Raw genomic sequence first — 43170 nt, 5'->3', positions numbered from 1 at the left:
TTTTAGAATTTTCAGGGTTTTACATACTGTTTAATCTTCAATTATCAAGGTTCGTTGTTGCTAACTTCTTCAGCAGCAACTCTGATATATTATCATAAGTATTTGCTTTTGTCAACAACTTTTTTATTTATTTTTCTTTTTGTTTTTCTGTCTTGCGACAGCGAAATATATATTATCAGATCCACAGCAGAATGTCAACAACTTTTTAATTATTTTTCAAAAAAATTTTGCCGCACATTTTCGCACTATAAAAGGGTGCCTCCAAGCACCCCTTTATACTATATTTATCAGATGCTGCAATCCAGTGTAAACCAGAATTCCACACCATCTTTTACATTCTGTACGCCACAGGCCTTATTGTGGGAATCCATGATCGCCTTCACAATGGAAAGGCCAATGCCACTTCCGCCGTAAGCTCTGGTGCGTGCCTTATCTACTTTATAGAATTTAGTCCAGAGTTTTCCAAGATCTTCCTCCGGTATATTCTGCCCTGTGTTAAATACCGTTACTTTTACCTCTTTATCATTTTTCTCAATGCGGATCTCAATGCGTTTTTCCCCGTCCAAATGGTTCATGGCATTATTCAGATAGTTGGTCACTACTTCTTCTATCTTAAACTCATCCGCCCATACCATGACCGGTTCGCTTGCATCAAATATAACCTGAGCCTCTTTTTGCTGAAGAAGGATCTTTGCAGATGAAAGAACACCGCTTATTAATGTAACCAGATCAAACTGTTCCATAACTGGTTTGTCATTGCCAAATTCAAGGGCTGTAAGGGTAAGAAGCTGTTTTACCATTTTATTCATTTTTCCGGCTTCATCCTGAATGACCTCACAGTAATAGTCCCTGCTTTCCGGGTCCTCTGCCATTCCTTCTGTAAGTCCCTCTGCATATCCCTGGATCAGGGCAATAGGTGTTTTCAGTTCATGAGATACATTGGCGATAAATTCCTTTCGGGCTTCATCAATGCGTATCTTCTCTTCAATGTCCTTTTGCAGTTCATTATTGGCTGTTTTCAGTTCTCCTATGGTTTCCTTCAGCTTTTCCGAAAGAGTATTCATACTATTTCCCAGTACACCGATCTCATCCTCGGAGTCTCCTGTATAACGAGCGTCAAAATCCAGCTCTGACATCCGCTCCGACAAAGCTGCAAGAGAGAGAATAGGAGAAGTAATCTTTTTCCCTGCAAAATACATGATAATGCTTCCTGCTGCCAAGGCAATAAGACCGATATATACCATGAAACGGTTAGACAGATCTACGCTTTCATGGATACTTGCAATAGGCATGGACATGATAAAGATAGTCTTATTATCTTCAAAGAAGCCCCAGTTCTGCAGATAGAAGCTTTTGGCATGTTTGTCAAAACTTTTTTCAATGGTGTAATTTTCTTCATGCACCAGTGTTTCTGTCTTTGGTCCACGCTTTCCAAGGATATACTGCTGCACACGGTCTGCTAAAAGTCTTCCATCCCAGAAAGAAGGATACGTTTCATCATTGGTACTGTCTACGATCACTACCGTAATATTGTATTTTTCATTTACATTGCGGATCAGCCTGGTGATCTCATTTTGTTCTCCGTCTTTAGAATAAAGACTTTGCAGGTCATCCATGATGTCTTCCCCGGCTGCCGCTTTTTCCATTGCATATGCATTGATCTGGATATAGGTATCCTGAAGGATCTTTACTTTATCATTCAGATAATAATTTTCCAAAAAGAAGCTGTTCATAGCCCATACGGCTAACAGGACCATTGCCAGCAGGCCGATAAACAGTCCTATAAATGTAGTTCGGATGGAGCGTTTCATTCTTCACTCACCTCAAATTTATAGCCCATTCCCCAGATGGTCTTAATATAATCACCTTTTTCCCCCATTTTGCTGCGCAGTTTTTTTACATGGGTGTCAATGGTTCTGGCATCTCCAAAATAATCGTAATTCCATACATTATTTAAAATCTTCTCTCTGGAAAGGGCAATTCCCTGATTTTCTGCAAAATAGGTGAGAAGTTCAAATTCCTTGAAACTTAATTCGATCTCTTTTCCGTCGATGGTCACTCTGTGGGCTGCCTTATCAATACAGATGCCACCGATATTCATTACATCCGCAGATACTGCATTGGTCCTGCGAAGAAGGGCCTCTACTCTTGCAACCAGGATCTTTGGACTGAATGGTTTGGAAATGTATTCATCCACTCCTAAAGAAAATCCCTGAAGTTCGTCCCTTTCCTCACTTCTGGCTGTCAGCATGATCACCGGCACTTTAGAGTATTTCCGGATGGTCTTAAGGACTTCCCAGCCGTCCATTTTCGGCATCATTACATCCAATAAGATCAGCGCAATGTCTTTCTGGGCAAAAAAGATCTCCAGAGCCTCTTCTCCGTCACCTGCTTCTACTACAGAAAATCCCTTATTGGTAAGGAAATCCTTTACCAGTTTCCGCATTCTCTCTTCATCATCTACCATTAATATTTTCAAAGCATCCATTTCCTGCTCCTCCTGCTTATTTTATGTACTTATAAAAAACTTACTTCGCCCTTATTATAACAAAAAAATCCGGGTTTTCTACGCTTTCACACAAGTTTCACAACTAGGCTGTTTAAGTGCAAAAAACCGGGACATGCACATTTACATATCCCGGCTTTCTTTCCGCTTTATAATGCTTTATAATGCCCTACAAGCATTCAGATACATGATCTAATAGAATTAGTCGTCTAAATCTTCTTCGCTTACCAGCTCATCGTATTCCTGGTCATCTAACATTTCGTCAAATGCGTCAGCAACGATCTCGTACTCATCATCATCCATGATGTTATCCAGAACAGGAGTTCCGTCTTCTGTCTCGCTGTAACGGTACAGATAAACTTCTCCTTCTTCGGACTCTGCTCCTTCCATAGGAAGAAGGGCAATATATTCACGGTCTCCTGCAGAGAAGATGTTAAGGACCACGCACTCGATTTCAGAATCATCATCTAATGTCAGGGTAACGGTCATTTCCTCTTCTTCATTTAAATTCTTCTCGTCTGCCATATTTTATTCCTTTCATATCCAATCCGGTTAAATGTTACAGCTTTTCGCTGTTCATTTACACTTTATCAGACTGCCTGTAAAATTGCAAGCTAATATTCAATTCCTTTTCTGGCGGGTATTCCCCTGGTATAAGGGTGGGCACGCATGACCATTTCCGTGACATAATCTGCAGCTGCAAGCAGTTCTTTAGAAGGATTTCTGCCTGTCAGGATCACTTCTAATTTTTCTGGCTTACAACCAATCAGTTCCAGCAGGCGTTCTTCCTTTATAAAGCCAAGGCTGCAGGCGCCTACCGCCTCATCTAAGATCAGCATATCTGCATCCTGACCCCATGCTGTTTTCCAGGCTTTTTCCAGTTCTTCCCCGTAATATTCCTTTGCCTCTTCTTTCTCCTGGGAACTCATTTTCCAGGAAAATCCAAACTGCCTGGTACATGGCAGGACTGTTATCCCCGGGATCTGTTTTAAAACTTCCACTTCCCCGGAATGATCATTTTTCAGGAAACGTTTTATCACCACTTTTTTTCCGCTTCCTGCTGCCCGGACGGCTGCACCTACAGAAGCAGTGGTCTTTCCTTTTCCATCCCCACAGTAGATATGGACCAGGCCATCTGTTCTTTTACCAGATTCCCTCTCCTTATTTTCTTCCCTGTTTTCCATTTTTTTCTAAATCCCCTTTTTTACCAAGAAGTCCTGTCTCCACTACAAACCGGGATACGGTCTGCCGCTTGTGATACCGCTCTTTTACATAAAAAATATGCAGCCGGTCCTTTGCTCTGGTCATTGCCACATAGAACATGCGCCGTTCTTCTTCCAGATCCGGCTCTAAAACCGCCTTATGATGAGGTGTTATGCCTTCATTTGTATCCAGGATATATACTACTTTAAATTCCAGACCTTTACAGCTGTGCATGGTCATCAGACTGACACCTTCTTTTTCTGCCTCTCTTAAGGCAGACTGCTCCTTTAGCTGCTCTTTGTACTCATCCATATGGTTGAACCATGCCTCATAGGTCTTAAAGGGCACAGCACTCTCCTGAAGGGCATCTAAGACCTCAAACAGGTCCTCCGGCTTTAGTCTTCGCTCATTGGCATACTCTCTTAAGTAATCGTCATATCCAATAGCTTTCCGGATATAGTTTACTGCACCTGCCGGAGCCATTTCCCGCAGCATTTCCAGGTCGTATACCAGCTGGTCAATACGGTCCAGCATCCAGTTTTTATCCTGATAGAAAGATCTCAGCTGTTCCCATCGGATCACCTTGGTATCTAAGGCATCCCGGCTGATATACCTTGCAGGCCGGTTGATGATCTGGAGTATATTGGAACGGCTCAGATCCCCTAAGGCCGCGTAAATGTAGCAGAACACATTTCTGGAGATCCAGTGTTCATAAAGATTTGGCACTGTATCCCGCATATGAAAGGGGATATTGTATTCCATCATCCGCTCGATCAGAAGTCTTGGTCCCTGATTGGTGCGGTATAAAACCGCCATATCTTCGTAAGCGATCCCCATCAGGTGGTAATCCCGCAGTTCTTCTGTAATAGCCTTTGTCTCTGCTAAAGGGTCCGGCCACTCTTTTACAAATACAGGACAGCCTTTTCCCCTGTTTCCATGGATCTCTTTCTGGAAACGTGTTTTATTATTAGCGATCAGTTTTCCTGCGCTCTCGATCACCGGATCCACGCAGCGGTAATTTACATCCAGCAGGATTCTCTCTGCATCTGGATAATCTTTTTCAAATCCAAGCATTAGCTCCGGCCTTGCGCCCCGGAAACGGTAAATGGACTGATCATCATCTCCTACGATGAACAGATTGTTCTCCGGCAGAGCCAGCATTTTTACGATCTCATACTGGATCTGGTTGATATCCTGAAATTCATCGATAAGTATGTACTTATATTTTCTCTGCCATGCCTGTAAAATATCCTTACGTTCTTTAAAAAGCTCATAGCACATGGCAAGCATGTCATCAAAATCCAGAAGTCCCTGTTTGCGAAGACGATGCTCATAGCCATCATACAGTTCTTTAAAGACGGTCTGGGAGCAGCTTTTTGCATAATAGTTATCTAAGGACATTAATTCCCCTTTAATAAGGCTGATCTCTGACAATACAGAAGAAATAAACTCTCCTTCGTCCTCGATCTCCAGATCTGTCTGGTCTAACTGCTCCCTGATAAACTGGATGCGCTGCTCTTCTTTTACGATATTGGAGGCCTGATACCGGTATGCCAGTTTTAATATCATAAAAAAGACAGAATGGAAGGTCCCAAAAGAGACTCTGCTGCATCCTGTCCCGGTTATCCGTTCATATCGTTCTTTCATTTCACGGGCCGCCGCCCTGGTAAAGGTGATCACCAGGATATTTCCAGGCTCCACGCCCACTTTTTCCGTTAAATAACGGACCCGGTTGGTAATGACCGTAGTCTTACCTGAGCCGGGTCCTGCAAGTACAAGGGCAGGTCCGTCTGTGTGACGGATCGCCCTTTTCTGTGCTTCATTAAAAGCCATGTATTAAGCCTCCAGCATTTCAATGCCTTTACGGATACGTTTTAATGATTCTTCTTTTCCAAGAACTTCCATGATCTCAGTTGCGCCTGCAGGAGTCATCTGCTTGCCGGAAACAGCGGTACGTACAGGCCACATAACAAAGCCTGTCTTTACGCCAGTTTCACTTACATAAGCGGAAAGTGCTGCAAACAGAGCGTCATTGCTGAAATCTTCCTGTGCTTCCAGAATAGGAAGTACATCTTTTAATACCTTAAGGGAAGTCTCTGCGTTTGTCTTCATCTTCTTGTGAGTATACATAGCAATGTCATACTCAGGAAGTTCCTCAAAGAAATCAATGTGATCCCTGATCTCCGGGAATACTTCAATTCTGGTCTTTACCATATTTGCAATCTTCTTAAGATCTAAGTCTTTCTTGATCACTTCTTTTAAGTATGGCTCAGCCAGCTTATAGAAACGATCAAAGTCCATTGCCTTGATATACTCGCCGTTCATCCAGCGAAGCTTGGTCATATCAAAAACAGACGGAGACTTATTCATACGGTGGTAATCAAATTCCTTTACCATCTCTTCCAGAGAGAAGATCTCGTTATTGCCTTCTGGAGACCAGCCAAGAAGTGCCACATAGTTTACGATTGCTTCCGGAACAAAGCCCTGTTCTACCAGGTCCTCAAAAGAGGAATGTCCGCAGCGCTTGCTTAACTTGTGATGGCTTTCATCTGTGATCAGCGGGCAGTGTACATAAACCGGCACTTCCCAGCCGAAAGCGTCATACAGACGGTTGTACTTTGGTGAAGAAGAAAGATACTCATTTCCTCTTACTACATGGGTAATGCCCATAAGATGATCGTCTACTACGTTTGCAAAGTTGTAGGTAGGATAACCATCAGATTTGATCAGTACCATATCATCCAGTTCAGAGTTATCTACAGTGATATCTCCGTAGATCTCGTCATGGAAGGTGGTAGTTCCCTCAGTCGGGTTATTCTGACGGATAACAAATGGCTTTCCAGCAGCCAAATTTGCCTCGATTTCCTCTTTGGAAAGGTGCAGACAGTGCTTATCATAGGTCATGATCTCCTCACCGTTTACAGTCTTTCTTAAGGACTCCAGACGCTCTGGTGTACAGAAGCAGTAATATGCTTCTCCTTTTTCTACCAGCTGCTTTGCATACTCCATATAAATTCCGGAAGCCTGGCGCTCACTCTGAACATAAGGACCGCAGCCGCCATCCTTGTCTGGTCCCTCATCGTGGACCAGACCGGTTTCTTCCAGGGTTCTGTAAATGATATCTACAGCGCCTTCTACATAACGTTCCTGGTCTGTATCTTCAATTCTTAAAAGGAAATCGCCTCCCTCATGTTTTGCGATCAGGTACGCATACAGAGCTGTTCTCAAATTTCCAACATGCATTCTTCCTGTAGGGCTTGGTGCATATCTTGTTCTTACTTTCATTTTCTCACCCTCTGATTTTAGTTTTCTTCTTTTTCTTCCTTCTTCTCTGCCAGGTCACTTGGTCTCATGGTCAGGTTAATTCTTCCCATCTTGTCAACTTCTGCAACCTTAACAGTTACTTCGTCGCCGATGTTTACAACATCTTCTACCTTTGCAACACGCTTATCAGACAGCTTGGAGATGTGTACCATACCGTCTTTGTTTGGTGCCAGCTGTACAAATGCGCCGAAGTTCATGATACGTACTACCTTGCCGATAAATACCATTCCAGCTTCGATATCAGTAACAATTCCTGTAATAATAGCGATAGCGCGGTCGATCATAGCCTCGTCAGTACCGCAAACATTTACAATACCATCATCGCTGATGTCGATCTTAACGCCGGTCTCTTCGATGATCTTGTTGATCACCTTGCCCTGCTTACCAACTACATCGCCGATCTTCTGAGGATCAATGGTGATCTGCTTGATCTTTGGAGCATACTGGCTTAAGTGCTTTCTAGGCTCGGAGATAACTGGCTTCATAACATTGTCTAAGATGTACATTCTTGCTTCACGGGTTCTTGCAATTGCCTCTTCAATGATCGGACGGGTCAGACCATGGATCTTAATATCCATCTGGATAGCAGTGATACCCTTTTCAGTACCGCCTACCTTAAAGTCCATATCGCCGAAGAAGTCTTCCAGCCCCTGGATATCGGTCAGAACGATGTAATCGTCATCAGTCTCACCTGTTACCAGACCACAGGAGATACCAGCTACCATACGCTTGATCGGTACACCTGCTGCCATTAAGGACAGAGTGGATGCACAGATACTTGCCTGGGAAGTAGAACCATTAGACTCCATAGTCTCAGATACAGTACGGATCGCATATGGGAACTCTTCTTCACTTGGAAGTACAGGAACTAATGCACGCTCAGCCAGTGCGCCATGTCCGATCTCACGACGGCCCGGTCCTCTGCTTGGCTTTGTCTCGCCTACGGAGAAGGACGGGAAGTTGTAATGATGCATGTAACGCTTGGTTGTCTCATTTGCATCTAAGCCATCGATCTTCTGAGCCTCAGATAATGGTGCCAGTGTGCAGGCATTTAAGATCTGGGTCTGTCCACGGGTGAACATACCTGAACCATGTACTCTTGGAAGGATGTCGATCTCAGCTGCTAAAGGACGGATCTGTGTAATCGCACGGCCGTCTGGACGCTTGTGGTCTTTTAAGATCATCTTGCGGACAGTCTTCTTCTCATACTGATAAATAGCATCGCCTAATAATGGCAGCCACTCTTCGTTCTCAGCAAATGCCTCTTCCAGACGCTCAGTAATAGCTGCAATATTTGCCTCTCGGGTCTGCTTGTCATCGGTAAATACAGCTGTTTCCATCTCTTCAGAAGGAACGATCTCCTTGATCGCTGCAAATAATTCTTCCGGAACTGCGCAGCTTTCGTAGGTGTGCTTTTCTTTTCCGCACTCAGCTACGATGGTATCGATAAAGCGGATGATCTCCTGGTTTACTTCGTGAGCTTTGAAAATAGCCTCGATCATCTTCTGCTCAGGAACTTCCTTGGCACCAGCTTCGATCATGATAACTTTCTCTCTGGTAGAAGCTACAGTCAGAGCCATCTCAGATACCTGTCTCTGAGCGGAAGTTGGGTTGATAACAAATTCACCATCAATAAGACCAACCTGGGTAGTAGCGCAAGGTCCGTCAAATGGGATATCAGAAATGCTGGTAGCGATAGCAGAACCAAGCATAGCAGTCAGCTCTGGGCTGCAGTCTGGATCTACAGACATAACTACGTTGTCTAAGGTTACGTCATTGCGGTAATCCTTTGGGAATAAAGGACGCATAGGGCGGTCGATAACACGGGAGGTAAGGATGGCATTTTCAGATGCTTTTCCTTCTCTCTTATTGAAGCCGCCTGGGATCTTTCCTACAGAGTAGAACTTCTCCTCATATTCTACACTTAAAGGGAAGAAATCAATGCCTTCTCTTGGCTTTGCAGATGCGGTTGCTGTAGAAAGTACTACAGTATCGCCGTAATGCATAAATGCTGCACCGTTTGCCTGAGCTGCTACGCGGCCAACTTCTACAGTCAGCTTACGGCCAGCCAGGTCCATACTGAAACTCTTAAACATGGGGTGTCTCCTTTTCTCTTTTAATGTAACGTTCTGTAAATATACAAGTTTTTTACAGGGCAAAAGACGCCGAAACTACTGATCTATCCCAAACGATCTGTTTGGGACACATCAGCGGTCCCGGAGTGTTCCTTTTGCACCTGTCTTCATGCAAATATAGGGTGGAGTAAACTCCACCCTAACATGAATGAAAGCCCGCTGCCAAATGTCTATGCGGCCTTGCGTACAAGCACGCAATCCACATAGCCGCCCGGCAACACTTTCATGATAATTACTTTCTGATTCCCAGCTTTTCGATCAGAGCACGGTAGCCTTCCAGATCGGTCTTCTTCAGGTAATCAAGAAGTCCTCTTCTGTGTCCAACCATCATCAGAAGTCCTCTTCTGGAGTGATGATCCTTTGGATTCTGCTGAAGATGAGCGGTCAGTTCAGCAATTCTCTCTGTCAGAATAGCGATCTGAACTTCTGGTGAACCGGTATCTCCTGCCTTACGTCCGTACTGTGCGATAATCTCTGCTTTCTTTTCCTTAGAAATCATGGTAATTCCTCCTAAAATAATTTAATTTTCTCACCTTAAACCAGGCTGCCGGCTGGAGTCACCAGGCAACGGGGCTTCGGCGTTCTTTTATACTTGGTTACTGTATCATATTTTAACCGGGTTGTAAAGGGGATTTTCCGCAAAATACTTAAGAGCAAATTCTTTGTCTTTTTCGATCCGTTCTTTTAACTCTTCTAAAGAAGCAAATTTCTGTTCTCCCCTGTCAAACTCCAAAAGCTGGACCTCGATCATTTTTCCGTAAATGTCTCCGTCAAAATCAAAGATAAATGTCTCTACGCCTACCGGATTATCCCCATGGATCGTAGGTTTCCTGCCGATATTAGTAACTCCCTTATAATATTTTCCCTGTGCAAGGACTCTGGATACATAGACCCCGAATTTGGGCAGACGTTTGTTTGCCGGCGGGATGATATTGGCTGTTGGAAAGCCCAGTCTCGGTCCTCCGATATGGTTGCCGTGGACTACAATGCCGTGGATGGCATATGGTTCTCCTAACAATTCATTTGCTTTTGCCACATTTCCCAGGGAAAGTTCTTCCCGGATATAGGTGCTGCTGATGTCTCTTCTGTGATCTTTTTCTTTTTGGATCACATAAAGTTCAAATCCCAGCTCTTTGCTTAAAGATCTGAGAAGTTCTACATTTCCGGCGCCTTTGTAGCCAAAACTGCAGTCCGGCCCCACTACCATGGCTTTTGCCCGCATCCGTTTTACCAAGATATCCTTTACAAATACAGAAGGGTCCATTTTACGCACATCATCTGTAAAAGGATACTCCACCAGGTAATCGATCCCCATTTTTTCCATATTATGACGTCGTTCTTCACTGGTTGTGATCACAGTGGCAGCTTCACCTGTAACAAGGCTTAATGGGGCTGTGCTGAAGGTAAAAATAGCAGTTGCATAGCCCAGTGTTTCTTTCAGTTCTTCCATTGTATGCAGAAGCTTCTGATGTCCTCTGTGTCTTCCGTCAAATTTTCCAAGAGTTACCACAGTGGGCTCTTCCAGCTGAAAATCCACTGTATCTGCTATATATTTCATCAGTTTCCTTCTCCATCCGGCATGAACATTTTCCATGGTTTCCACCAGTGTTTTTCTTCCTGGTATTCATATACACCCATAAAGATCCCCTGGCTGTTGTACATACGGTATCTGTCTCCGCTTTTTCTTTCTTCTAAAGATGTACTTTTTTCCAGGTCTAACTGCTGTTTAAAGCAGGGATTTCCATTTTTCAAAGCCTTGTCCCCTTCTGCTGTTGTGTATACAGGCAGATAACCTTCTAAGGCTTCTTCCAGAGAACAGATATATTCTCCTACTTTTCCTTCATCTCTTAAAACTTCGATCTCATCCAGTTTCAAACTGTCTTTTACCTGAAAACGGTCTACACGGGTACGCAGGAGAGACTCCATGCAGCCCCCGACTCCTAATTTAGCTCCAATATCTTCACAGAGAGTTCTTATGTAGGTTCCTTTGGAACAGCTGACTGTCATCCAGACTCTTGGCAGTTCTATTTTTTCAACAGAAATATCTAAGATCTGTACTCTTCTTGCCTTGCGCTCTACTTCTTTTCCTGCTCTTGCAAGGTCGCAAAGCTTCTTTCCATCTACTTTTAAAGCAGAGTACATAGGAGGGATCTGGTCATAATCTCCCTTAAAATCCAGGATCACCTGGCGCACCTGTTCTTCATCCAGTTCTAACGCCTTTTCATGATCTTCCGTAAGCACCGTTCCTGTGGTATCCTGGGTGTCCGTAGTCTGTCCTAAAAGAAGCACTGCCTCATAGGTTTTGGACCGGTCTGTAAGCATGTCACAAAGCCTTGTCCCATTTCCCAGACACACCGGAAGGACGCCCTTGGCCGCCGGATCAAGGGTTCCCGTATGGCCGATCTTTTTCTGTCTTAAAATCCCTCGAAGCCGGGCTACAACATCATGGGATGTATAGCCCGGCTCTTTATACACATTAATGATTCCGTGATACATTTAAACCTCCCCGGCTGCCGCAGCATCTAACTGCTTGGCAATGTGAAGGGACAGATTATTGATCACATCATGAATACTTCCGGACATGGTACAGCCTGCTGCACGCACATGACCGCCGCCGCCAAAATAGAACGCTACCTGGCTTACATCTACGATTTTCTGGGAACGCAGACTTACCTTATACTGCTGAGGTCCTGTCTCATACAGGAAAATAGCAACCTCCACTCCCTCTGTAAGACGCAGCTGGTCGATGATACCGTCAAGGTCTTTTCCGGTCACACCGTAAAAGTCCAGATCAGACTGGCGCAGGGCACTGAAAATGGCCTTTCCATCAAGGAAGGTAATGCTTTCAAGAAGCGCTCTTCCCATGATCTGGTTCTGCACATAAGTCTTTTTGTAGAAGCTGTTGTCAATGATGCTTCCAAAGTCAACGCCTTTTCCCATCAGGAAACCGGCAATCTCCATCGTCTTTGCAGAAGTGCAGGAATACTTGAACACACCGGTATCATGTACGATCCCTGTATACAGGCATTCTGCCACATTTTTATCCACGTTATCCGGATTTAACTGTTCAAAAAGGACTTCGCTGGCAGAACTTGCATCAGCTGCCACTAAATTGACCTGGCAGTAACGTGTGTTGGTTACGTGATGATCGATGCAAAGGCTTTTTTTCGCCCGCTTCAGATACACGTTAAAATCCCCCAGACGTTCTTCATCACTGCTGTCAAGGCAGATGCAAAGCTCATATTCTTTGTCATCTGTTTCATGGTGGATCTCATCATAGCCCTTTAAATAGGCAAATTTTGAGGAAGCTTCCTCCAGATATACAGCTGCCTGTATATCCGGATAGGAAGCAAGAAGATAATTATACAGACCCAGAGTAGAGCCGAGGCAATCGCCATCCGGTCTTACATGGCCCAAAATCGCTACAGACTTTGTTCCTTCTAACGCCTGTTCAAGAACCGTCATTCCAGTCCCTCCTCCTCATCATCATGAAGATCTTTTGTCACTTCATCGATCAGTTTTGACATGTTTACGCCATATTCAATAGACTGATCCAGTATAAATTTAATTTCAGGAGTGTTACGTAAATTGACTCTGTGAGCCAGTTCCCGGCGCACGAAGGAAGCTGCGCTGCGCAGTCCTTCGATGGTTGCCTTGCCGGCTTCTTCATCACCTAACACACTGATATATGCCTTGCAGTATTTTAAGTCCGGAGTTACCTCTACGGCTACAACACTGGTCAGCGGATGGATCCTCGGGTCTTTGATCTCAGAACGGATGATCTGACTTAATTCCCTCTGGACCTCCATATTGATCCTTGTATTTTTAATGCTGTTTTTACGCATTATGATCCCTTTCTTTCAAAAACGAAACTATATTCTATACAGCAGACTATCTAGGAACCTCTACCATCATATAAGCTTCGATCTGGTCATCTTCCTGAAGATCATTGAACTTCTCGAATACAAGACCACACTCATATCCTGCAGCAACTTCCTTTACATCGTCCTTGAAACGCTTTAAGGAAGCTAAAGGTCCATCGTAGATCTGCTCGCCTTCTCTTGTAATACGGCAGCTGCAGCCTCTCTGGAACTTGCCATCCAGTACATAGGAACCCGCGATGGTGCCAACACCGGAAGCCTTGAACAGCTGACGGATCACTGCATGACCGATCACCTTCTCCTCGAATACAGGATCCAGCATACCCTTCATAGCAGCTTCTACATCTTCGATGGCCTGGTAGATGACCTTGTACAGACGTACATCTACTTTCTCACGCTCTGCAATGGATTTTGCAGTTGCATCAGGACGTACATTGAAACCAATGATGATGGCATTGGAAGCAGAAGCCAGGGAAACGTCAGACTCATTGATAGCACCAACGCCGCCGTGGATTACCTTTACTACTACCTCTTCATTAGACAGCTTGGTCAGGCTCTGCTTTACTGCTTCTACAGAACCCTGAACGTCTGCCTTGATGATCAGAGGAAGTTCCTTTACATTTCCTGCCTTGATCTGGCTGAACAGATCATCCAGAGACAGTTTTGCCTTAGTATCTTCCAGAAGCTTGTTCTTGCTCTCAGAAATGAAGGTTTCTGCAAAGCTTCTTGCTTCTTTCTCGTTCTCAGTTGCTACGAATACCTCACCAGCCTGTGGAACATCATTTAAACCTAAGATCTCTACAGGAGTGGATGGACCAGCCTCTTTTACTCTGCGGCCCTTATCATCCATCATAGCACGGATCTTACCATAGCATGCACCTGCAGCAATGGTGTCACCTACTCTTAAGGTACCTTTCTGTACCAGTACAGTTGCAACAGGTCCTTTGCCCTTATCCAGCTCAGCCTCGATCACAAGTCCACGGCCCTTACGGTTTGGATTTGCCTTTAATTCAAGAACATCTGCTGTTAAAAGTACCATTTCCAGAAGGTCTGTGATACCCTCTTTTGTATGTGCGGATACAGGAACGAAAATAGTGCTGCCGCCCCAGTCTTCCGGGATCAGCTCATATTCAGCCAATTCCTGTTTTACTTTGTCAATGTTTGCACTTGGCTTATCGATCTTGTTGATAGCAACGATGATCTCTACGCCAGCTGCCTTTGCATGGTTGATCGCCTCAACAGTCTGTGGCATAACGCCGTCGTCTGCTGCTACTACCAGGATAGCGATATCAGTAGACTGGGCACCTCTCATACGCATAGCTGTAAATGCCTCATGTCCAGGTGTATCAAGGAAAGTGATCTTTCTGCCGTTAATCTCAATAACAGAAGCACCGATGTGCTGGGTGATACCGCCTGCCTCTCTTGCAGTTACGTTAGTCTGACGGATGGCATCCAGAAGGGATGTTTTACCATGGTCAACGTGACCCATTACGCAGACTACAGGAGGTCTGGAAACCATATCTGCCTCGTTTTCGTCCTCTTCTTTCAGAAGTTCAGCAATTACGTCTACCTTTTCTTCCTGCTCGCAGAGAACGTCAAATTCCATTGCGATCTCTTCTGCCTGATCGTAGTCGATCTCCTGGTTTAAGGTAACCATCTGTCCCTTTAAGAACAGCTTCTTAACGATAACGGATGGCTGCAGCTTCATCTTATCAGCCAGTTCCTTAATAGTTAAGCGCTCTGGAAGGGTAATGGTCTTAACCTCCTCAACCTTAGCCTCTTCTTTCTTAGGCTGTGGCATGATGAAAGCTCCCTTTCCTGTCTTTGGTGCTTTCTTCTTTCCGTCTTCTTCTCTGTCTCTCTTGTCAAAACGGTCATTCTTATGAGCGTTCTTGTTTGCCTGACGGGTGCTGCTTGGCTTGGTCTGGATCGGGGTATCAAAAGCAGATGAACGGTTGTCTCTGTTTCCAGATGAACGGCGGTTGTCTCTGCTGCCATTTCTGCTTGTATTGTCCTTATCCTTATCTTCTCCGAAACGGGAGCCAAAGCCGCCCTGATTTCTGTCACGGTTCTGGAAACCGCCCTGTGGTCTGCCATCGCGGTTCTGATAGCCGCCCTGTGGTCTGTCTCCACGGTTCTGATAGCCAACCCCCTGTGGTCTGTCCCCACGGTTCTGGAAGCCACCCTGTGGTCTGTCTCCACGGTTCTGATAGCCGCCGCCCTGTGGTCTGCCGTCACGGTTCTGATAACCGCCCTGTGGTCTCTCACCACGGTTATCTCTTCCCTGATAGCCGCCGTTTCTTCCATCACGATTCTGGTAGCCGCCCTGTGGTCTGTCTCCACGGTTATTATCTCTTCCCTGGTAGCCGCCGTTTCTTCCATCACGGTTCTGATAGCCGCCCTGTGGTCTCTCACCACGGTTATTGTCTCTTCCCTGGTAGCTGCCGTTTCTTCCATCACGGTTCTGATAACCGCCCTGTGGTCTCTCACCGCGGTTATCTCTTCCCTGGTAGCCGTTCTGGCTTCTGCCCTGGAAATCTCCTCTTTCAGCCTGTGCAGGTCTGCTCTCTGCTGCCGGAGCAGATGCTTCCTGTACCTGTGGCTTTACTTCTGCCGCCTGTACCGGTTTGGTCTCTTCTGCCTTAGCAGGTGCCTGCTGTGGCTTTGGATGCTGCTTTGGTACCGGACGCTTGATCTGCTGCTGTGCGTTCTGCGGACGGAATACAGCTGTCAGTTTCTTCTTTGCAGGCTCTGTCTTTCCCTCTTTCTTCTGGCTAACAGCATTTCTTACCATATTTTCCTGGTCCTTAGATACGCTGGAAGCTGCAAAAAGAGCTGCAGAGCTGTCTTTCTGTTTAATAATATCTAATACTTCTTTACTGGTCTTACCCAGTTCATTTGCCAGTTCACTTACTCTCATTCAAACTACCTCCATTTACATTCATCCGTGATGCCAGGGTCTTGGCAAATCCTGCGTCCTCTACTGAAAGGGAAGCACGAAATTCCTGTCCCATAGCATGCCCAAGTTCCTCTTTTGTGCCGAACAGATAGATGGGAACTTTATAGTGAGTACACATATTGGTAAACATTTTCTTTGTATTATCAGAAGCTTCTTCTGATACGATCACCATATGGGAACGTCCGCTTTTAACGGATTTCTCTGTAGAAAATTCTCCGCTGACCACTTTTCTCGCTCTGGTCGCCAGTCCGATCATACTAAATACTTTATTCTTGTCTGTCAATTTCTTCCATCTCCTTTTCCAGAGTCTCATAAACTTCTCTGGGGATCGCCATTTTAAAGGATCGTTCCAGGCCTCTGCCTTTCACAGCCTTCTTAAAGCACTCCATAGACGGGCACAGATAAGCACCCCGGCCGTTTTTACGTCCGGTAGCATCTAATAAGATCTCACCTTCGGCTGTTTTGATCACTCTAATCATTTCTTTTTTACTTTTCATCTCACCGCAGCCAATGCACTGCCTCAGCGGGATCTTCTTTACACTCACCTTTGATCACTCCTCATCTTCCGGAAAACCTTTTTACTGTTCGTTGTTTTCTTCCTGGTAGTCATCCTGAGCTGGCTCTTCTGTTGCTTCCTGCTCTGCATCTTCTGCATTCTCTTCCTCATAAGAAGGAGCCGGAGCATCACCGTACTGTAAGCCCATCTGCTCAAACAGGCCCATTTCCTTTGCCTGTGTCTCGCTCTTGATATCGATCTTAAATCCAGTCAGTCTTGCTGCAAGACGTGCATTCTGTCCCTCTTTACCGATTGCCAGTGATAACTGATAATCAGGAACGATGACCTGTGCTTCTCTTGCTTCTTCGTCTGCAACAACGCAGATAACCTTTGCCGGGCTTAATGCGTTTTCGATCAGGTATGCAGGATTTTCATCCCAGTTGATGATATCGATCTTCTCACCGCGCAGTTCGTTTACGATGGCATTTACTCTGGCACCGTTTACGCCTACACATGCGCCTACTGGATCTACACTTGGATCATTGGACTTAACTGCGATCTTGGTTCTGGAACCTGCTTCTCTTGCGATGGCCTTGATCTCTACAGTACCATCATGTACTTCAGATACTTCCTCTTCAAACAGACGCTTTACAAGGTCTGGATGGGTTCTGGATACGGAAATACGAGGTCCCTTTGTAGTATCCTTTACTTCTACGATGTAAACTTTGATACGCTCATTTGGACGGAAAGTCTCACCCTTTACCTGCTCACTCTCATTTAAGATCGCATCTAACTTGCCAAGGTTAACACTGATATTTTTTCCAAGGTAACGCTGTACAATACCGGTAGCAACGTCTTTTTCCATGGTGTAGTAATCATTGTATAATGCCTTGCGCTCTTCTTCGCGGATCTTCTGAAGGATAACGTTCTTTGCGTTCTGGGTAGCGATACGGCCGAATTTCTTGGAATCTAAAGGAACCTGTACGGTATCACCAAGCTGGTATTTTGCGCTGATCATTCTTGCATCTGCCAGGCTGATCTCCATAACCGGATCTTCTACCTCTTCTACTACGGTCTTCTCTGCGTATACAGCAAAGTCACCGGTTGTACGGTTCATAACAACTTTTACATTGTCAGCCTTGCCGAAATTGTTTTTACAGGCAGTGATAAGGGAATTTTCAATTGCCTCTATCATGGTATCCTTAGAGATATTTTTCTCTTTTTCCAATACCTCCATTGCCTCTAACAGTTCCTTATTCATGTTTATCCTCCTATCATGTTCTCTGTATGATACAGTTAAAAATCAAGTGCCAGACGGATCAGTGCGATGTCTGCCTTTTCAAATACAGCCTCACTTCCATCTTCCATGGTCAGTGTCACTGTCTTATCATCATATGCGCTTAATGTGCCTGTAAATTCCTTCTGTCTGTCGATCGCCTTGTACAGTCTTACTTCTACTTCACGGCCCATGCTGCGTACATAATCTTTTTCTTTCTTTAAAGGACGTCCCAGTCCCGGTGAACTTACTTCCAGGATATAGCTGTCATCGATAAAGTCTTCTTTATCCAACCAGTCGCTGAGCTTGCGGCTGATCACTTCACAGTCATCTACGGCAATTCCGCCTTCCTTATCAATATAAGCCCTTAAATACCAGGTACCAGCCTCTTTTACGTACTCTACATCTACCAGTTCAAAGTTGTTTTCTTCCATAAGTGGAAGAAGATAGGCTTCTACTCTGCTTTCATAACTTTCCTTTTTTGTCATGTCTACACCACCTTTCTTTCCCTAACAATACGAAAGAGTGGACCAGCGCCCACTCTTACATTAAGTAAAATCCATTAGTTATCGTATACACTATACCATCATGTGTGTGGAATTGCAAGCACTTTTTTCCATGGGCTGCCCAGGCTGTATTTCGACTGTGTTCCAGCTGTGTTTGGCTGTAAATCAGCTGTGGAGCAATGCTGCTGCCTGCGGGAAAGGTTTCAGGCTGCGCTCTAAAACACCATGGATATAGGCAATGGTCATTCCATAATTGGCAACAGGAACATTCTGGTCACAAGCACATTTAATGCGGTACTTCATCTCTTTTGCATTTAACATGCAGCCACCGCAGTGGATGATCAGTTTGTACTGTGTCAGATCATCTGGAAATTCCGTTCCTGAAGTAAAGGTAAATTCCGGCTCTGCTTTTGTAAACTGGCGGATCCAGTTTGGCAGTTTTACAGTTCCGATATCACCGCACTGTCTGTGATGGGTGCAGCCTTCGCAGATCAGGATCTTATCGCCGGTCCGGATCTTATTTAAAGCTGCCACTCCTGCGATCATGGTCTCCAGTTCGCCTTTGTATCTGGCAAAGAGAATGGAGAAGGAGGTAAGCAGAATGTCCTCCGGTGTATCTTTTGAAACTTTTCCAAATGCCTGGCTGTCTGTGATCACCAGCTTTGGCTTTTTTCCAATATTTTCCAGTGTGTTTTTCAATTCATTATCTTTTACTACAATAGAAACAGCGCCTGCCTCCAAAATATCCCGGATGGTCTGCTGCTGCGGAAGGATCAGGCGGCCTTTAGGGGCTGCTTTATCAATAGGAACTACCAAAATAACAAAATCTGAAGGGTCTAACAGGTCAGATACCAGTGGTTTTGAAACTGCTTCTGTTTTTGCAGCTTTTGCAATAGTTTCTTTTAATTCTGTGATACCTGCCTTTGTGCGGGCGCTGACTCCGAGAACCGGAATATCTTTTATCTTCTCCGGACAGACTGCATTTTTCTGATCCATCTTATTAAATACCAACACACAGGGGATCTGCTTTTCCTGCATTCTATTAAGAAGTTTCTCCTCCTGTTCGCCAAAACCTGCCTGGCTGTCCACAACGATCACAGCTACATCTGTTTTATTTAACACCTGATAGCTTTTTCTTACACGCAATGTTCCCAGTTCACCTTCATCATCAATTCCAGGAGTGTCGATCACAGTTACAGGTCCTAACGGAAGTAATTCCATGGATTTATACACCGGATCTGTAGTCGTTCCTTTTACATCGGATACAACTGCCAGTTCCTGTCCGATCACTGCATTTAACACGCTGGATTTTCCAGCGTTTCTTCTGCCAAAAAAGCCTATATGGACCCGTTCTCCTGTAGGTGTTTCGTTCATTCCCATATCTGTACCTGCCTTTCATGCTCTGCATAGCCGTTTTGTGGTTATTATACTTGTATGAGAACTGTTTTTCAAACAGTTTTTAAGCCGTTTTTGTACGAAAACCAATATTTGCTTTTCCTATATAAATAGAGTATAATACATCGGAGAATAACAACTATAAATACACCAGGAGGAACCTGTTATGACATTTGTATATCCCGCTGTTTTTACCCCTCATGAAAAGGACAATGGTTTTCATGTAGAATTCCCGGATCTGGAATGTTGTGAGGCAGACGGACCGGACTTAGAGGATGCTGTTGAAAATGCCAGAGACGCAGCCAGAAACTGGATCACTGCAGAACTGGAAGATACCTGTGAGATCCCGCCTTCTACCCATGTAGATGATATTGAGTTAAAGGAAGGTATGTTTATTAAGAATATCATGGTCATTATCAAGCTGCTGCCTGATAACGACTGATGTGTTAAAAAATCCCTGAACACACTATAACATGTGCTCAGGGATTTTTCATTCTAAAACAGATCTATTCTGCTTACCGCAGGCAGCGGGAACGTCATTTTTTATTCTCCGATCATGATCTTGATGATCTCTTCGTTTGTTTCTTTCATTCCTTCTTTTCCAAGACGGCCTACATTCTGTAAGGTCTCTTCTACACCCTTGGTAACGATTCCGTCACCGCCGTAGAACTGCTGGCCTCTGATGTACATATTGTATCCTAAGATACCTGCTTCTACTGCAGATGCGATCTTCGCTGCACAGGATGCCTTTGCACCGTCACAGACAATACCGGATACGATAGCCAGTGAATTTACTACTGTATGTGCGATCTCTTTGAAACCGCCGCCGCACAGATATGCGATACCTGCACCTGCGCCCGCACCTGCGCTGACTGCACCACAGTATGCGGAAAGACGGCCGATCGGTGTTTTCTGATGGATCGCTGCAAGGTTGGATAATGCAAGAGCACGATACATCTTCTCTTCTCCTACCTTTAATTCTTTTGCATATACGATAACAGGTACAGAAGCTGTAATTCCCTGGTTACCGCTTCCGGAGTTGATAACTACCGGCAGTTCACATCCGTTCATACGGGCGTCAGAACCAGCTGCTGCCATTGCTTTTGCACGGACACGCACATTGTTTCCTTCCATATCTAACAGAACCTTACCAATGTTTGCTCCGTAGTTTCCTTTAATTCCCTCTTCTGCGATCGCCCAGTTATAATCGATCTGACGTTTTAAGATCGGTTTGATATCTTCTACATCTACTGTATTAATAAAATCGCAGATATCTTTCATATTTAAAAGGCTTCTGTCTGTCAGGCCTTCTTCTGTTTCACCAGCTACTTCTGTCTGCTCTAAAATTTCACCGTTCTTTTCGATCAGGACAATATTGGTGTGATAGTTGGCAATACGTACCTTTGCGTATTCATCCCCTTTGTACAGGGTTACGATAATGTCAAAAGTCAGTCCGTTATCTACATGTTCTACAGAAATAGGAGTCTTTTTCAGAAATTCCTTCATCTCCTCTACCTGCTCTTTGGTTACACTTGCGATAACTTCCAGTTCCTTATCAGGATCACCTGCAATGATACCTGCAGTTGCAGCTGCCGGAATTCCCTTTAAGTGATCGGTATTTGGTACGATTACTGACTTTACATTCTTGATAATGCTTCCGCTTGCGCCGATGTCTACTCTCTCAGGCAGCTGACCCAGTACTTTTCTTGCAACTGCTGCTGCATAAGCCAGAGCGATCGGCTCTGTACATCCCATAGCAGGGATCAGTTCCTCTTTTAAAATTTGAATATACGCATTGTATTTTTCATTTGTCTTGTCCATTTTCACAGCCTCCAGATTTGCCCTTGATTTATTACTGCACTTACTGTACCATAGAACTATCCTAATGTAAAATTTAACGTTTTAAACATATTGTTTAAAAACTTTTATAGATAAGCGAGGTCATTCTATGGAATTTCGTGAACTGTCAACCTTTCTTCAGGTGGCAAAGCTGCAAAGTTTTTCCAAAGCCGCCAAAGTCCTTGGATATTCCCAGGCCGCTGTTACCATACAGATCAAACAGTTAGAGCAGGAACTGGGGGCTCATCTCTTTGACCGGATCGGCAAACAGACCACCCTGACACACCAGGGCAGTGTTTTTTATGAATACGCAGCCTCGATCATACGGGACATGGCGCAGGCAAAAGATGCTGTTTCCCATCCCCAAAAACTGACGGGCCGCCTGTGTATCGGGACCATTGAGTCTATCTGCGCATCTATTTTCCCCAACCTCCTGACGGAGTACCACAAACGTCACCCGGAAGTGAACATCAGCATCCGCACCGACTCCCCGGACCAGCTGTTAGAGCAGATCAACAGCAACCAGTTGGATCTGGTTTATTTTATGGACAAGCGGGTCTATGATGTGAAATGGGAAAAAGTATTAGAAGAACCTGAGGATATCGTATTTGCAGCTACACCGGACCATCCTTTGGCCCAGCGTGACGAACCACTGGAACTGGATGAGATCCTTTCCTATCCTTTTGTTCTTACTGAAAAAGATGCCAGCTACCGCCTGCTCTTAGAGCAGTATCTGGCTGCTATGGGCAAGCATCTGGATCCTTATCTGGAGATTGGAAACACTGACTTTATCCTGCAGTTTTTAAGACAGAATACAGGTGTTACCTTCCTTCCCCATTTTACAGTAGAACGATCCGTAAAAGAAGGTTATCTGCGCATCCTTCCGGTAAAGCGTTTTGCCATCCGTACCTGGAGACAGCTCCTCTATCACAAAGATAAATGGGTAACACGGGAAATGGCGGAGTTTATCAAGCTGGCCCAGGAACTTTCTTAATCCCTTATTTTCTGTTCCATAAACTTTAGATAAGAAGGTCCTTTATTCTGTACTTTACATTTTCTATGATGTGCTGATATAATAAAAATATATGGTATGTATGAATTAATGTTATACATGTATTTTAAACATACTTACAGAATTTTGGAGGTCTTCATGGAACAAAATCTTTCTCAATATAAAATCTTTTATGAAGTAGCAAAAGCAGGCAACATTTCCAAAGCTGCCAAAGAACTTTATATCAGCCAGCCTGCCATCAGCAAGGCCATCAGCAAATTAGAGGACAGTCTGGGGCTTTCTCTGTTTACCCGCAGCTCCCGGGGAGTTCAGCTGACTTCTGAAGGGGAGATTTTGTTTGAACATGCAAAAGAGGCTTTTGATACTTTAAGCAGAGGTGAACAGGAGTTAAAACGGATCCAGGAATTTGACATCGGACATCTGCGCATTGGTGTCAGCAATACTCTCTGTAAATATGTACTGCTCCCTTATCTTAAAACCTTTATTGACCAGTATCCCCATATGAAAGTGACTATCGAAAGCCAGTCCACAGCCCAGACGCTTTCCAGGCTGGAACAGCAGAAACTGGACCTTGGCTTAGTGGCAGAGCCATCCCTTCGCAAGGATCTGGCGTTTATCCCGGTCATGGATATCCAAGATACCTTTGTCACTACACCGGCTTATCTGAACAATCTGTATGTACGGGAAGGTAAAGATACCAATATTTTTGAGACAGGAAATATCATGCTTTTAGATCAGAGCAATATGACCCGGCATCATGTAGATGATTACATGTCTGAAAATCATATTGTACCAAGACAGGTATTGGAAGTAACCACAATGGACCTGCTGATTGAATTCGTAAAGATCGGACTTGGGGTTGCCTGTGTTATCAAGGAACTGGTACAGAAAGAACTGGATAACGGTACACTGGTAGAATTACCACTGGAAATACCGATCCACAGACGGACCATTGGTTTTGCCTATCATCCCGCAAACCAGGCAATGTCACTGAAGACGTTTTTGGAATTTTTATATTAAAACAGATTTGGACCCGCGCTGACGCGCGGGTGGTGAGAGGGGCTCTCTTGAAAAAATGGTTTTACGCCATGCCGCTATATAAAAAACCGCAAAAAAACTCCCGGAATTTCAAAGGTCACAGCCTTCTGAACTTCCGGGAGTTTTAATATTTTATACGCGCTTCGCTACGTTTGGGTAGCGTGTACGGGAAACTCAAACTCCATTACATTACGTTTGAGTAGCGCGCAATTTCACAAAAGTAAAATTGTGCTTAGTTGTTGATCAGCTTATCAGACTCATTATTCCAGCTGTACAGCTTACGGATCTCAGCACCAACCTTCTCTGATGGATGCTCGGAAGCAAGCTTTCTCATAGCCTGGAAGTGTACCTGACGGCCTGCTGGGGACATATCAAGTAAGAATTCCTTAGCGAAGGTACCATCCTGGATATCGGACAGGATCTTCTTCATAGCCTTCTTAGTCTCAGCGGTAACGATCTTAGGTCCGGTTACATAATCACCATACTCAGCGGTATTGGAGATAGAGTAACGCATTCCAGCGAAACCAGACTGATAGATCAGGTCTACGATCAGCTTCATCTCATGGATACACTCGAAGTAAGCGTTTCTTGGATCATATCCAGCTTCTACCAGAGTCTCGAAACCAGCCTGCATTAAAGCGCAAACACCGCCGCAAAGAACAGCCTGCTCACCAAACAGGTCAGTTTCTGTCTCAGTACGGAAGGTGGTCTCTAACAGACCTGCTCTTGCACCACCGATTGCAAGGCCGTAAGCCAGTGCTTTCTCCAGTGCTTTTCCTGTATAATCCTGCTCTACAGCTACCAGACAAGGAGTTCCCTTGCCAGCCTGGTACTCACTACGTACAGTGTGGCCTGGTGCCTTAGGAGCGATCATGGTAACATCTACATTCTTTGGTGGCTTGATGCATCCGAAGTGGATATTGAAGCCATGTGCGAACATCAGCATATCGCCATCCTTTAAGTTTGGCTCGATGTCCTTCTTGTACATATCTGCCTGCAGCTCATCGTTGATCAGGATCATGATGATATCTGCTCTCTTTGCAGCCTCTGCTGCAGTATATACAGTGAAGCCCTGCTCTTCTGCTCTCTTCCAGGAGCGGCTTCCCTCATACAGACCAATGATAACATTGCATCCGGATTCCTTTAAGTTTAATGCATGTGCATGTCCCTGGCTGCCGTAACCAATAATAGCGATGGTCTTTCCCTCTAACATTGAAAGGTTACAGTCTTCCTGATAATAAATCTTTGCCATAGCGTTTTTTCCTCCTACTATCGTATAAAAGTATAAAACTTATCACCAGCAAATTCACTGGCATATTTATGTTAAGACAGCAAGTCCGACGCCTCTCTGTTCGCCTTTGGCTGCCCCCTTAAGCTCTTTTTTCATTTTGCCTTATGGCAAAATGCGGATGTCTTCGCTGCCACGCTCCAGTCCGGTGAGTCCGGTACGGGCCAGTTCCAGGATCTCATAATCTTCTAGCAGATTAATGAGCGCATCCAGTTTTGACTGGTCTCCTGTCAGCATAACAGTCAGGGAATCTTTTCCCACATCCACAATGGTTGCACGGAAAATACTTGAGATGGCGCTGACCGCCTGACGATCATTTGATCCGGCTCTTACCTTGATCATCATAAGCTCCCTGTATACAGAGCGATCCGGATGAAGTTCCTTGATATCTCTTACATCTTCCAGTTTATTTAACTGGTTCTTGATCTGCTCAAGAACATTCTGGTCTCCCAGTGACACAACGGTCATTCTGGAATACCTTGGGTCTGCAGTAACACCTACTGTCAGGCTCTCAATATTATATCCACGGCGGCTGAACATACCCGCTACACGGGACAGAACACCTGCCGTATTATCCACTAACAATGATAACACGATTCTGTCATCCATCATATCATTTGCCTCCATATCGGTCCGCCGCAGACAAATGTCTTTCAGCGTCCCACATATTAGTTTTTATAATAACAACCATTACCCACTTTGTCAATTGCCTAATAGTAATGGATATTATGCCTTCTGGTTATGATAAGAGCATTTTTCTCAATTCATTAATACTTTCAGCTATATAAGCAGCGTGGCAGTCTTCCATTTCCTTCCTGTCACCATAGCCAAACAGGACGCCTACGCACTCTAATCCCTGCTTTCTGGCCCCCAATACATCATGTTCTCTGTCACCGATCATCAGGATCTTTTCTTTTTTGTCAGAAAGGCCGCAGGTATCTAAAACATACTGGATCACATCCCCTTTTCCTACACGGGTCTCCTCCAGGTCAGCGCCTCCAACAAACTCAAAATAAGAAGCCAGATCAAAATGTTCCAGGATCTGCTTTGCAAATACCTCCGGTTTGGAGGTTGCAAGATACAGCTTCTTTCCCGCTGCTTTTAATTCTCCTAACATTTCCGGAATGCCTGGAAATACTTTATTCTGGCTCCAGCCTGTAACGGAAAAATATTCACGGTACACCTGGATCGCTTCCTTTGCCTGCTGTTCAGAAAAATCATAATATTTCTGGAAGCTGTCTTTTAATGGCGGACCGATAAAAGGACATAAACTGTCCAGATCATCCACCTGGATCCCATAGTGTTTTAATGCATACTGAACTGCCTTTGTGATCCCCTCTTTTGGATCTGTCAGCGTTCCGTCCAGGTCAAACAGCAGATAATCTTTATTTTTCATGTTGTAATTAATTCCCTTCTAAACAAATATTCAGCTTTCGTACCAGTCTGTGATCGCATTACCTTATTTTATATCAATTTCGGATCATCCCTGGTCTTCAAAAAGAGTCCCGTCTTTAAACGCCTTCATCATCTCATGTCCCACGCTGATATAAGGCGGGTACTCTACGATCTCATCCCGGCTAAACCAACCAGCCTCTGCCAGTTCATCTTCCTCTAACCGGATGGTATCATCTCCATCCAGGTCTGCGGTAAAACCGATCATCACAGAGTCAGAAAAGGACCATGGCTGGCTCTTGTAATAGCGGATATTTTTCACCTTCAGGCCTACTTCTTCCATTACTTCCCTGCGTACACATTCTTCAAATGTCTCGCCCACTTCCACATAACCTGCGATCAGTGCATACCTGCGGTAAGTGCCTCTTGCATACCGGGACATAAGCAGTTTGTCCCCATTTCGGATAGCTACGATCACAGCCGGACAGATCTTTGGATACTCTGTATGTCCGCAATCTGTACACACCATGGACCGTTCTGTAGTCCCAGCTCTCATCTTTGCGCCACAGCAGCCGCAGAACCTCCTGCTTTCTCTCCAACGGTAGATCTGGCTTCCTGTAATACCTGCAAACGCCTGATACCCCGGTTCCAGTTCCCTGAAGATCTGCATTCCTTCCAGGCGGTAGCTGCCAAATTCCGGCACTTTCAGATCATCTACCAGATAATAGCCTCTTTCACCGATGGAAAACAGATAGTACGCCTTTTCCCGGCAGTCTTCTTCTGAAAGAAGATCCTGAAAGGTAGGGATCACATAACCTTCTTTTTCTTTCAAAAGCATTACTTTATTGTATTCATAATGCAAAAGATAGTCTGTGAGTTCCGGCTTTTTATCTTTGTATGCCGGATCATATTTATAAGGTATCTCCTGTATCATTTTAACTTACGACTCCTTTAATAGCTCTTTTAATAATCCTTTTTCTGAAACCACTTTCTTCCGTCCACGCGCCGCAGACTGCTGAAGAAGAAATAATAAATAACAAAGGCAATGGAAGTAATGGTCCATGATAAAGGATAGCAGAACGCAGCTGCCAGGATGGATCTGTACTGTGGCAGGAAAAAGATGATCCAGATCACACGCAGACAGCAAACGCCAATCCCCGTCATGATCAACGGCATCCAGGCATCTCCTACACCGCGCAGTGTACCGGATAATATCTCTATGGTAATATAGGTGATCAATGTAGGCACCAGGAAATGGATCAGACTTAAACCGATCTCCTGTACCTGTGCATCTGATGTAAACAGATCAATCAGCAGATATCCTTTTAAGTATAATAAGGTGGATACGATCGCTGTCATAATCGTTCCAATGATCATACAGGCCCCTGCACCCTTATGCACACGGTCCATACGGCCGGCACCATAATTTTGTCCTACAAAAGTGGTGACAGAAATTCCCAAAGCATTGATCATCATCCAGTAAAGTCCGTCCACTTTTCCATAAGTAGCCCAGGCAGTTACATTATCTGTCCCCAGTGTATTTACACCTGACTGGATAATGATATTGGAAATGTTATACATAACCGACTGCATACCAGCCGGAATACCGATGCGCACGATACGCTGGAGCATCCGCCCGTCAATACGCACCTTGCTCCACACCAGTTTATACATATCTTCTGTATGTGTCAACGCATAAACCACCATGCAGGCACTGAAAAACTGGGAACTGATGGTGGCGATGGCTGCACCGGCAACACCCAGACGCAGTCCTGCTACCAGGATCAGGTCTAAGAGGATATTGACCATACAGCTTCCAATAAGGAAATATAAGGGGCGCTTGGAGTCCCCCACTGCACGCAGGATACCGGCTCCCATATTATAGATCAGGTTTGGTATCATACCCAGGAAATAGATACGGATGTATACAACCGCATATGTAAGTACATCTTCCGGAGTGTGCATGGCTGAAAGAGCCATATGGGCAAAAACAACACCGATGATCATAAACAGAACACCGCCTATAAGCGAAAACGCTACCGCCGTATGCACGGCCCAATGCACCTTATCCGGCTTTCTGGCACCATAAAACTGGGAAATAACTACAGTCGCACCACTGGAAAGGCCAACGAAAAAGCCCACCAGAAGATTGATCAGGGTACTGGTAGTACCGCCAACTGCTGCCAGTGCCTGTTTGCCTACAAAACGGCCTACTACCACTGCATCTGCTGTATTGTAAAGCTGCTGAAAAAATGTGCCAAACAAAATCGGAAAAAAGAATAATAACAGCTGACCGAAAATGCTGCCTTCCGTAATCTTATTGGTATTGACCTTATTTTTTATCTCTTTCATCTTTTTCTCCCAGATTTTTCCAACAAATAGAGAAAAGGATACCCACCAGTTGAAAAATTTTCACTTACTGATGGGCACCATGTTTATTTAGTATCTTCTTTTGCAGCGATCTCAGAAATAGATTTTACAAGACCTGCTATTCCCTGGATATCAGACGGGATGATGATCTTATTGGCTTTTCCGTCTGCTGCCGCCTGGAAGGCTTCCAGACTCTTAAGCTGCAGTACAGCCTGGTCTGCTCCGGCTTCTTTTATATAACGGATACCATCGGCAGTTGCTCTCTGTACAGCGCGGATCGCTTCTGCCTGGCCTTCTGCCTCTTTGATCTTCTTTTCCTTTTCTGCTTCTGCACGAAGGATGGCTGCCTCTTTTTCTGCCTCTGCATTTAAGACTGCAGACTCTTTGTTTCCTTCTGCAACCAGGATCATGGACTTCTTCTCACCCTCTGCACGAAGGATCGCTTCACGGCGCTCACGCTCTGCCTTCATCTGCTTCTCCATTGCTTCCTGGATGGCTGCAGGCGGTTCAATGTTCTTAAGTTCTACTCTGGTAACCTTGATGCCCCATGGGTCAGTGGCAATATCAAGGGACTCCTGCATCTTTGCATTGATGGTCTCTCTGGAAGTTAAGGTCTCATCTAATTCCAGCTCACCAATGATATTTCTAAGGGTAGTTGCCGTCAGATTTTCAATGGCAAGGATCGGACGCTCTACACCGTATGCATAGGATTTCGGATCTGTAATGTAGAAAAATACAACTGTATCGATCTGCATGGTAACATTATCCTTGGTGATAACCGGCTGTGGCGGAAAATCCTCTACCTGCTCCTTTAAATTTACTTTCTTTGCCACTCTGTCAATAAATGGCACCATAAAATGGATACCTACACCATATGTTCCCAGATAACCGCCAAGGCGCTCTACGACCAGTGCCTGAGCCTGAGGAACGATACGGATACAGGATGTAAGAATGAAAATAATGAGTACTACCAGAATAAGAAACATCACGGAACCTCCAATCAGCATCATATTTGACCTCCTGAAATTTACTGTGATACCATTCTACGGTACCATGTATAATTTGTATGAATATAGTTTAACATATTTCTGATTTTATTCAATCAAGGATTGTAAAAGTGATGAATTCTTAATATAATCGTAAGCGTTAATACTTTTAATCATAACTCAACAAGGAGATACTTTGTATGAAAAAAATCCTTCTGTTAGGAACAGGCGGTACCATTGCCTGCAAGCGTACACCCGACGGTCTGAAACCCGTCATTACTTCCGAAGAGATCTTAACTTATGTGCCGGACAGCCGCCACTACTGCGAGATCGACAGTATACAGATCTTAAATATAGACAGTACCAATATCCAGCCTTCCCACTGGCTGGCAGTATCAAAAGCTATTGAAGAACATTATGAGGAATACGATGGTTTTGTGATCACCCATGGAACAGATACCATGGCATATACAGCTGCTGCTCTTTCCTATCTGATCCAGAATTCTCCAAAGCCGATCGTCATCACCGGGGCCCAGAAACCTATTGATATGGAAAATACAGACGCCCGTACCAATCTGGCTGACAGTCTTCGCTTTGCTTCCCATGACAAGGCTCACGGGATAAATATTGTATTTGACGGAAAAGTCATTGCCGGTACCAGAGGTAAAAAAGAGCGGACCAAGAGTTATAATGCTTTTTCCAGTATTAATTTTCCTTATATTGCCATTATCCAGGAAGACCATATCCTGTTTTATTTAGACGACAAGGCGCAGGTCACAGAGCCTTTGACTTTCTATCACCAGATGGACTCCAGTGTGGGACTGATGAAGCTGATCCCATCTGCAGACGCTTCCCTTCTGGACTATATGGCAGCTCATTATGATGCAGTGATCATTGAGTCCTTTGGCGTTGGCGGACTTCCTTCTTATGATGACGGAGGCGACTACTACCGTGCAGTGGCTCATTGGATCAACCTTGGAAAAACTGTGATCATGACAACACAGGTTACAAATGAAGGCAGCAATATGTCTGTTTATGAGGTCGGAAAAAAGATCAAGCGTGAATTTGGTCTGTTGGAAGCTTATGATATGACCCTGGAGGCAGCTGTTACCAAGATCATGTGGATCCTTACCCAGACAAAGGAACCTGCAAAAGTAAGAGAGCTCTTCTACCAGACCGTCAACCATGATATTTTGTGGAAGTCTTCTTAAAGGCCCCAACTTTACTTTTTTATATTTCCTGTTATAATAAACAGGCAGTCTTCTTAATTTTCTTAAGTCAGACTGCCTGTTTTATGTATTTTATTGCGGGGGTTTTTACATGAACGAGAAAATATCACAATTCAAAGCCGGATTAAAAGATGGTATTCCCATTGGACTTGGTTATCTGGCAGTTTCCTTTACCTTTGGCATTATGGCAAAAGGAGCCGGACTTACCACTTTGGAAGCCGTAGTCCTCTCTTTTACCAATCTGACCAGCGCAGGTCAGTTTGCAGGCCTGGGGATCATTACTGCCGGTTCTTCCCTTGTGGAAATGGCTATGGCACAGCTGATCATCAACCTGCGTTACTGCCTGATGTCCTGTTCTCTTTCCCAGAAACTGGACAGTCATATGCCATTTTTTCACCGTTTTCTTATGTCCTACGGTGTAACAGATGAGATCTTCGGTGTATCTGTATGTAAAAGCGGGGTCTTAAGCCCTTATTTCAGCTACGGCCTGATGGCTATGGCTGTTCCAGGCTGGACCATCGGCACCCTCCTTGGTGCTGTTTCCGGCAGTCTTCTTCCTGCGAGGCTGTTAAGCGCTTTAAATGTAGCTCTTTATGGTATGTTCCTGGCAGTTGTCATCCCTCCGGCAAGAGAAAATAAGGTTTTGCGCATGGTTATCCTTGTTTCCATGGCACTCAGCTTCCTTTTCACCCAGATACCGGTATTAAGGGATATTTCTTCCGGATTTAAGATCATTATCCTTACATTTATCGTAGCCGGGTCTGCTGCAGTTCTGTTCCCTGTAAAGGAGGAAGAATAAATGAAATATCCAGTTTATCTTTACATAGCGGTAATGGCCATTGTGACATATCTGATCCGTATGCTGCCATTGACACTGATCAAGAAAGAGATCAAAAATCCTTTTATCCGCTCTTTTTTATATTATGTGCCTTATGTTACCCTGTCTGTAATGACCTTCCCGGCCATTATCTACGCAACTGCTTCTCCTGTTTCCGGAGCTGCCGCTTTGGCAGTGGCACTGTTTTTCGCTTATACAGGAAAGAGCCTGTTCCAGGTTTCCATTGCAGCCTGTGCCATCGTGTTTATCCTGGAGTTTTTCGTATAATATAATTGCATTGACCTGGAAAATCTGTCACTGGCAGGTTTTGACAAGTGAATAAGATGAATAACCAAAAAAGGTCCCGGAGCAGAGATTTTCTCTCACTTCAGGACCTTTTATATTTTACTTATACTCAGATTTTCTGCGCTTTTTATCCCAGCAGGAACTCGCTTAAAACAAAATTGCTTACATCCATGCCCCATTCTGTAAGGGCAAGATTATTTTCTTCTTTTTTCAGCAGCCCGTTGGCAGTCAGCCTGCGGATCACATCACCATAGACCGTTTCCATTTTCACACCAAACAGTCTTACAAAGTCCACATCAGACACGCCTTTTAACATACGAAGCCCTAAAAACATAAACTCTTCCATTCGCTGTGCCTGGGAAAGTTCTTCTATTTGACCCCATAATTTGCGAAGGGCTGTCTCCCGCTTTTCCGGATCTTCTTCACCAAAATCCAGTGCCAGATACTTATCCAGGTCCTTTTCATTGGTAAAACGACAGCCTTCCATATAGGAGGATGCCCCAAGTCCCAGTCCCAGATATGCCACCTCAGTCCAGTAACCGATATTATGGCGGCATTCTTTTCCCGGTTTTGCATAATTTGAGATCTCGTACCGCTCAAAGCCCTGCTCCTGCAGGAACTTTCTGGTAAAACGGTAGATCTTATTTTCCGTATCCTCGTCTGGAAGCGCAGGTCCCGTATAATCACAGGCACAGGCGCCTTCCCCGAAACGGTTCCAGAAAGGCGTTCCTTCTTCAATGATCAGGCTGTAAGCGGAAATATGCTCCGGTTTTAACATGGTCACTTTTTTCAATGTATTTTTCCAGGACTCCAGGGTCTGTCCCGGGATCCCGCTCATCAGGTCAATATTAATGTTGGTAAAGCCCGCCATTCTTGCGCTCTGGAAGCTTTTTAAAAACTCCTCAAAAGAATGAATCCTTCCCAGATTTTTAAGTTCTGTATTATCCGCAGACTGTAAGCCAATGCTTACGCGGTTGATCCCGCACTGTCTGTAAACAGGAAGTTTTTTCCCTAAAAGCGTTCCCGGATTTGCCTCAATGGTGATCTCCGCCTCCGGTTCTACCTGAAAACAGCTGAATACAGTTTCCATGATCCGGCTGATACAGGAAGGTTCTAAAAGGGAGGGGGTTCCTCCGCCGATAAATACGCTTACTACCTGGCAGTCCGTACAATAACAGCTCTGGGCCCTGATCTCACGGATCAGCTGCTGTACATAAGCCTCATGGACCGAAGACAGGGCACGAAATGAAAGGAAATCGCAGTAATCACATTTTTTCACGCAAAAGGGAATATGGATATACAGTTCAATGGGCTTTTTTTTCATGTTTGTTATCATCATTAATCTTTTTCAAGCTGGTTCAGCCATGTTCTCTTCTTGTTTCCCTATTCACAAAAACAAGAAGCATCATTGGTTCTACTCTTCATCCAGCTTCAGCACGCTCATAAAGGCCTTCTGCGGGATCTCCACATTGCCGATCTGACGCATGCGCTTCTTTCCTTCCTTCTGCTTCTCTAACAGCTTTCTCTTACGTGAAATATCACCGCCGTAACATTTTGCAAGTACGTCCTTGCGCACTGCCTTAACCGTCTCCCTGGCAATGATCTTTCCGCCGATTGCCGCCTGGATCGGTACCTCAAACAGGTGTCTCGGGATCTCATCCTTTAACTTTTCGCACATTCTCCTGCCCTTTTCATAAGCAGAGTCTGCATGTACGATAAAGGAAAGGGCATCCACTTCTTCCCTGTTTACAAGGATATCCAGTTTTACCAGTTCGGAACGCTCATAGCCCTTTAACTCATAGTCAAAAGAAGCATAGCCTCTGGAACGTGATTTTAAAGCGTCAAAGAAATCGTAAATGATTTCATTTAACGGAAGTTCATATTTTAATAAGGCTCTGGTAGTCTCAATGTATTCCATTCCCAGATATACGCCGCGGCGCTCCTGGCACAGTGTCATAATGGCACCTACATATTCGGTAGTTACCATGATCTCTGCGCTGACGATCGGCTCTTCCATGTACTCGATCTCAGTCGGATCCGGAAGGTTAGACGGGTTGGTCAGTTCAATCATCTCTCCTGTGGTCTTGTGTACACGGTATACAACGCCTGGTGCTGTTGTTACAAGGTCCAGGTTGTATTCACGTTCCAGACGTTCCTGGATGATCTCTAAATGCAGCAGTCCTAAAAATCCGCAGCGGAAACCAAAGCCTAAAGCAACAGAGGTCTCAGGCTCGTAGAACAGGGATGCGTCATTTAACTGCAGCTTTTCCAATGCATCACGCAGATCATTGTATTTTGCACCGTCTGCAGGATACAGTCCGCAGTAAACCATAGGTGTAACTTTCTTGTAACCTGGCAGAGGCGCTGCACATGGATTGCTGCTGTCTGTTACTGTATCACCTACACGGGTATCACGGACATTTTTAATGCTGGCTGTAATATAGCCAACCATACCAGCTGCCAGCTCGTCACATGGGATAAACTGACCAGCTCCGAAATAGCCAACTTCTACAACCTCTTCCTCTGCTCCTGTTGCCATCATACGGATCGGTGTGCCCTTCTTTACCGTTCCTTCCATAACACGGCAGAAGATGATAACACCCTTGTAGGAGTCGTAAACAGAGTCAAAGATCAGTGCCTGTAAAGGCGCTTTTGGATCTCCCTTTGGCGCCGGAATTTTGTGAACGATCGCCTCTAATACCTCTTCCACGTTCAGTCCGGTCTTTGCGGAGATCTTCGGGGCATCATGTGCCTCCAGGCCGATCACATCTTCGATCTCAGCTGCCACACGGTCCGGATCAGCACTTGGAAGGTCAATCTTGTTGATAACCGGGAATACATCCAGATCATGATCCAATGCCAGATATACATTGGCCAGAGTCTGGGCCTCAATTCCCTGGGAAGCATCTACTACCAGCACAGCACCGTCACAGGCTGCCAGGCTTCGTGACACCTCATAATTAAAATCCACATGTCCAGGTGTGTCGATCAGGTTAAAAATGTATTCATTTCCATCTTTTGCCCTGTATACAGTACGCACAGCCTGGGATTTAATGGTAATTCCACGTTCACGCTCCAGGTCCATATTGTCAAGGACCTGTTCCTGCATCTCACGGCTGGTAAGAAGTCCTGTTTTCTCAATGATACGGTCTGCCAGTGTGGATTTACCGTGATCTATATGAGCAATGATACAAAAATTTCGTATTTTACTCTGGTCAATTACTGCCATTCTTTATCCTCTTTCTTTCAATTTAGATGTTGGGGTCAAAAGGTATTTTGACCCCTCTGATACCGAATTGCTACGCGCTTTGCACTCTCGCAATTCTAAAAACATTCGTAATCCGCTCATTTTTCTTCAAAAAATGGCTCCTTACTCATGTTTTGGCGGGTCCCAAGTTCAAAAATCCTCCTGCAAGCAAGCTTGCGTCGGATTTCCGACCTTTTGCCCCTGGTATCTCAATCTATAGAATATCGTAACTATTTTACTATGTTTTCATTTTCCTTGCAACACCATATCCAAAAGTTCTGCCAGGGGCATCATCGCATTGCAGGCCTCCTCAAAGGTATTGGTCTGGGCTCCCACCTCCACCAGTGCTGATCTTGCCCGCAGGTGCTGGTTATAACGCAGTCCTTTTAAATAGATCTTTCTGGTAAAACCAGGATAATACTCCTCTGCTTTTAACTGCAGTTTCAGGCTAAATGCCAGATTATCTTCCCGAAAAGGATTTGCCAGATATGAAATGGGTCCTTCCGGCGTCTGGCTCAGACCATTAAAAAACATGATCCTGGCACTTGGCTGACCGCCTATCTCTGTTTTCAGGTATACATCCTCCCCTACACCGTCCCGATGGATATCAAGCACTACCTGGATCGATGGGTACCGGGCCAGGATCTCATTAATTCCTTCCAGTGCATAAGTGTACGCACGGCTGCGGTCCAGCTTGCCCACTGCCAGATCATATACCGTTGTGTCATGGTAAACATTCCAGCCTTTTTCTGTAAGAAGATCCGTCAGTTTCTGTCCCACTGCAACCACATTTTCATCTTTTTTACTGTTTTTGTAACTTTCCTGGGAATGGGTGTGATAGATCAGGATCTGAGGCGCATCTTCCTTTTCCAGGGTAAGATCCTTTGACAACAGGTTCTTAGCATTCATCAGTTCTCTGTCTGCTGTAGTAGAAGTATGTACATTATAGAAGTGTTTCATTAAAAAATCATAATCCATCAACTGCTGCATGGGATAGATCATGGGCTGATCCGAAATTTTAGCAGAAGCGCTGTCCGTGTTTGCAGGCGAATTGGCATTTTCAGACTGATCCAATGCTTCTTCGCTGGCTGACCGGATTGTTTCCTCATCTGACTCATCTTCCCCGATCCAGGCCAGATATTCATGGGTGCGGTAAAATTCCCTTGCTTTTTCATACTGGTCATAGGCCGGATCCATGGTGTTTATGGATGACCATTTTTTCTGTGTCTGTAATGTCTGATTTGAATGTTTTCCTGTAAGATCCATGCTTAAGGGAAATATCTGCTGCCAGACCCATTCACAGCCTGACTCCCAGACTTCATTTGAAAGGTTGTTTTTTAATAACTGTATGTGGTTTTCTGCTGCATACAAAATACAGGCTCCTGCAATCATACATAGGATCACCAGGATGCCTGTTATCTTCAGAAATAATATCCATTTTTTTACATTTCTGCTCCATGATTTCATGGTGTCCTTCCAGTTAAAAAGAAAATATTGGCACCGGGGAAACAAATGCCGCCTTCGGCACCCCTTGTTTTTCCCTTTATGTCATATATATGCAGATCATCCTGCCGGAAGTTCATCACATTTCTTATTTTTTAGGAGAAAATGGCCACTCGGAGATCAGAAGGCCTACAAGGGTCAGGACCGTTCCTGCCATTGCCTGAAAGGTGATCACTTCATGGAGAAGAGGGATCGACATTAAAATCGTTACAACCGGGATCCCGTAAATATATACGCTGGCTCTGGTAGCACCTAAGGACTTTACTGCATAATTCCAGGTGACAAAGCAGATTGCAGAGGCGCCTACCCCCAGATAAATGATATTTCCCAGATTTACCGGCTTTAATAATGCGGAAAGGGAAAGATGGAAATCCATAAAAGGAAGGGCACACAGCATGAACAAAATACCATAGAAAAAAGTTCTCCGGGTGGTAATGATGGTATCATATCCAAAACCGGCTATTTTTCTGGAACAGATGGAATATACTCCCCAGATGGCTGCCGCTGCCACACCAAGGAAATCTCCCAGTGGATTTAACTCTACTGTCTCCCCTTTCTGGAATGTGATCAGACAGATGCCTGCCATTGCACACACAAATCCCAGAACGATACTCTTCTTCATTTTCTCCCCTTCCAGGAAAAAGTGGGCCAGAATACCTGTAAAAATAGGGGCGATCGATACAATAACGCTGATATTCGATGCCTGTGTCAAAGTCAGGGCAATGTTTTCCATAAGATAATAAATACCGATCCCCGTAATACCGGCCACGATCATGATCCCTTCCTGTTTCAGGCTTCCTGCTTTCAAAGGAACCGGGCGGATAATCCACAGGAAAATATAACCTGCCACAAACCGCAGCACCAGTATTTCAAGAGGTGACAGATCTTCTAACAGGACTTTCGTCGATATAAACGTTGTCCCCCAGATCAGCATAGTAAAGATCGCAGCCAGATGTCCGGCTGCTTTTGTCTTTTGTGCACTCATTTCTTTGCTCCTTATCCCTTTTCATATTTATATACTATATAAGCCTATTAAAATAAAGCCCTGTGGATCCCTTCTGAAATAGTAAAACTTAACTGGCGTACTCTCTCATCAATATCCGGCGGTGTTACATAAAGAGAACCAAACTCCGGCTCTAAAAGTTCTGTGATCAGACGGTACTGATCTTCCGGATCCATGTTCTGGATCCATTTTCCCGTATTTTTCGTTTCTGCCTGGGATGACAGTACCCCAAGCAAAGCGGAGATCGTATCATGAACAATGGCTGCCGCACCTACTACGGTAGGAACTCCAATCGCAAGAACCGGTATTCCTAACGTTTCTTTTGTAAGACTGTGTCTGTGATTTCCAACTCCTGACCCGGGATGAATTCCTGTATCCGTCAGCTGGATGGTGGTTCCAAGGCGCCGGATGCTGCGGGCTGCCAGAGCGTCAATGGCGATCACCAGATCCGGCTGTACCTCCTTAATAATGCCCAACAGGATCCTGGCAGTTTCCATTCCCGTCTGGGCCATAACACCGGGAGCTATGGCTTTTAACCCTTCTGCAGACACGCAGAGATTACTGACCGTCCGGGGCCCAAGGGAGTCCGGGGTTACGCTTTGATTTCCAAGCCCTGCTACCAGGATATTTTTCCCGGTCTTCTGCTTTAACAGTCCTTTTAACAACAACGCCAGTTCATCAGATACTTCACTATGAAAATCTTCATCAGGCATAAGCAGTTTATCTGCTTCCAGTGTAAGATAGCTTCCCATCGGTTTTCCCAAAGCTTTGGCGCCATGTTCATTTAAAACCTTCACTTCTGTGATCTGGGCTGCTGACCGTTTTCCTTCCCACTTTTTAAAAGAAACCCCTGAAACTTCTTCCGCTGCTTCTTTTAAACCTTCCCGTTCCTCTAAAGCAAGGTCTGTACGTATTTTAAATTCAGGTATCTTCATTTTTCGCTGCCTCCTTGTTTTGTCCTGTATAACTGTAACGATCGTTAAAATTAGTTTTTACACAGAGACAGCGTATTATGCCACATGGATTTTATTATAACTTACAGAAATAGAACTGGCAATCAGAAACATTTCCTGCATTGGTTCATGATACTGTAGACCGTCTGCTTAACATTCTTGATAATTTTTAAAATTTTTACTTGACATTTCCAAATGGATCCGATAGAATGTAACAGTATGTTTACATTGAACTGTCCGTGTCCAGGCTTTGATGGAAAACACAACGATTAATATTTTTATATAATACCGAACGGAGGTGTATTTCATTGGCTAACATTAAATCTGCAAAGAAGAGAATCTTAGTAAACGAAACTAAGGCTGCAAGAAACAAGGCGATCAGATCTAAGGTTAAAACTGCGATCAAGAAAGTTGAGGCTGCTGTAGCTGCTGGAGATAAGGCTGCTGCTCAGGCTGCACTGGTTGCTGCTACTACCGAGATCGATAAGGCTTGCACCAAGGGTGTATATCACAAGAACAATGCTGCCCGCAAAGTTTCTCGTGTATCCAAGGCTGTTAATTCTATCGCTTAATTTATAGAATTCGATCAATCGATACCGTAATTTAAAAACTCTCCGGATTAACCCACCGGAGAGTTTTTTTGTTATTCAGAGCAATGCGAAAATGCAGGGAAAAGTGTGGATCATGCTTGCATGAATGAACACTTTTCCCTGCATTTTCATATGACGAGCAGCCACATCGAGATGCAGCGCAGCGAAATCGAGATGTTTGCTCTGAATAATTGTACTTTCCCTACATCTGCTCTTCATCATAACGTGCTCTGATGCCGCCTACAAATTTCAAACGGGTCCTTGCACATACTACGTGGGCACCACCAATGGCCTTTGTCTGAATTCTTACAGGCACAGCCACATCTCTCATATGCATACCGATCAGAGTATCTCCAATATCAATTCCTGCATGTGCCTTGATATGTTCTACTGCAACCGGGTGTTCCAGGGTATGATAAGCAGCGGTTGAGAAAGAACCACCTGCCTTTAACTGAGGAACTACATTGACCGGTTCATAGCCGTATTTCTCCGCTGCCTCCTCTTCTAGGATCAGGGAACGGTTTAAATGCTCGCAGCACTGCGCAGCCAGATAAATTCCCAATGGCTTTAATTCTTCATACAGTGCTTTGTATACAGTCTGTCCAATGGTCTCACTGGAATGGGAGCCGATCTTGTAACTTCCGATTTCGCTGGAAGAACAGCCTACTACCAGGATCTGACCTGGTTTCATCTTGGCAACAGCCAGAAGTTCCTTTAAAACTTCCTTGGTCTGTGTGCGGATCTCTTCTAACACTTCATCACTTTCTTTTTCCGTTGCTACCCCTGGTATATTTTTTTCTTCTGCCATTTAATGCATTCTCCTCCTTAATTCTAATATTTATTAGCGATCAGCAGTTCCACTGCCAGACGGTCCTGGAGTTTTCCCGTTTTCACACTTTCTTCTGCGTCCACACACAAATTCACATAGGACAAGATCTGTTCCTTCGTAAATGTTTTCGCCTGCGCCATTACTTTTCCTGTAACAAAAGGCTGCAATTTCAATTTAGAAGAGATCGTACTCCTATCCATTCCTCTTCCCATCAGTTCCTTTACCTGCAGGATCTGGTTAAACTGCCTTGCAATGAGAAACAGGATACGCATAGACGGCTCTTTTAATGTAAGAAGATCTTCATAAAGATCCATTGCCTTTTTTGTCTGTCTGTTGGCAATGGCCGTGATCATGTCAAATATTTTGTTCGTCACCTGGGTAATACACACTGCATCAATATCTTCTTCCGTTATAATATCCCGTCCAAGTGTATAACTGATCACCTTATCGAGTTCAGAAGTAATATTTTCCATATCATCTCCTGTTTTTCCCAGGAAATATTCCATAGTCCGGCCAGTTATCTTTTTTCCATTTTTTGCCAGTATTCCTGCTGCCCATCTTCCAAGCTGGGCACTGTCCTGACGCACCATTTCTGCAATATAGCCATACTTTTTTACAGCCTTATACATACGGCTTCGCTTATCTACTTCCGTTTCCACAAACAAAAGACAGGTCGTATCCGGAATATTCTCTATATAGGCGCACATTTCATCTGCCCCTGGTCCGCCTTTAAACCAGCCGCTGTCCTCCATAAGGATCAGACGTCTGTCAGCAAAAAAAGGCATTGTATCGGAAAGGCTGATGATCTCATTTACATTTATTCCCTTTCCTTCATAATAATTATAATTCATGGTATCGCCCTGGGTAATGGCTTCCCGAAGGCGGTTTTTATAGCTTTTTTTTAAAAATGCTTCTTCCCCAAAGAGAAGATATACTTTCTTAAAATCATTATTTTTTATATCCTGGTTCAGGGTCTGCATGTAATTCTTTTTGCTCCTGTTGATTAGTTGGACACCTTATACTCAGGTTCCACACGGATGTGTTTCACTGCCCGTTTGGCAGCTGCATGTATTTCTCCGCGTGGCTCCATTGTAACACACCAGCCGCATAATGTTAAGGCTTGACTTTTGTTCTCATCTGACGTACTCTATTAAATAGTTTTTTTTAGAACTGTTTTGTTTAAAACTTTTTATTTTTCAGAAAGGAGTCTCCTTTATGATCTGTATTACTGATTTCCTTGCACATATCCGGCTGACCATGAAATTGCAGGAACAGATGTTAAAAAATATCTGTGAAACATGGCAGCTGACCATAACAGAAGGAAAGGTTATTTCATTTCTTTATAATAATCCAGGAAAAGATACTGCTGCTGATATCACAGAACTTCGGATGCTCTCCAAAGGAAATGTATCCCAGGCTGTAGAAAGTCTGATCCAGAAAGGTCTGCTAAAGAGGACCGCTGACCAGACTGACCGTCGAAAGATCCATTTATCCCTGCTTCCCCAGACTGCAGACATTACAGCTGCCATCTGTTCCATGCAGGCAAATCTCTACAGCCAGATCTTTTGCGGTCTGTCTGAGGAAGACTTGAAATTTTATGAACAGATCAACCAACAGATCATGGAAAATACGAAAAAAGCGATCAAAGAAAGGACGACAGAAAATGAATTTACAGCAAAAGAAAGATAACAGCTTTCTTGCAACAGAACCTTTGGGGAAACTTTTGCTAAAGCTCTCCCTGCCCACAGTTACAGCCCAAATCATCAACATGCTGTACAATATTGTGGACCGTATCTATATTGGACATATCCCGGAAAACGGAGCACTGGCACTGACTGGTGTAGGCGTGTGCATGCCCCTCATCATGATTGTTTCCGCTTTCGCGGCCCTTGTAGGAAACGGCGGCGCTCCCAGAGCCTCTATTTTTATGGGAAAAGGAGATAAAGAGTCTGCTGAACGCACTCTTGGCAACTGTTTTACCACACAGATCATCGTATCCCTTTTGCTGACCATCATCCTTTTTACCGGAAACAGAAGCTTTCTTATGGCTTTTGGTGCCAGTGAAAATACCATTCCCTACGCTGTTGCCTATATGAATATTTATTCACTGGGAACTATCTTTGTACAGCTGACTTTGGGTATGAACGCTTTTATTACTGCACAGGGATTTGCCAGAACCGGCATGTTGTCTGTTTTAGTAGGCGCTGCCAGCAACATTATACTGGATCCTGTTTTTATTTTCGTATTTCATATGGGCGTTCGTGGTGCTGCTCTTGCAACGATCATTTCCCAGGCACTTTCCTGCGCATGGGTGTTAAACTTCCTTACAGGAAAAAAATCGTATCTGAAAATCCGCAGATGCAATATGAAACTGCAAAAAAACATTATCCTTCCAAGTCTTGCACTGGGACTTTCCACTTTTATCATGCAGGCCAGTGAAAGCATTATTTCCGTATGTTTTAACTCTTCACTGCTGAAATACGGTGGAGACCTTGCAGTTGGCGCCATGACCATTTTAACAAGCGCCATGCAGTTCGCTATGCTGCCTCTGCAGGGCCTTGGACAGGGCGCCCAGCCGATCATCAGCTACAATTTTGGCGCAGGTCAGACAAAACGTGTAAAAGACTCCTTTAAACTGCTGTTAAAGATCGACCTTTCCTATTCTACTTTTATGTGGCTTTTAGTCATGCTGTTCCCGGCTGGTTTTGCTTCGATCTTTACATCCGACCAGGCGCTTTTAACCTTTACTGCTCATGCACTGCGGATCTACATGGCTTCCATCCTGCTGTTCGGCATCCAGATGGCCTGCCAGATGACCTTTACTTCCATTGGAAACGCAAAAGCATCTATCATAGTCGCTGTCACCAGAAAATTTATCCTGCTGCTCCCGTTGATCTACATCATGCCTCACATTTTCACTGCAGATCAGACGTCCGCTGTTTACATGGCAGAACCGATTGCCGATTTTCTGGCCATCTGCTTTACAAGTATTTTGTTCAGGTTTGAATTTAAGAAGGCGTTGGCGAGATAGGGTGTAAATGGTAAACCATGCACCTGCCACCAAAACTAGCCGCCCCTTTGAGGCGG

General features: G+C 44.5%; 41 protein-coding genes. 9 read left to right on the top strand and 32 right to left on the bottom strand.

Annotated features, from left to right (window positions below):
* Window positions 1-287: 287 nt before the first annotated feature.
* From DW251_RS16100 to hydF, 18 genes are all read right to left on the bottom strand, one after another.
* Window positions 288-1811, bottom strand: a complete 1524-nt coding sequence (locus tag DW251_RS16100; RefSeq protein WP_118301731.1) for a HAMP domain-containing sensor histidine kinase — start codon at window positions 1809-1811, stop codon at window positions 288-290.
* Window positions 1808-2488: a response regulator transcription factor gene (locus DW251_RS16095; RefSeq protein WP_021868972.1), complete on the bottom strand. Its 681-nt coding sequence runs from the start codon at window positions 2486-2488 to the stop codon at window positions 1808-1810. The genes DW251_RS16100 and DW251_RS16095 overlap by 4 nt, the downstream gene beginning before the upstream one ends.
* A 219-nt stretch (window positions 2489-2707) precedes the next feature.
* On the bottom strand, window positions 2708-3031 hold the full coding sequence (locus DW251_RS16090; protein WP_021868971.1) for a DUF1292 domain-containing protein: 324 nt from the start codon (window positions 3029-3031) through the stop codon (window positions 2708-2710).
* An 89-nt stretch (window positions 3032-3120) separates the two neighbouring features.
* Window positions 3121-3690, bottom strand: coding sequence for a cob(I)yrinic acid a,c-diamide adenosyltransferase (locus DW251_RS16085; RefSeq protein ID WP_118301730.1), 570 nt, complete (start codon window positions 3688-3690; stop codon window positions 3121-3123).
* Window positions 3668-5542, bottom strand: a complete 1875-nt coding sequence (locus tag DW251_RS16080) for an ATP-dependent helicase (protein WP_118301729.1) — start codon at window positions 5540-5542, stop codon at window positions 3668-3670. The genes DW251_RS16085 and DW251_RS16080 overlap by 23 nt, the downstream gene beginning before the upstream one ends.
* A gap of 3 nt (window positions 5543-5545) precedes the next feature.
* Window positions 5546-6994: a glutamate--tRNA ligase gene (gene gltX, locus DW251_RS16075; RefSeq protein WP_021868969.1), complete on the bottom strand. Its 1449-nt coding sequence runs from the start codon at window positions 6992-6994 to the stop codon at window positions 5546-5548.
* Window positions 6995-7011: 17 nt separating this feature from the next.
* A complete protein-coding gene (locus tag DW251_RS16070) occupies window positions 7012-9129 on the bottom strand; it encodes a polyribonucleotide nucleotidyltransferase (protein ID WP_118301728.1) in 2118 nt (705 codons plus the stop codon).
* 271 nt (window positions 9130-9400) lie between these two features.
* Entirely contained in the window at window positions 9401-9667 is a 267-nt protein-coding gene (gene rpsO, locus DW251_RS16065; protein WP_021868967.1) for a 30S ribosomal protein S15, read from the bottom strand.
* A 105-nt stretch (window positions 9668-9772) separates the two neighbouring features.
* Window positions 9773-10726 (bottom strand): bifunctional riboflavin kinase/FAD synthetase, encoded by a 954-nt coding sequence (locus DW251_RS16060; RefSeq protein ID WP_118301727.1) that lies wholly within the window; start codon window positions 10724-10726, stop codon window positions 9773-9775.
* Window positions 10726-11664, bottom strand: a complete 939-nt coding sequence (gene truB, locus DW251_RS16055; RefSeq protein ID WP_118301726.1) for a tRNA pseudouridine(55) synthase TruB — start codon at window positions 11662-11664, stop codon at window positions 10726-10728. The genes DW251_RS16060 and truB overlap by 1 nt, the downstream gene beginning before the upstream one ends.
* A complete protein-coding gene (locus DW251_RS16050; protein WP_118301725.1) occupies window positions 11665-12633 on the bottom strand; it encodes a bifunctional oligoribonuclease/PAP phosphatase NrnA in 969 nt (322 codons plus the stop codon). It abuts the gene before it with no gap.
* Window positions 12630-13013: a 30S ribosome-binding factor RbfA gene (rbfA, locus tag DW251_RS16045; protein WP_118301724.1), complete on the bottom strand. Its 384-nt coding sequence runs from the start codon at window positions 13011-13013 to the stop codon at window positions 12630-12632. Before rbfA ends, DW251_RS16050 begins: the two co-directional genes overlap by 4 nt.
* A 46-nt stretch (window positions 13014-13059) precedes the next feature.
* Window positions 13060-15969, bottom strand: coding sequence for a translation initiation factor IF-2 (gene infB / locus DW251_RS16040; protein ID WP_118301723.1), 2910 nt, complete (start codon window positions 15967-15969; stop codon window positions 13060-13062).
* Entirely contained in the window at window positions 15956-16291 is a 336-nt protein-coding gene (locus DW251_RS16035) for a ribosomal L7Ae/L30e/S12e/Gadd45 family protein (protein WP_021868772.1), read from the bottom strand. Before DW251_RS16035 ends, infB begins: the two co-directional genes overlap by 14 nt.
* Window positions 16275-16553, bottom strand: a complete 279-nt coding sequence (locus DW251_RS16030) for a YlxR family protein (RefSeq protein WP_021868773.1) — start codon at window positions 16551-16553, stop codon at window positions 16275-16277. The genes DW251_RS16035 and DW251_RS16030 overlap by 17 nt, the downstream gene beginning before the upstream one ends.
* Before the next feature lie 33 nt (window positions 16554-16586).
* Window positions 16587-17765: a transcription termination factor NusA gene (nusA, locus tag DW251_RS16025; RefSeq protein WP_021868774.1), complete on the bottom strand. Its 1179-nt coding sequence runs from the start codon at window positions 17763-17765 to the stop codon at window positions 16587-16589.
* Window positions 17766-17800: 35 nt separating this feature from the next.
* On the bottom strand, window positions 17801-18268 hold the full coding sequence (gene rimP, locus DW251_RS16020) for a ribosome maturation factor RimP (protein ID WP_021868775.1): 468 nt from the start codon (window positions 18266-18268) through the stop codon (window positions 17801-17803).
* A 183-nt stretch (window positions 18269-18451) separates the two neighbouring features.
* Window positions 18452-19666: a [FeFe] hydrogenase H-cluster maturation GTPase HydF gene (hydF, locus tag DW251_RS16015; RefSeq protein ID WP_118301722.1), complete on the bottom strand. Its 1215-nt coding sequence runs from the start codon at window positions 19664-19666 to the stop codon at window positions 18452-18454.
* Window positions 19667-19847: 181 nt separating this feature from the next.
* Here hydF and DW251_RS16010 point away from each other — a divergent pair, with 181 nt between their 5' ends.
* Window positions 19848-20123 carry a type II toxin-antitoxin system HicB family antitoxin gene (locus DW251_RS16010; protein ID WP_021868777.1) on the top strand — a complete coding sequence of 92 codons (276 nt, stop codon included), beginning with the start codon at window positions 19848-19850 and terminating at the stop codon, window positions 20121-20123.
* Between the two features lie 101 nt (window positions 20124-20224).
* Here DW251_RS16010 and DW251_RS16005 read toward each other — a convergent pair whose 3' ends face one another.
* Window positions 20225-21502, bottom strand: coding sequence for an L-serine ammonia-lyase, iron-sulfur-dependent, subunit alpha (locus DW251_RS16005; RefSeq protein WP_021868778.1), 1278 nt, complete (start codon window positions 21500-21502; stop codon window positions 20225-20227).
* A 127-nt stretch (window positions 21503-21629) separates the two neighbouring features.
* On the opposite strand from DW251_RS16005, the gene DW251_RS16000 reads away from it, so the two are divergent.
* Together DW251_RS16000 and DW251_RS15995 are read left to right on the top strand one after the other, a co-directional pair.
* Window positions 21630-22514, top strand: coding sequence for a LysR family transcriptional regulator (locus DW251_RS16000; RefSeq protein ID WP_021868779.1), 885 nt, complete (start codon window positions 21630-21632; stop codon window positions 22512-22514).
* 156 nt (window positions 22515-22670) lie between these two features.
* Entirely contained in the window at window positions 22671-23552 is an 882-nt protein-coding gene (locus DW251_RS15995) for a LysR family transcriptional regulator (RefSeq protein ID WP_021868780.1), read from the top strand.
* 250 nt (window positions 23553-23802) lie between these two features.
* Here DW251_RS15995 and ilvC read toward each other — a convergent pair whose 3' ends face one another.
* From ilvC to DW251_RS15965, 6 genes are all read right to left on the bottom strand, one after another.
* Complete coding sequence (gene ilvC, locus DW251_RS15990; protein ID WP_118301721.1) at window positions 23803-24822, bottom strand: ketol-acid reductoisomerase; 1020 nt, start codon at window positions 24820-24822, stop codon at window positions 23803-23805.
* 141 nt (window positions 24823-24963) lie between these two features.
* A complete protein-coding gene (gene ilvN, locus DW251_RS15985) occupies window positions 24964-25467 on the bottom strand; it encodes an acetolactate synthase small subunit (RefSeq protein WP_118301735.1) in 504 nt (167 codons plus the stop codon).
* Between the two features lie 130 nt (window positions 25468-25597).
* On the bottom strand, window positions 25598-26254 hold the full coding sequence (locus DW251_RS15980) for an HAD family hydrolase (RefSeq protein WP_021868783.1): 657 nt from the start codon (window positions 26252-26254) through the stop codon (window positions 25598-25600).
* An 84-nt stretch (window positions 26255-26338) separates the two neighbouring features.
* A complete protein-coding gene (gene nudC / locus DW251_RS15975) occupies window positions 26339-27184 on the bottom strand; it encodes an NAD(+) diphosphatase (RefSeq protein ID WP_021868784.1) in 846 nt (281 codons plus the stop codon).
* Between the two features lie 29 nt (window positions 27185-27213).
* Window positions 27214-28602 carry an MATE family efflux transporter gene (locus DW251_RS15970; protein WP_021868785.1) on the bottom strand — a complete coding sequence of 463 codons (1389 nt, stop codon included), beginning with the start codon at window positions 28600-28602 and terminating at the stop codon, window positions 27214-27216.
* Between the two features lie 83 nt (window positions 28603-28685).
* A complete protein-coding gene (locus tag DW251_RS15965; RefSeq protein ID WP_021868786.1) occupies window positions 28686-29630 on the bottom strand; it encodes an SPFH domain-containing protein in 945 nt (314 codons plus the stop codon).
* Window positions 29631-29806: 176 nt separating this feature from the next.
* Between DW251_RS15965 and DW251_RS15960 the strand changes: the two genes are divergently transcribed.
* The 3 genes from DW251_RS15960 (at window position 29807) to DW251_RS15950 (ending at window position 31940) form a co-directional block, all read left to right on the top strand.
* The gene (locus tag DW251_RS15960) at window positions 29807-30817 is read left to right on the top strand and encodes an asparaginase (RefSeq protein ID WP_118301720.1); all 1011 of its coding nucleotides are present in this window, start codon (window positions 29807-29809) and stop codon (window positions 30815-30817) included.
* Window positions 30818-30926: 109 nt separating this feature from the next.
* Entirely contained in the window at window positions 30927-31634 is a 708-nt protein-coding gene (locus DW251_RS15955) for an AzlC family ABC transporter permease (protein WP_021868788.1), read from the top strand.
* Entirely contained in the window at window positions 31635-31940 is a 306-nt protein-coding gene (locus DW251_RS15950; protein WP_118301719.1) for an AzlD domain-containing protein, read from the top strand.
* Between the two features lie 145 nt (window positions 31941-32085).
* Here DW251_RS15950 and hemW read toward each other — a convergent pair whose 3' ends face one another.
* The 5 genes from hemW to gpr all read right to left on the bottom strand — a co-directional run bounded on the left by hemW (window position 32086) and on the right by gpr (window position 38646).
* Window positions 32086-33282, bottom strand: coding sequence for a radical SAM family heme chaperone HemW (gene hemW / locus DW251_RS15945; protein WP_347474684.1), 1197 nt, complete (start codon window positions 33280-33282; stop codon window positions 32086-32088).
* Window positions 33283-33372: 90 nt separating this feature from the next.
* Window positions 33373-35187, bottom strand: a complete 1815-nt coding sequence (gene lepA, locus DW251_RS15940) for a translation elongation factor 4 (protein WP_021868791.1) — start codon at window positions 35185-35187, stop codon at window positions 33373-33375.
* 264 nt (window positions 35188-35451) lie between these two features.
* Window positions 35452-36672, bottom strand: a complete 1221-nt coding sequence (locus DW251_RS15935; RefSeq protein WP_243035007.1) for a stage II sporulation protein P — start codon at window positions 36670-36672, stop codon at window positions 35452-35454.
* A 124-nt stretch (window positions 36673-36796) separates the two neighbouring features.
* Window positions 36797-37693 (bottom strand): DMT family transporter, encoded by an 897-nt coding sequence (locus DW251_RS15930; RefSeq protein WP_118301718.1) that lies wholly within the window; start codon window positions 37691-37693, stop codon window positions 36797-36799.
* Window positions 37694-37740: 47 nt separating this feature from the next.
* Window positions 37741-38646: a GPR endopeptidase gene (gene gpr, locus DW251_RS15925; RefSeq protein WP_021868794.1), complete on the bottom strand. Its 906-nt coding sequence runs from the start codon at window positions 38644-38646 to the stop codon at window positions 37741-37743.
* Between the two features lie 326 nt (window positions 38647-38972).
* On the opposite strand from gpr, the gene rpsT reads away from it, so the two are divergent.
* Window positions 38973-39236: a 30S ribosomal protein S20 gene (gene rpsT, locus DW251_RS15920; RefSeq protein ID WP_021868795.1), complete on the top strand. Its 264-nt coding sequence runs from the start codon at window positions 38973-38975 to the stop codon at window positions 39234-39236.
* A 220-nt stretch (window positions 39237-39456) separates the two neighbouring features.
* On the opposite strand, the gene DW251_RS15915 is transcribed toward rpsT, so the two are convergent.
* Window positions 39457-40062: a TIGR01440 family protein gene (locus DW251_RS15915; RefSeq protein ID WP_021868796.1), complete on the bottom strand. Its 606-nt coding sequence runs from the start codon at window positions 40060-40062 to the stop codon at window positions 39457-39459.
* A gap of 23 nt (window positions 40063-40085) precedes the next feature.
* On the bottom strand, window positions 40086-41063 hold the full coding sequence (gene holA / locus DW251_RS15910) for a DNA polymerase III subunit delta (protein WP_118301717.1): 978 nt from the start codon (window positions 41061-41063) through the stop codon (window positions 40086-40088).
* 235 nt (window positions 41064-41298) lie between these two features.
* Here holA and DW251_RS15905 point away from each other — a divergent pair, with 235 nt between their 5' ends.
* Together DW251_RS15905 and DW251_RS15900 are read left to right on the top strand one after the other, a co-directional pair.
* Window positions 41299-41772, top strand: coding sequence for a MarR family winged helix-turn-helix transcriptional regulator (locus DW251_RS15905; protein ID WP_021868798.1), 474 nt, complete (start codon window positions 41299-41301; stop codon window positions 41770-41772).
* Entirely contained in the window at window positions 41747-43114 is a 1368-nt protein-coding gene (locus DW251_RS15900) for an MATE family efflux transporter (RefSeq protein WP_021868799.1), read from the top strand. Before DW251_RS15905 ends, DW251_RS15900 begins: the two co-directional genes overlap by 26 nt.
* The last annotated feature ends 56 nt before the right edge of the window (window positions 43115-43170 follow it).

Source organism: Clostridium sp. AM22-11AC (assembly GCF_003473545.1).
Lineage (GTDB): Bacteria > Bacillota > Clostridia > Lachnospirales > Lachnospiraceae > Enterocloster.
Note: the sequence above shows the minus strand (reverse complement) of the source record. Positions and strands in the feature narration are given on the sequence as shown.

Coding starts and splice junctions, on each gene's coding strand:
- DW251_RS16100 (WP_118301731.1), bottom strand. CDS start 1,811: ATGAAACGCTCCATCCGAACTACATTTATAGGACTGTTTATCGGCCTG.
- DW251_RS16095 (WP_021868972.1), bottom strand. CDS start 2,488: ATGGATGCTTTGAAAATATTAATGGTAGATGATGAAGAGAGAATGCGG.
- DW251_RS16090 (WP_021868971.1), bottom strand. CDS start 3,031: ATGGCAGACGAGAAGAATTTAAATGAAGAAGAGGAAATGACCGTTACC.
- DW251_RS16085 (WP_118301730.1), bottom strand. CDS start 3,690: ATGGAAAACAGGGAAGAAAATAAGGAGAGGGAATCTGGTAAAAGAACA.
- DW251_RS16080 (WP_118301729.1), bottom strand. CDS start 5,542: ATGGCTTTTAATGAAGCACAGAAAAGGGCGATCCGTCACACAGACGGA.
- gltX (WP_021868969.1), bottom strand. CDS start 6,994: ATGAAAGTAAGAACAAGATATGCACCAAGCCCTACAGGAAGAATGCAT.
- DW251_RS16070 (WP_118301728.1), bottom strand. CDS start 9,129: ATGTTTAAGAGTTTCAGTATGGACCTGGCTGGCCGTAAGCTGACTGTA.
- rpsO (WP_021868967.1), bottom strand. CDS start 9,667: ATGATTTCTAAGGAAAAGAAAGCAGAGATTATCGCACAGTACGGACGT.
- DW251_RS16060 (WP_118301727.1), bottom strand. CDS start 10,726: ATGAAATATATAGCAGATACAGTGGATTTTCAGCTGGAAGAGCCCACT.
- truB (WP_118301726.1), bottom strand. CDS start 11,664: ATGTATCACGGAATCATTAATGTGTATAAAGAGCCGGGCTATACATCC.
- DW251_RS16050 (WP_118301725.1), bottom strand. CDS start 12,633: ATGACGGTTCTTGAACAGGCGTTAGAAGGAACAAAGTCTGTAGCGATT.
- rbfA (WP_118301724.1), bottom strand. CDS start 13,013: ATGCGTAAAAACAGCATTAAAAATACAAGGATCAATATGGAGGTCCAG.
- infB (WP_118301723.1), bottom strand. CDS start 15,969: ATGAGAGTAAGTGAACTGGCAAATGAACTGGGTAAGACCAGTAAAGAA.
- nusA (WP_021868774.1), bottom strand. CDS start 17,765: ATGAATAAGGAACTGTTAGAGGCAATGGAGGTATTGGAAAAAGAGAAA.
- rimP (WP_021868775.1), bottom strand. CDS start 18,268: ATGACAAAAAAGGAAAGTTATGAAAGCAGAGTAGAAGCCTATCTTCTT.
- hydF (WP_118301722.1), bottom strand. CDS start 19,666: ATGGGAATGAACGAAACACCTACAGGAGAACGGGTCCATATAGGCTTT.
- DW251_RS16010 (WP_021868777.1), top strand. CDS start 19,848: ATGACATTTGTATATCCCGCTGTTTTTACCCCTCATGAAAAGGACAAT.
- DW251_RS16005 (WP_021868778.1), bottom strand. CDS start 21,502: ATGGACAAGACAAATGAAAAATACAATGCGTATATTCAAATTTTAAAA.
- DW251_RS16000 (WP_021868779.1), top strand. CDS start 21,630: ATGGAATTTCGTGAACTGTCAACCTTTCTTCAGGTGGCAAAGCTGCAA.
- DW251_RS15995 (WP_021868780.1), top strand. CDS start 22,671: ATGGAACAAAATCTTTCTCAATATAAAATCTTTTATGAAGTAGCAAAA.
- ilvC (WP_118301721.1), bottom strand. CDS start 24,822: ATGGCAAAGATTTATTATCAGGAAGACTGTAACCTTTCAATGTTAGAG.
- ilvN (WP_118301735.1), bottom strand. CDS start 25,467: ATGGATGACAGAATCGTGTTATCATTGTTAGTGGATAATACGGCAGGT.
- DW251_RS15980 (WP_021868783.1), bottom strand. CDS start 26,254: ATGAAAAATAAAGATTATCTGCTGTTTGACCTGGACGGAACGCTGACA.
- nudC (WP_021868784.1), bottom strand. CDS start 27,184: ATGATACAGGAGATACCTTATAAATATGATCCGGCATACAAAGATAAA.
- DW251_RS15970 (WP_021868785.1), bottom strand. CDS start 28,602: ATGAAAGAGATAAAAAATAAGGTCAATACCAATAAGATTACGGAAGGC.
- DW251_RS15965 (WP_021868786.1), bottom strand. CDS start 29,630: ATGATGCTGATTGGAGGTTCCGTGATGTTTCTTATTCTGGTAGTACTC.
- DW251_RS15960 (WP_118301720.1), top strand. CDS start 29,807: ATGAAAAAAATCCTTCTGTTAGGAACAGGCGGTACCATTGCCTGCAAG.
- DW251_RS15955 (WP_021868788.1), top strand. CDS start 30,927: ATGAACGAGAAAATATCACAATTCAAAGCCGGATTAAAAGATGGTATT.
- DW251_RS15950 (WP_118301719.1), top strand. CDS start 31,635: ATGAAATATCCAGTTTATCTTTACATAGCGGTAATGGCCATTGTGACA.
- hemW (WP_347474684.1), bottom strand. CDS start 33,282: ATGAAAAAAAAGCCCATTGAACTGTATATCCATATTCCCTTTTGCGTG.
- lepA (WP_021868791.1), bottom strand. CDS start 35,187: ATGGCAGTAATTGACCAGAGTAAAATACGAAATTTTTGTATCATTGCT.
- DW251_RS15935 (WP_243035007.1), bottom strand. CDS start 36,672: ATGAAATCATGGAGCAGAAATGTAAAAAAATGGATATTATTTCTGAAG.
- DW251_RS15930 (WP_118301718.1), bottom strand. CDS start 37,693: ATGAGTGCACAAAAGACAAAAGCAGCCGGACATCTGGCTGCGATCTTT.
- gpr (WP_021868794.1), bottom strand. CDS start 38,646: ATGAAGATACCTGAATTTAAAATACGTACAGACCTTGCTTTAGAGGAA.
- DW251_RS15915 (WP_021868796.1), bottom strand. CDS start 40,062: ATGGCAGAAGAAAAAAATATACCAGGGGTAGCAACGGAAAAAGAAAGT.
- holA (WP_118301717.1), bottom strand. CDS start 41,063: ATGCAGACCCTGAACCAGGATATAAAAAATAATGATTTTAAGAAAGTA.
- DW251_RS15905 (WP_021868798.1), top strand. CDS start 41,299: ATGATCTGTATTACTGATTTCCTTGCACATATCCGGCTGACCATGAAA.
- DW251_RS15900 (WP_021868799.1), top strand. CDS start 41,747: ATGAATTTACAGCAAAAGAAAGATAACAGCTTTCTTGCAACAGAACCT.